At 51.4% G+C, this 57,671-nt stretch carries 50 protein-coding genes and 1 pseudogene (2 of these 51 running past the window's edge); 17 read left to right on the forward strand and 34 right to left on the reverse strand.

All coding sequences use genetic code 11. The features are described 5' to 3' along the window. The 4 genes in view from ugpE to ACS18Q_RS07540 are tightly spaced (at most 52 nt apart) and all read left to right on the forward strand, a layout consistent with a single transcriptional unit that may run on beyond the window. Positions 1-319, forward strand: partial view of a sn-glycerol-3-phosphate ABC transporter permease UgpE gene (gene ugpE, locus ACS18Q_RS07525; RefSeq protein WP_004725836.1) — the 3' end only. Its footprint begins 524 nt before the window's first position; 319 of the gene's 843 nt are visible here — the last part of the coding sequence; its start codon lies off the left edge, out of view; it ends in the stop codon at positions 317-319. A gap of 52 nt (positions 320-371) precedes the next feature. Further along, positions 372-1,466: a sn-glycerol-3-phosphate import ATP-binding protein UgpC gene (locus ACS18Q_RS07530; RefSeq protein WP_441257629.1), complete on the forward strand. Its 1,095-nt coding sequence runs from the start codon at positions 372-374 to the stop codon at positions 1,464-1,466. A gap of 8 nt (positions 1,467-1,474) precedes the next feature. Beyond that, the gene (locus tag ACS18Q_RS07535) at positions 1,475-2,233 is read left to right on the forward strand and encodes a DeoR/GlpR family DNA-binding transcription regulator (protein ID WP_004725832.1); all 759 of its coding nucleotides are present in this window, start codon (positions 1,475-1,477) and stop codon (positions 2,231-2,233) included. 30 nt (positions 2,234-2,263) lie between these two features. After that, the gene (locus ACS18Q_RS07540) at positions 2,264-2,971 is read left to right on the forward strand and encodes a glycerophosphoryl diester phosphodiesterase (RefSeq protein WP_158165310.1); all 708 of its coding nucleotides are present in this window, start codon (positions 2,264-2,266) and stop codon (positions 2,969-2,971) included. Positions 2,972-3,055: 84 nt separating this feature from the next. On the opposite strand, the gene ACS18Q_RS07545 is transcribed toward ACS18Q_RS07540, so the two are convergent. After that, positions 3,056-3,544, reverse strand: coding sequence for a YhcH/YjgK/YiaL family protein (locus tag ACS18Q_RS07545; protein ID WP_172562239.1), 489 nt, complete (start codon positions 3,542-3,544; stop codon positions 3,056-3,058). A gap of 191 nt (positions 3,545-3,735) precedes the next feature. On the opposite strand from ACS18Q_RS07545, the gene ACS18Q_RS07550 reads away from it, so the two are divergent. Then, positions 3,736-4,566 (forward strand): lysostaphin resistance A-like protein, encoded by an 831-nt coding sequence (locus ACS18Q_RS07550; protein ID WP_441256870.1) that lies wholly within the window; start codon positions 3,736-3,738, stop codon positions 4,564-4,566. A 73-nt stretch (positions 4,567-4,639) separates the two neighbouring features. Here ACS18Q_RS07550 and ACS18Q_RS07555 read toward each other — a convergent pair whose 3' ends face one another. The 6 genes from ACS18Q_RS07555 to hppD form a co-directional block, all read right to left on the reverse strand. Beyond that, positions 4,640-5,209, reverse strand: coding sequence for a DedA family protein (locus ACS18Q_RS07555; RefSeq protein ID WP_004725823.1), 570 nt, complete (start codon positions 5,207-5,209; stop codon positions 4,640-4,642). A gap of 49 nt (positions 5,210-5,258) precedes the next feature. Next, a complete protein-coding gene (locus tag ACS18Q_RS07560) occupies positions 5,259-6,173 on the reverse strand; it encodes a glucosamine inositolphosphorylceramide transferase family protein (RefSeq protein ID WP_158140758.1) in 915 nt (304 codons plus the stop codon). Between the two features lie 146 nt (positions 6,174-6,319). Then, positions 6,320-6,967 carry a maleylacetoacetate isomerase gene (gene maiA / locus ACS18Q_RS07565; protein ID WP_143678976.1) on the reverse strand — a complete coding sequence of 216 codons (648 nt, stop codon included), beginning with the start codon at positions 6,965-6,967 and terminating at the stop codon, positions 6,320-6,322. After that, entirely contained in the window at positions 6,960-7,997 is a 1,038-nt protein-coding gene (locus ACS18Q_RS07570; protein ID WP_441256871.1) for a fumarylacetoacetate hydrolase family protein, read from the reverse strand. The genes maiA and ACS18Q_RS07570 overlap by 8 nt, the downstream gene beginning before the upstream one ends. Before the next feature lie 9 nt (positions 7,998-8,006). Next, positions 8,007-9,143, reverse strand: a complete 1,137-nt coding sequence (locus tag ACS18Q_RS07575) for a homogentisate 1,2-dioxygenase (RefSeq protein WP_441256872.1) — start codon at positions 9,141-9,143, stop codon at positions 8,007-8,009. Beyond that, complete coding sequence (hppD, locus tag ACS18Q_RS07580) at positions 9,136-10,209, reverse strand: 4-hydroxyphenylpyruvate dioxygenase (RefSeq protein ID WP_055466855.1); 1,074 nt, start codon at positions 10,207-10,209, stop codon at positions 9,136-9,138. Before hppD ends, ACS18Q_RS07575 begins: the two co-directional genes overlap by 8 nt. Before the next feature lie 571 nt (positions 10,210-10,780). On the opposite strand from hppD, the gene ACS18Q_RS07585 reads away from it, so the two are divergent. Next, on the forward strand, positions 10,781-12,208 hold the full coding sequence (locus ACS18Q_RS07585) for an EAL domain-containing protein (protein WP_441256873.1): 1,428 nt from the start codon (positions 10,781-10,783) through the stop codon (positions 12,206-12,208). A 120-nt stretch (positions 12,209-12,328) separates the two neighbouring features. Further along, a complete protein-coding gene (locus ACS18Q_RS07590) occupies positions 12,329-13,441 on the forward strand; it encodes a M20/M25/M40 family metallo-hydrolase (protein WP_143678973.1) in 1,113 nt (370 codons plus the stop codon). A 158-nt stretch (positions 13,442-13,599) separates the two neighbouring features. Here the strand turns inward: ACS18Q_RS07590 and ACS18Q_RS07595 are convergent, their stop codons facing one another. From ACS18Q_RS07595 to ACS18Q_RS07660, 14 genes and pseudogenes are all read right to left on the reverse strand, one after another. Then, positions 13,600-16,596: an amino acid adenylation domain-containing protein gene (locus tag ACS18Q_RS07595; RefSeq protein WP_441256874.1), complete on the reverse strand. Its 2,997-nt coding sequence runs from the start codon at positions 16,594-16,596 to the stop codon at positions 13,600-13,602. A gap of 418 nt (positions 16,597-17,014) precedes the next feature. Next, complete coding sequence (locus ACS18Q_RS07600) at positions 17,015-18,475, reverse strand: NUDIX hydrolase (protein WP_014205035.1); 1,461 nt, start codon at positions 18,473-18,475, stop codon at positions 17,015-17,017. Positions 18,476-18,508: 33 nt separating this feature from the next. After that, positions 18,509-18,991: a GNAT family N-acetyltransferase gene (locus tag ACS18Q_RS07605; protein ID WP_014205034.1), complete on the reverse strand. Its 483-nt coding sequence runs from the start codon at positions 18,989-18,991 to the stop codon at positions 18,509-18,511. 164 nt (positions 18,992-19,155) lie between these two features. Continuing rightward, a complete protein-coding gene (locus ACS18Q_RS07610; protein WP_158165317.1) occupies positions 19,156-20,673 on the reverse strand; it encodes a DHA2 family efflux MFS transporter permease subunit in 1,518 nt (505 codons plus the stop codon). Positions 20,674-20,688: 15 nt separating this feature from the next. Further along, positions 20,689-21,750, reverse strand: a complete 1,062-nt coding sequence (locus tag ACS18Q_RS07615; protein ID WP_238773067.1) for an HlyD family secretion protein — start codon at positions 21,748-21,750, stop codon at positions 20,689-20,691. Positions 21,751-21,775: 25 nt separating this feature from the next. Beyond that, positions 21,776-22,195: a MarR family winged helix-turn-helix transcriptional regulator gene (locus tag ACS18Q_RS07620; protein ID WP_014205031.1), complete on the reverse strand. Its 420-nt coding sequence runs from the start codon at positions 22,193-22,195 to the stop codon at positions 21,776-21,778. Between the two features lie 316 nt (positions 22,196-22,511). Continuing rightward, a pseudogene (locus ACS18Q_RS07625) lies at positions 22,512-24,401 on the reverse strand (propionyl-CoA synthetase); the annotation flags it as partial. A 13-nt stretch (positions 24,402-24,414) separates the two neighbouring features. Next, positions 24,415-25,629 carry a 2-methylaconitate cis-trans isomerase PrpF gene (prpF, locus tag ACS18Q_RS07630; protein ID WP_441257630.1) on the reverse strand — a complete coding sequence of 405 codons (1,215 nt, stop codon included), beginning with the start codon at positions 25,627-25,629 and terminating at the stop codon, positions 24,415-24,417. Between the two features lie 56 nt (positions 25,630-25,685). Beyond that, on the reverse strand, positions 25,686-28,283 hold the full coding sequence (gene acnD / locus ACS18Q_RS07635; protein ID WP_441256875.1) for a Fe/S-dependent 2-methylisocitrate dehydratase AcnD: 2,598 nt from the start codon (positions 28,281-28,283) through the stop codon (positions 25,686-25,688). Positions 28,284-28,448: 165 nt separating this feature from the next. Further along, positions 28,449-29,594, reverse strand: coding sequence for a bifunctional 2-methylcitrate synthase/citrate synthase (gene prpC, locus ACS18Q_RS07640; RefSeq protein WP_055466865.1), 1,146 nt, complete (start codon positions 29,592-29,594; stop codon positions 28,449-28,451). Between the two features lie 234 nt (positions 29,595-29,828). Beyond that, entirely contained in the window at positions 29,829-30,725 is an 897-nt protein-coding gene (gene prpB / locus ACS18Q_RS07645) for a methylisocitrate lyase (RefSeq protein ID WP_004725787.1), read from the reverse strand. A gap of 10 nt (positions 30,726-30,735) precedes the next feature. Next, positions 30,736-31,434 carry a GntR family transcriptional regulator gene (locus ACS18Q_RS07650; protein WP_038151103.1) on the reverse strand — a complete coding sequence of 233 codons (699 nt, stop codon included), beginning with the start codon at positions 31,432-31,434 and terminating at the stop codon, positions 30,736-30,738. 164 nt (positions 31,435-31,598) lie between these two features. Next, complete coding sequence (locus tag ACS18Q_RS07655) at positions 31,599-32,435, reverse strand: helix-turn-helix transcriptional regulator (RefSeq protein WP_004725783.1); 837 nt, start codon at positions 32,433-32,435, stop codon at positions 31,599-31,601. A gap of 9 nt (positions 32,436-32,444) precedes the next feature. Continuing rightward, positions 32,445-33,047 (reverse strand): LysE family translocator, encoded by a 603-nt coding sequence (locus tag ACS18Q_RS07660; protein ID WP_441256876.1) that lies wholly within the window; start codon positions 33,045-33,047, stop codon positions 32,445-32,447. Positions 33,048-33,322: 275 nt separating this feature from the next. On the opposite strand from ACS18Q_RS07660, the gene ACS18Q_RS07665 reads away from it, so the two are divergent. The 4 genes from ACS18Q_RS07665 to ACS18Q_RS07680 all read left to right on the forward strand — a co-directional run bounded on the left by ACS18Q_RS07665 (position 33,323) and on the right by ACS18Q_RS07680 (position 37,121). Further along, on the forward strand, positions 33,323-34,294 hold the full coding sequence (locus ACS18Q_RS07665; RefSeq protein WP_004725780.1) for a tripartite tricarboxylate transporter substrate binding protein: 972 nt from the start codon (positions 33,323-33,325) through the stop codon (positions 34,292-34,294). Positions 34,295-34,500: 206 nt separating this feature from the next. Then, complete coding sequence (locus tag ACS18Q_RS07670) at positions 34,501-34,998, forward strand: tripartite tricarboxylate transporter TctB family protein (protein ID WP_004725779.1); 498 nt, start codon at positions 34,501-34,503, stop codon at positions 34,996-34,998. Between the two features lie 9 nt (positions 34,999-35,007). After that, the gene (locus tag ACS18Q_RS07675) at positions 35,008-36,558 is read left to right on the forward strand and encodes a tripartite tricarboxylate transporter permease (protein ID WP_154181197.1); all 1,551 of its coding nucleotides are present in this window, start codon (positions 35,008-35,010) and stop codon (positions 36,556-36,558) included. Positions 36,559-36,809: 251 nt separating this feature from the next. Continuing rightward, on the forward strand, positions 36,810-37,121 hold the full coding sequence (locus ACS18Q_RS07680) for a DOPA 4,5-dioxygenase family protein (protein ID WP_441257631.1): 312 nt from the start codon (positions 36,810-36,812) through the stop codon (positions 37,119-37,121). 107 nt (positions 37,122-37,228) lie between these two features. Here ACS18Q_RS07680 and mglC read toward each other — a convergent pair whose 3' ends face one another. The 4 genes from mglC to ACS18Q_RS07700 form a co-directional block, all read right to left on the reverse strand. Next, positions 37,229-38,236: a galactose/methyl galactoside ABC transporter permease MglC gene (gene mglC, locus ACS18Q_RS07685; RefSeq protein WP_004725773.1), complete on the reverse strand. Its 1,008-nt coding sequence runs from the start codon at positions 38,234-38,236 to the stop codon at positions 37,229-37,231. 10 nt (positions 38,237-38,246) lie between these two features. Beyond that, positions 38,247-39,755, reverse strand: a complete 1,509-nt coding sequence (mglA, locus tag ACS18Q_RS07690) for a galactose/methyl galactoside ABC transporter ATP-binding protein MglA (RefSeq protein WP_004725771.1) — start codon at positions 39,753-39,755, stop codon at positions 38,247-38,249. 190 nt (positions 39,756-39,945) lie between these two features. Next, positions 39,946-40,920, reverse strand: coding sequence for a galactose/glucose ABC transporter substrate-binding protein MglB (mglB, locus tag ACS18Q_RS07695; protein WP_004725769.1), 975 nt, complete (start codon positions 40,918-40,920; stop codon positions 39,946-39,948). Between the two features lie 372 nt (positions 40,921-41,292). Then, a complete protein-coding gene (locus ACS18Q_RS07700; protein WP_441256877.1) occupies positions 41,293-44,385 on the reverse strand; it encodes a beta-galactosidase in 3,093 nt (1,030 codons plus the stop codon). Between the two features lie 306 nt (positions 44,386-44,691). Here ACS18Q_RS07700 and ACS18Q_RS07705 point away from each other — a divergent pair, with 306 nt between their 5' ends. The 5 genes from ACS18Q_RS07705 to ACS18Q_RS07725 all read left to right on the forward strand — a co-directional run bounded on the left by ACS18Q_RS07705 (position 44,692) and on the right by ACS18Q_RS07725 (position 47,537). Further along, complete coding sequence (locus ACS18Q_RS07705) at positions 44,692-45,177, forward strand: NifB/NifX family molybdenum-iron cluster-binding protein (RefSeq protein WP_004725766.1); 486 nt, start codon at positions 44,692-44,694, stop codon at positions 45,175-45,177. Between the two features lie 9 nt (positions 45,178-45,186). Beyond that, positions 45,187-45,390 (forward strand): (Na+)-NQR maturation NqrM, encoded by a 204-nt coding sequence (gene nqrM / locus ACS18Q_RS07710; protein WP_004725763.1) that lies wholly within the window; start codon positions 45,187-45,189, stop codon positions 45,388-45,390. 145 nt (positions 45,391-45,535) lie between these two features. Beyond that, positions 45,536-46,189 carry an oxygen-insensitive NAD(P)H-dependent nitroreductase NfsB gene (locus ACS18Q_RS07715; protein WP_014205021.1) on the forward strand — a complete coding sequence of 218 codons (654 nt, stop codon included), beginning with the start codon at positions 45,536-45,538 and terminating at the stop codon, positions 46,187-46,189. Position 46,190: 1 nt separating this feature from the next. Beyond that, complete coding sequence (locus tag ACS18Q_RS07720) at positions 46,191-46,487, forward strand: putative quinol monooxygenase (protein ID WP_154181201.1); 297 nt, start codon at positions 46,191-46,193, stop codon at positions 46,485-46,487. 108 nt (positions 46,488-46,595) lie between these two features. Beyond that, positions 46,596-47,537: a LysR substrate-binding domain-containing protein gene (locus ACS18Q_RS07725; RefSeq protein WP_441256878.1), complete on the forward strand. Its 942-nt coding sequence runs from the start codon at positions 46,596-46,598 to the stop codon at positions 47,535-47,537. Positions 47,538-47,546: 9 nt separating this feature from the next. Here the strand turns inward: ACS18Q_RS07725 and ACS18Q_RS07730 are convergent, their stop codons facing one another. The 3 genes from ACS18Q_RS07730 to ACS18Q_RS07740 all read right to left on the reverse strand — a co-directional run bounded on the left by ACS18Q_RS07730 (position 47,547) and on the right by ACS18Q_RS07740 (position 50,820). Continuing rightward, positions 47,547-48,020: a response regulator gene (locus tag ACS18Q_RS07730; RefSeq protein WP_014205019.1), complete on the reverse strand. Its 474-nt coding sequence runs from the start codon at positions 48,018-48,020 to the stop codon at positions 47,547-47,549. Next, entirely contained in the window at positions 48,007-49,329 is a 1,323-nt protein-coding gene (locus ACS18Q_RS07735) for an ATP-binding protein (RefSeq protein ID WP_441256879.1), read from the reverse strand. The genes ACS18Q_RS07730 and ACS18Q_RS07735 overlap by 14 nt, the downstream gene beginning before the upstream one ends. Positions 49,330-49,401: 72 nt before the next feature. Beyond that, positions 49,402-50,820 (reverse strand): SLC13 family permease, encoded by a 1,419-nt coding sequence (locus tag ACS18Q_RS07740; RefSeq protein WP_172475424.1) that lies wholly within the window; start codon positions 50,818-50,820, stop codon positions 49,402-49,404. Between the two features lie 283 nt (positions 50,821-51,103). Here ACS18Q_RS07740 and ACS18Q_RS07745 point away from each other — a divergent pair, with 283 nt between their 5' ends. Then, a complete protein-coding gene (locus tag ACS18Q_RS07745) occupies positions 51,104-51,982 on the forward strand; it encodes an EamA family transporter (protein ID WP_004725753.1) in 879 nt (292 codons plus the stop codon). A gap of 77 nt (positions 51,983-52,059) precedes the next feature. Here the strand turns inward: ACS18Q_RS07745 and ACS18Q_RS07750 are convergent, their stop codons facing one another. The 6 genes from ACS18Q_RS07750 to ACS18Q_RS07775 all read right to left on the reverse strand — a co-directional run. After that, positions 52,060-52,536, reverse strand: a complete 477-nt coding sequence (locus ACS18Q_RS07750; RefSeq protein ID WP_143678957.1) for a DUF2947 domain-containing protein — start codon at positions 52,534-52,536, stop codon at positions 52,060-52,062. 10 nt (positions 52,537-52,546) lie between these two features. Beyond that, positions 52,547-53,137, reverse strand: a complete 591-nt coding sequence (locus tag ACS18Q_RS07755) for an HD domain-containing protein (RefSeq protein ID WP_441256880.1) — start codon at positions 53,135-53,137, stop codon at positions 52,547-52,549. Position 53,138: 1 nt separating this feature from the next. Beyond that, positions 53,139-53,714, reverse strand: a complete 576-nt coding sequence (gene rimJ / locus ACS18Q_RS07760) for a ribosomal protein S5-alanine N-acetyltransferase (RefSeq protein ID WP_014205016.1) — start codon at positions 53,712-53,714, stop codon at positions 53,139-53,141. Next, positions 53,714-55,258 (reverse strand): transcriptional regulator TyrR, encoded by a 1,545-nt coding sequence (tyrR, locus tag ACS18Q_RS07765; RefSeq protein WP_004725743.1) that lies wholly within the window; start codon positions 55,256-55,258, stop codon positions 53,714-53,716. The genes rimJ and tyrR overlap by 1 nt, the downstream gene beginning before the upstream one ends. A 102-nt stretch (positions 55,259-55,360) precedes the next feature. Beyond that, positions 55,361-56,383: a YcjF family protein gene (locus tag ACS18Q_RS07770; RefSeq protein WP_004725741.1), complete on the reverse strand. Its 1,023-nt coding sequence runs from the start codon at positions 56,381-56,383 to the stop codon at positions 55,361-55,363. Further along, a protein-coding gene (locus ACS18Q_RS07775; RefSeq protein WP_441256881.1) for a YcjX family protein crosses the window boundary here: on the reverse strand, positions 56,380-57,671 show its 3' portion. It continues 88 nt past the right edge of the window; 1,292 of the gene's 1,380 nt are visible here — the last part of the coding sequence; the start codon falls outside the window, past its right edge — the gene reads right to left on this strand; it ends in the stop codon at positions 56,380-56,382. Before ACS18Q_RS07775 ends, ACS18Q_RS07770 begins: the two co-directional genes overlap by 4 nt.

Here is a 57,671-nt window from a genome sequence, read left to right on the forward strand (position 1 = left end):
ACTCGATAACGCCGGGCCGATTCGATTCTTCATCGATATTCTGTTTCCACTCTCAAAAACCATGATGGCGGCGATTTTTATCATCATGTTTGTCGTCGGTTGGAACCAATATTTATGGCCCATCATGATGACCACCGATGAACACTACAACACCATCGTGATGGGCATTAAACAGATTCTGAACAACATTAATGAGACCAACCTGCCCCGCTATGACTACGCCTTCGCCATGGTCATTCTTGCGATGCTGCCGCCGGTTTTGGTGGTGGTGGTGTTCCAGCGTTGGTTTGTGAAAGGACTTGTCGAAAGTGAAAAATAATTCCGTGATGCATTTAGTACCCAGCGCAGCGCGCAAGGAGCAGGACAACGTGATGCTCGATATCAAACAACTGGTGAAAACTTACGAAAACGGCCACCGCGCAGTCAAAGGGGTCGACTTATCGATTCAGCAAGGTGAATTCATTGTGCTGGTTGGCCCGTCTGGCTGTGGCAAGTCATCCATTTTGCGCTCCATCGCCGGGCTGGAGTCGATCAGCAGCGGCGAAATTCATTTGGGTGGCCGCCGTGTCGACAGCGAGAAACCCGCCAAACGCGACATCGCCATGGTGTTTCAGAACTACGCGCTCTACCCGCACATGAGCGTGTACGATAACTTGGCGTACGGGCTGAAAAATCGAGGTGTGGATAAAAACACCATCGATGAGAAAATTCGCAAAGTCGCCAAGACGCTCAAGATTGATGAATACCTCGATCGCAAACCGTCGAAACTCTCTGGCGGTCAACGCCAGCGCGTGGCGATGGGCCGTGCGATTGTGCGCGATCCGCAGCTGTTTCTGTTTGATGAGCCGCTCTCTAACCTCGATGCGGCGCTGCGCGCGCACATGCGTCTAGAAATTAAAAAGCTGCAACGTGAATTGGGCGTCACCAGTGTGTATGTGACCCACGACCAAGTCGAAGCAATGACGCTGGCCGATCGCATTGTGGTGCTCAAACAAGGTGAGATTGAACAGGTCGGCACACCCGCTGAAGTGTATCACCAGCCAGCCAGTACGTTTGTTGCCAGCTTTATCGGCAGCCCAGCGATGAACTTTCTGCCCGCGTCGCTGAAAAACGGTCGCTTGCATGTCGCCGGACAACAGTGTTATCTGCCCGAATATGATGGCTTGAGCGCCGACTCGATCACGCTCGGCATTCGTCCTGAGCACGCGCAGCTCAATTGCAGCGAACACACGCTGTGCTTTGAACTCGATATCAACGTCGTCGAACCGCTGGGTCCAAACCAACTGGTGCATGGCCGCATCATTGGCTTGGAAAGCGAGCGCGATTTCATTGCCGTCACGCCGGAAATGGCGCTGCAGATCCACGATCCACTCACGCTGTCAGTGACACCCGACAACCTGCATCTGTTTGATGAACATGGCAAGCGACTCTGCCCTGTTTCTCTGGCTCAACGCGCGATTGCGTAAGGATACGTGTGAGTTTATCGACCCGACAAAAACAGATTCTGGCGTATTTGCAACAGGCGCACGGCGTGCTCTCTAGCGCGCTGTTGTCTGAACGCTTTGATGTTTCGGTGCAAACCATTCGCAAAGACATGAACGATTTGAGCGACAAAGGCATGGTGCGCCGTGTGCATGGCGGGATTTCGCTCCCCAGTGCCAACGACAATCTCTCCTTCACCAATCGGGAGCTGATCAATCTCTCCGCGAAGCAGAAAATCGCGCAACGCGTGGTGGACCAATTGCCAGAAGGCAGCAGTATTTTTCTGGGCATCGGCACCACGCCGAAACATGTGGCGCACGCACTGCTGGATCACCCGGGGCTGACCGTGGTCACCAACAACATCAACGCCGCATTAACCTTAAGCCGCAACCCCAACATGGCGATTCACCTCGCGGGCGGCGCGGTTCGCCCGTCGGATGAAGATACGGTCGGCGAAGCCACCACCCACTTCTATCGCCAATTCAACATCAAGATTGGTATTTTCGGTGTGGGCGGTTTGAACGACAAAGGTCAGTTGCTCGATTTCACGCCAGAAGAAGCCCATCTGACTCGCGCCATCATCGAACAGAGCGAACAATGTTGGTTAGTTGCAGACAAAACCAAATTGGGGCGCTATGCTCCGGTGGTTAGCGGTAAACTGTCTGAAATACAACGACTCTTTGTCGATCTCGCCACGCCTGAGATGACACAATTGTGTCAGCATCATCACGTCGATATGGTTGTGGCGTAGTTCGCCAATCTCAAAGCTTAAGGAAGCGTTATGTCTCCGATTATTGTGGGTCACCGAGGCGTGGCCGGAACTTTCCCGGAAAATACCCGAGTCAGCGTACAGGCTGCGATCGATATGGGCCTCAAGTGGGTCGAAATCGATGTTCAGCCCACCCAAGATCATGTCCTGATCGTGTGTCACGATCACACCATCAACCGTTGCAGTAATGGCAAAGGCCGCGTCGATGCCTACACGTTGGAAGAACTGCGCGAATTTGACTTCGGCGGCTGGTTTGACGCCAAGTTCAGCGGCGAACCTATCATGACGCTGCAAGAACTGCTCGAACTGGCGGCTGCCAACGATTTAGGGTTGAACATCGAAGTCAAAGTCGACAATCACGATGTGGCGCAAGTGGCGTCGCAACTCAAAGCGCAACTGGATCAAAGCCCGTTGGCGCAAGAGAAGATTCTGCTGTCGAGTTTCAGTCATGACATCATTCGTGAACTCCACCAGCACTGCCCGGGTTATAAACTCGGCGTGCTCAGCGAACGATTGTCTGCCAAAGACAAAGCGGTCCTCAAAGAAGTGAACGCATTCAGTGCCAACTTAAATTACCGCTGGTTGACGGAAAAACACGTGCAAACCTTGCGCCAAGACGGCTATCAAATCTGGTGCTACACGGTCAACGATGGCGACAAGTTTGCTTTGCTCAATCAAGTGGATGCCATTTTCTCCGACTGGCCAAGTCGCTTTATTTAACGGTCACACTGTCGAACACAAAAACGCCCGCGTTATGCGGGCGTTTTTTTTTCCAACGATCATCACTGCTCAGGCGCTGGTGACTTACGCAAACAGCGCTTTATCGACCTTAATCACCATTTTGCGTACAGGCATCGGCTGTTCGTCAGTCGCAATCAACGGACGATGAGGTTGACCTGGGTAAAATACGATGAAATCGCCCGCTTGAATGGAGACAAACAGCTCATCATTCAGTTGTTCACTGAATGCCAAGTCACGATCATCGAGCATGTCTTCATCCAACGCATCAAATGGCGTAAGGCTATAACCAAAGGTTTCGCGGCCTTGCAGCAAAATCTGCACGTCCAGATAACGGCGGTGACACTCCGATTTACGCTGCGCAAGATGTTGCGTGTGGTCGTTCATGATGAAGAAAAACGCGCGCTCGCCATCCAGCTCATGACGGCCGCTTGCCATCGGCGTGCCCTCTTTTTCTGCATCGGCCAATTTAGCCAGCGCTTCGCGAATCAACGGAAGGAGCTTAGGTGATAAACATTGCGCAAATTCAAGTTGTGAAGTCTTACCAATAAACACAAGAATGGTCCTTTATTTGTCGTTTCTGCCATCTATATTACTCTCATATTCCGTAAGGGAAAATGAAATTTAAAACATTGTTTCAAATAATTAGAACTCTGTACTGACTGGTAGAATCTGTTTCTTGTGCCGTGTTGCATAGAATCGCCGCCTTTCGTGCGATGAGCACCATAAACTCTGTGGAAAACAACATGAACATCACTAGCTCGCTGTGGATTTGGATCCCATTGATCCTCGCGATTCTTGCCGCGCTGTGCAAACAACGCCAGGCCGCGCTGACTTTATTGGCGGTGACTTTAGCGGGGGCGTGGCTGGGCGATAAGCTCTCCACTCTCGCGCTATTGATCAGCCTGCTTGGATTAGGCTTAGGCGCTCTCATTCCCAAACTCACCGGCTATAAACGCACACTGGCTTGGTGCGGATTGCTGCTGTGGTGCGTGGCATTGATGATTCACGCCCTCCCCGGTTTTGGCAACACGCAAGTTCTCGATAAGGTGATTTCCGGCCCGATGAGTATGCCGTTTTCGCTCTATCTCAACATCGACAAACCTTTGGTCTTCTTTGCGCTTTGGCTGGCATTTCCAGCGCTGCTGGGCACGCAAGCGGCCCCTCAATGGCGAAAGACGCTATGCGTTTTACCGCCACTGCTCGGATTGTTGTTGGTCGCTTGGTTTTTAGGCGCTCTGAAACCCGAGTTTTCGCTACCGGATTGGCTGTGGCTGTTTGCGCTCAACAACCTGCTGCTAACGTGTGTGGTTGAAGAAGCACTGTTTCGCGGTGTGATTCAGCAAACATTGACACGCGTGGGCGGCACCATCGTGGGCATTTTGAGTGCAAGTCTGCTGTTTGGTTTAGCTCATATAGCTGGCGGATTGCTCTTGGTCATGTTCGCCGCATTGGCGGGTTTGGGATATGGCTTGGCGTATCATTGGAGTGGCCGACTCTGGGTCGCGGTCCTGTTCCATTTCGCCTTTAACCTCACGCATCTGGTTTTCTTTACCTACCCCGCATTAGCGCGCTAAATCAATGAATGCGTTAAGTAAATTAATCCGTTAAATAAAACGCCCTGGGTGAAAAACCAAGGGCGTCATGATGTTATTGAGTATCTGATGGTGAACGTTTCTTGCGATGACGTAGAAACCAAGCGACTACGCCAACGAGCGCAATGACGGCGAAGGCCTGCATCTCATAATGCTTGATGTTGCCAATCACTATTTCTAGCGTATTGCCAAACAGATAGCCCAATACACCCACAGTAATCGCCCAGAAAGCCGCGCCAATGACATTAAAAATCAGAAAACGCAGCGGCGGCACTTTACTTGCCCCAATCAAAAACGGCGTGACCGTGCGCAAACCGTACAAAAACCGAAATCCTAAGATCAGTAGAATTTGGTGTTTATCCAGCAGTTCAAACACACGCTGAGACTTTTGTTGCCAATGGGGCCGTTTGGCCAACGCTTGTTTACCCTTGATTCGGCCGATGTAGTAATACAGTTGATCGCCAAACAAGGTACCTGCAAACGCACACACAATGACCCAAGGCAACTCTAAATAGCTCCGATGCGCAGCAAAGCCGCCTAAAACCAGAATGGTTTCCCCTTCAAAAAAGGTCCCGGCCGCAATGGCAAAATAGCCATAATCCGAAATCAATTGTTCTAAAGACATATGTGCGCTTGCCGCTCCCTTTTCTCAGTCTGCTATCGCTTAATAGCACTTAATCATAGGGGCGTTCAATATCAAATCGTTCCATGATTTTAAATATCGTCTTCTTCAACAGATTTTTGAGGTAGTAGGTGTGAATTTTGGCATCGATGATGGTGGTGTCACCGTCATGAGCAAGGGTATGAATTCCATCGCTGTAAGGCGCGACCGGATGCAGTTCATTGACGTAGGACTCTGAATAGTCTGTCGGCGTCAACGTGTTGATTCGGATCACCAACAAGCTTTTGCCATAACCGCCATCGCAGTTTTGTCCAAAGCGATACAGATCGCCTTCATGTTTTAAGATGGCGCCACCATTTCGACCGCCACATACATCGCGACAAATGGGAGATAATGGGTGCTCTTGATACGGCCCGGCGAACTCATCGGAAATAAACAGATGCTGCGTGAATGGATCGCTGGCGCCAGAGGTAAACAGATACCAATATCCTTGATGTTCCACCACGGAGGTATCCACATAATCGCCACCAGACAGCAGCGCCTGATGCCAAACGAATTGTTGGGTCGTACGGTCAAACCGATACAGCGCCACTTCACGGCGATCGCTGGTTTCCGGAATGGCGTAATAGTCACCCTGATGTTCCATCACCAACGGATACGATTTATGCCCACCGAGAGCATTGATGGCATCAAAAAATGGGTATTCTTTTCCGGATAAGTCGAAACATTTGAGTTTGCCCTTACCGCGCAGATAGTCAAAGACTTCGCAGGCAAGGTACTGTTGATGATCGAGTGTAAATAAGAACGGGTCGGCAACAAAATCGTAGTGCTGAACTGGAAACCACTCCATATTGTTCGGCTGAACGCCCATGGTAAGCACCTCATTGAGGCTTTGATGCACGATCCCTATGCGCCATTGTTCCAATTCAAACATTTTGCTGTGCAGCGTTTTAATGGCAGTAAGCACACTTAATTCCCCATATTTGGGTGTCAGCAAGGCCGTTGTGACCCTGCGACACATGACGCGAACATTATGGGAGCCATTGTGCTGCAATGCAACTAAACCCTTATCAGCGCGAAGGTTATTTCTAACCAATGATACAAAGTTTCCCGCTACTGAGAATCTGGCTGGCGCTCTGGCGCGGCTTTGATAAAGCCGGGAATATGACGCAAGGACTCACTGATTCGTGCAATTTGTGGATACGGCGTCATATCGACACCGAAACGCTCAGCATTATAAACCTGCGGCACCAAACACACATCCGCCAGCGACAGTTCGTCGCCGACACAAAAAGCCCCAGCGCGCGTATTGAGCTTCTCTTCAAACGCAGCAAACCCAACCTGCACCCAGTGACGATACCATTCGGCTTTTTGCGCATCGTTCACCGCAAGTTCGCTGCTGAGATACTGTAAAACGCGCAGGTTGTTGATGGGATGAATGTCCATCGCAATATCGTGCGCCAGCGACAACACTTGATATTTCTTATGCCCGCTTCTTGGGATCAAAGGCATTTGCGGATACACATCATCCAAGTATTCGATAATGGCCAAAGACTGTGACAATGTCACATTTCCATCAACCAAGGTCGGCACTAACTCACTGGGGTTTAATTGATGATAGGCAGCGCTGTGCTGTTCGCCGCCCTCTTTCACCAGATGCACCGGACAGTGTGTGTATGCCAACCCTTTGAGATGAAGCGCAATCCGCACTCGATACGCTGCCGATGATCGCCAGTAGCCATAGAGTTGACGTTCACTCATAAATCACCTGCTTGGGCGGTAAATATTGCACCACACGCTGTTCAATGCTGCCAAAGATTGTTTGTCCGTGATGATCAAGCATCTCCAATTTAATGGTGTCATCAAACTTCATGAACTGCGTTGCTGGCTGCCCATCGCGAATGGTTTCAATCATGCGCACTTCTGCAATACAGGAATAGCCGACGCCCCCTTCAGCAATCGCAGTACCAAAATCGGTGCCTTGCTTATTCGATACGGTGCCAGACCCGATGATCGCGCCCGCACCTAACGGACGGGTTTTCGCCGCGTGGGCAATGAGTTGTGGAAATTCAAACGTCATGTCCACGCCGGCATTCGGGCAACCAAACGGCACACCGTTATAGGTCGACAGCAGCGGCAGCGTCACTTTTCCCCCATCCCAGTGTTCGCCCAGCTCATCGGGCGTGACAGCCACGGGCGAAAACGCCGACGACGGTTTGGATTGGAAAAAGCCAAACCCTTTGGCCAGTTCGCCGGGAATCAGGCCGCGCAGAGACACATCATTAACCAGCATGATCAGGCGAATCGCATGCGCCGCGTGTTCTGCATCTGCGCCCATCGGCACATCATCGGTGATCACCGCCACCTCACCTTCAAAATCGATGCCCCACGCTTCGCTTTCCATCAGGATATCGTCTTTCGGGCCGAGGAAGGTATCGGAGCCACCTTGATACATCAGCGGATCAGTCCAAAAGCTTGGCGGCATTTCAGCGCCGCGCGCTTGACGCACCAGCTCCACGTGATTGACGTACGCAGAACCGTCGGCCCATTGATAGGCGCGTGGTAAGGGCGATTCGCACAGCGTCGGGTCAAACTCCATTTCGTTATACAGCTCCCCCTCATTGAGCGCCTGATACACTTCATCGAGCATCGGTTCGTTCATGCTCCAGCTGTCCAGCGCTTGCTGCAGATTCTCCGCAATCTCCGGCACGGCAATGCATTTGGTTAAATCACGGCTGACGACCACGAGCAGCCCGTCACGGGTATGATTTTTTAGCGTCGCTAACTTCATTGTCTATCCTTATTCTTTGACTGCTTTCCAACTGTAGACGTACTCGCGGTTTTCCACCTTTTGCGCCGCTTCACCAAACTGTAGTGCATGACGCGTATCAATCATCACAGCCACTTCATCGGTGAATTTTTTCTTATATTCCATCCCAGCTTGAAACGCTTTCGGATGCGGGCCGTGGGTAAAGCCAGCGGGGTGGAAAGTCACCATACCCGCTTCGATATTGTCACGGCTGAAGAAATCACCAGCGTGGTAGAACAGCACTTCATCGTAATCATCGTTGTTGTGGTAGAACGGCACTTTGAGCGCGCCTGGGTCGCTTTCAATCGGACGCGGCACAAACGTACACACCACAAAACCAGCACCGACAAACGTCGTGTGCGCAGACGGTGGCAAATGGTAGCGATGTGACATCAACGGGCGAATGTCGCGCCAGTTAAGTTTGACCACCGCCAAATCACCGTGCCAGCCAATCGCATCTAATGGGTTAAACGGATAGGTAATCACACTCACTTGCTCATGGCGTTTGACCTGAACCTGTGTTTGCTGCTCGGAATACTGCGCTTTAAACGCGTCATTGATGCTTGGCACTTCCAACACGGCAGGATCAAACACCGCATGATTGCCGACAATACCTTTCTCCGGCAGCGTGTACGCCGCATCAGTGTTTTCAATCATCAATAGAAACAGCGACTCTTGCGGTTCTAAACGCCAGTTGGTCGAGCGCGGGATCAACACGTAATCCCCTTCGCTGATGCGCATGTGGCCGTAATCGCAGTACAAATTCGCTTTGCCCTGATGAACAAACAGCAAGTCGTCGCCATCGGCGTTGCGCACTAGGCACTCCATCGGCTGCGCCAGCTTCCAGACGCGAACCTTCACATCCTGATTGTGCAGCAAGTGCGGCACACACCAAGGAGAAAGCTGCGAGGCTTCAGTAACGTGATTGAAGTTAAACGCGCGTGGGCGCAGTTCGCCCTCCCACTCGCTCCAACCCGTTGGGGCATGTTGATGATGGAAGTGTGCTGCCGGGCCGAAGAAACCGCTGCGGCCCGCTTCACGTTCATAAATTGCGTCACTCGGGAAATCGGCATGCGCCTGTTTGGAGCATACCCCTTCCCGGTGCGGGAAGGTCATCCACTTATGCATCGCTCAGTACTCCTCGACGAATCTGATCTTCTTCAATCGATTCAAACAGCGCTTTGAAGTTGCCTTCGCCGAAGCCTTCATTGCCTTTACGTTGAATGATTTCAAAGAACACTGGGCCAATCACGGTTTGAGTAAAGATTTGCAGCAGAATGCCATCTTTCATCGGCGCGCCGTCAATCAGAATGCGCAACGCTTTGAGCTCGTCGACATTCTCAGTATGGCCTTCAACGCGCGCATCGACTTTCTCATAATACGTATCTGGCGTTGGCATAAAGTCCATGCCACGTTCGCGTAGCGTGCGCACGGTTTGGTAGATGTCGTCGGTGCTCAGCGCAATGTGCTGAATGCCTTCGCCGTTGTATTCACGAATGAACTCTTCAATCTGCGATTTATCGTCAGAGGATTCATTGATCGGAATGCGGATTTTGCCACACGGTGCAGTCATTGCACGGCTTACCAGCCCGGTAAGTTTACCTTCGATATCGAAGTAACGAATCTCACGGAAGTTACCGATGCGCTCATAAAAGCCAGACCAGGTGTCCATGTGGCCTTGTTTCACGTTGTGCGTGAGGTGGTCAATCACCATCAAACCCGCTTGGGCTTCCTGCATGCGCGCGGCAGCATCGTCATAAAAGTGGAAGTCGACATCGTAAATGCTGCGATCGCCGTAACGGTCAACAAAGTACAACAAGCTTTCGCCAATGCCGTAAATCGCCGGAATACTCAGTTCCATCGGGCCGATTTCAGTTTTGTACTCCTCTGCGCCGTTGTTTAACGCATGTTTTAGCGCAGACGCGGCATCTTTGACACGAAAAGCCATGCCGCAAACGGATGGGCCGTGGATTTTGGCAAACGCTTCGGCTTGGCTACGCGGCTGCGCATTGACGATAAAGTTGATGTCGCCTTGGCGATATAACCACGCTTCTTTGGAACGATGTTTGGCAATTTCAGCAAACCCTAACGAAGAAAACAGCTGCTTTAGATCGTCAATACCTTGGGGATCTGCGGCCGTGTACTCGACAAATTCAAAGCCATCGGTACCCAATGGGTTGATGTTGGCGCTCATGCTCTACTCCTTCCGTTCAGTTGTCTTTTTGTTGTTAATTAGTTGTTATAAATTTGAATGAGCGCGCTTTAAAAAGATATAGAGGAGCCAATCATTGCCCATCATCTGTCGACCAGACGCAGTGTAACTTTTTTATTACATCACGTAGTTTATGAAAATATTTGCGATGAATTAGAGCAAATAAAGGCGGAAAAAATATATTAGTTATTGAATTTAAATAAATAGGTTTCCTTCACCTGTAACAACACCCTCAGATGATATTGAATTCAAAACAGTACACAAATTCGTACACAGTAACACGTACGTTACAAGTCACTTATTTTGAAAGCACTCAAATCAAAATTATAACAATGTAAATAATCGCTCCGCATTTAAAATTCCCTTTATTAGTTTAAGGGTATTAATCTATACTCCGCGCACCTAGTTGCATGTATCATTATTAAGACGCTTGAGAATTATGTTGACACGATTTTCAAAACAACAACTTCAATGGATAAAGCGAGCACTCGCCATAACTCTGTTACCCTTACCCATCGTCATGTCTGCGGCATATCGTGCAGGGACAGAAAGTATGGACAGTAACTTGATGAACATGGCCCATTCTTACGTGTCTCGAATTGATCGCATCATCAATGAATTAAGGAAAGAGAACAAAAAGGCGCTGTACAAGCCACGGGGATGTGAAAAGTTACAAAACGATTTGTTGTTTGAAAGTATTCTGCGCGAAATGTTTATCGTGAATGACGGCACGATTACTTGCTCATCGAAACGTGGTGAACTCAATCAGGATATCAACCATTACTACTCTGATGGGCATAACTATTCAAATGTGGTCTTGTTCGATCTTGATGATGATCCAACGAAACGCACACTATTAATTATCGATACGGATAAGAATGATGCCAATCACGCAGTAATCTCTATCGTTGAACGAGACTATATTACGGGTCGCTTAGGTTACGATACCGAACACCGAATCAAAAAATTAGTATTTAAAATGGGCGGTTTAACTTTTCCCGTCAACGTTAATTTTGAGACCATTAATCGCAGCGTATTTGCGGCGTCCAAGCAATACGATTTCTCTTTGATGATTGAAGCGAGTGATGACTATGTATCAGAACGTATGACATTTTTCCTGTTGGGAGCGCTTCCGGTCTCCTTTTCAGTATCAATCCTGATCGCGTTATGGATGTTCTTTTTTGACGGGCGTTCAACATTGATAGACGATTTGAGAAAAGGACTCGAACGGCGCGAATTATTTATGGTTTACCAACCTATCGTGACAAGTCATCCCCCAAGAATCAAAGGGTTTGAAGCCTTAATTCGATGGATAAATCCGAAACTGGGATTTGTTCGACCAGATAATTTCATTCCTCTCGCAGAAGAATTCGGATTAATTACCAAGCTAACCGATTATGTATTGGATAGTATTCTAAAAGACTGGTCGAAAGCCAAGTTGTCTGAAAACCAGCAAATGGGTGTCAATATTCCTCCCGCCTATCTGCTGGAGCCATCATGTGTCGAGAAACTCAAGCAGTACGCTAAAGCATATAAAAACATCAACTTGACGCTAGTCGTGGAAATTACAGAACGTCAATTGCTCGATGAACAAGGCCAACAAGTTCTACGGGAACTGCGAGAACACGGAATTCTTGTGGCGATTGACGATTTCGGCACTGGACGCACCGCGCTTTCAGTGTTACAGAATATTGAGTTCGATTTTCTTAAAATCGACAAATGCTTCGTCGATACGATCGGCGTTGAATCAATCAATGCACCTGTGCTCAATGCCATTATCGATCTCGCGCATCAGTTACAAGTTGAAATTGTCGCTGAAGGTGTTGAAACAGAGGCTCAATCAAGTTATTTGATGGACAAGCTCGTTCAACACCAGCAAGGCTATTATTATTCCAAACCAGTCCCCTTCTCGGATGCTTTGGAAGCGGTCGTAACAGCGTGCGATCAATATGAGAATTCAACATTACCATGTACAAGTTAAATATTGCGATGAAGGCCAGTGTGATCACTGGCCTTTTTTACGTGCTTTATTGATTTAACTCAGCACAGTTCGCAGCAATTCCATGCATCGTATGGCCACTGTTCCCTACGAGGTATTATTATGAGTCACATCCACTCGCAGCGTCTGATCGACAACTTCCTGCAACTCATTCAAATTGATAGTGAATCTGGCAACGAAAAAGCCATTGGCGAACACCTGTGTGAGCAATTGGGCGAACTGGGTTTTACGGTCCACAAATTGCCGGTTCCTGAAGCGGTCTCCAACGGCTTCAACATTTATGCTCGCCTCGATGGCACCTTAGCGGACAGCGTGGTATTAAGCTGTCACATGGACACGGTCAAACCGGGCATCGGCATTGAACCCATCATCGAAGATGGCATCATCCGCTCAAAAGGCAACACCATTTTAGGGGGCGATGACAAATCCGGTATCGCGGCGATTCTGGAAGCCGTGCGCGCACTGAAAGAACAAAACCGTGCCCACAAAACCATTGAAATTGCGTTCACCGTGCATGAAGAAGGTGGCTTGAAAGGCTCACAAAACTTCGACATGAACTTCATTCAATCCACCAAAGCGGTGGTACTCGATACCGGCGGTCCAATTGGCACCATCGTCAAAGCGGCACCGGGTCAACAGAAACTCACTGTAACCATCAAAGGCAAACCTGCGCACGCAGGCCTTGTGCCAGAAGATGGCATCAGTGCCATCAGCGTAGCGGCCGACGCGATTACCCAAATGAAACTGCTGCGTATTGATGAAGAAACCACTGCCAACATCGGCATGGTGAATGGCGGTCAGGCGACCAACATCGTGATGCCAGAGCTGACCATCGTCGCCGAAGCGCGTTCGTTGAATGATGACAAGCTAGCGGCGCAAGTCGAGCACATGATTTCAACGTTTGACACCGTGGCGAAAAAACATGGTGCAGAAGCGGTGATTCAATCGACTCGTGCTTACAACGCTTTTGTACTGGACGAAACGCATCCGCTGATTTGCGAACTCAAAGCAGCGTTTAACGCCATGGGCATTGAAGCGAAAACCAAACGTACCGGTGGCGGTAGCGATGCCAACAACTTCAACGAGAAAGGCTTGACCACGGTGAACATCTCGACTGGGATGGCCAAAGTGCACACCACCGAAGAGTACATCGCCGTCGATGACTTGGTAAAAGTGTGCCAATTCTTGGAAACTTACCTCAGCCTTGAAAGCTAATCGGTAAACGCTTCAACCTTAAGAACCAAGGGCGTCTCAAACTCAATTGAGACGCCCTTTTTCCGTTATCAATCAAATGAACTACCGATAAAATGAACCACCCATTAGATGAATGACAAATAAGGTGAATCACCGTTCGAATTAAAGCGCCGTCACGCTCAACTCAACATTTCATCGGCCACATTGGCGGATTGAGGAATCGTATAACCGATCGAGCGTTGCAAGTAGCGCTCTAACAGCTCGCGATTAAAGATCGGCTCCTCAACACCACTGCCCTGCAAAAACGCTTTCACGTTACTGCAATCCCATATATATGTGTCTTGGTAAAGCTGTACAGTTGATTGCCCGCCCGTCATGTTGTCTTTAAACAGACTCAGCAGCGGATACAATGGCGCATCGACATCCTCTTCCCACTGCGCGAGCCAGTCTGTGAATGGCATGCGTTTAAATTGTAGGTTGAACTCGTGCTCCAGTTTTTGGAAAAAAGCTTCCAACGTCAGGTTATTTTTCTGCTCATGAATGAGGTTGAACTTGTGCCCCAACGCCTCCGGGTTACGGGTGATGACCGCAATCGACTGCGTCATGTAATCGACGGTGGTTAACCCTTCTCGCAGATCGCGCAAGATCGGCATTGTTTTGCTTTCCAAGCAGGTTTTCACCAAACGTCCCCACCATTGATAATCCGCACTCGCCCCCGATTGACTGTGGCAAGTGGCGTAACCAAGGCGGAACGTCATCAATGGCAAGCCGCGTGATTCAGCCAGATCCGCAATTTTCTCCATCACCCATTTACTGCGCACATAGCCGATATCGGTGATCACCGCCGGCAAGTTCTGATCGATGCTGTCATCTTCGCGCATCACCGTTTTCCCTGTATGCAGGTGTCCCCAACTGTAAACGGAGATGGTCGACAGCAACATCAGCGGTTTGGTGCGGGTCGCGCCAGCAAACCGAATAATTTCGCGCAGCCCTTGCACGTTATCGCGCTTCATCCACGAATAGGGTTGAATGAAGTTTACTGCGCTGGCCGAGTGATAAATGATATCGGTGTCTTGACACAATTGCTGGTACACCTCTGGCGACAGCGCGAAATTCGGCTCAGCCAAATCCCCGGCTAACGGATGAACTCGCTCCGCTTGCTCCGCCGACAACCCTACGGCATGGCGCGCCAAGGTGTCGCCAATGCGTTTGCGCGCTTGTTCATCACTGTGGCTGCGAACCACGCAATAAATGTGCGCCGACGTTGTTTTTAACAGATCCGCTAACAGCTGTGAGCCGACAAAACCGGTGGCGCCGGTGAGGAAAATCGTGCGTGGCGCGGTGATCTGCTCAGCACGCCAATCGTTGTTGAACACGATATCATCTGAGAGAAACACATCGTCTTGCAAAATACGCAGCGGCTCGCTATCTGCAGTCGGTGGGGTTTCTTTGCTACGCTCTTCTAACGTTTGCGCCAGCGTGCGAATGGTCGGTGAGTCGTAAATATCACGCACGTAAGCACGTGTGCCCGTTTTCTGGGTGATGGCCGTGGCGAGTTTGGCCGCCATCAACGAATGGCCGCCGAGGTCAAAGAAATTGTCATCCGCCGACGCAATCGTCACGCCCAACAGTTTTTTCCAGATTTCGGCCAACACCGCTTCAAGCCCCTGGAAGACCGCATTGGATTCGTGCGCCACTTTGGCGCGGTAACTCGCCAGCAGCGCGGGTTTGTCAGTTTTGCCATTCGGTGTTAATGGCAAACGCGGTAAAATTTGAATCGCCGCAGGCATGAAATAGTCCGGGAGCATCTCTGTTAATTTGTCGCGCAACGTCGCCGTTTCCACGCCGTCTGCCACCACAAAGGCGAGGATTTTTTTCTCACCCAATGACGCTTCATCGGTGAGCAGAGCCACGGCTGAAGTTACCCCTTTTACTTGCAGCAGGACGCTTTCAATTTCGCCCAACTCAATTCGGTTCCCACGAATTTTCACCTGATCATCCAAACGCCCCAAGAACTGAATCCGCCCATCTGCCAATTGACGCGCGCGGTCACCACTGCGATACAAACGCGTATTCGGCACCGAAGGCGCGGTAACAAACGCTTGATCGGTCAATTCAGGATTGTGAAGGTACCCTTTAGCAAGCCCAGGTCCAGCAATAAAGAGTTCCCCCGGCTCCCCTTTGGGCACGCGCTGCAACTGCTCATCTAAAATAAACACCTCGGCACCTGCAATTGGGAAACCAATGCTCGGTTCTGGATTGTGGGTGACGCATTCCACCGGGTTGCACGTGGCAAAAATGGTGGCTTCCGTTGGCCCATAATAATCGACCACTTGGTAAGGCACTTGGCTCAAATTGAGCGGACTGAGTTTTTCACCGGCGGTGAACAAGTAACGCAGCGCCAGCGTATCGGGCTGCGGCTGACCGATAAACTCAGCCACCATCACCGTGGGCACAAAACCGTGTGTGATGTCGTTTTTGGCAAAGAACTTCAACAAACTGGCAGGTTGTAAGCGGGTTTCTTCGTTGTCTGGCAGCACCAACCGCGCCCCACACATCAGCGGCGACCAAACCTCCCATTGCGCAACGTCGAAACTGATCCCCGCAATCAAGGAACTACGACTGGCGGGCGTCATGTCGAATTCATCGTTATGCCATTTCACTAAGTTGTATAAGGACGCATGCGACACCATCACGCCTTTGGGCACGCCCGTGGTGCCCGACGTAAAGATCACATAAGCGGTACTGTCGGCGGCAATCGGCACTGGCGTGACCATATTTGCGCTGCTTTCTGTCTCGCGATCGATGGCAATCACCCGTTTGTCGGTGTCGCCAAGGATGGAAGAAAAGGCGTTGTGACTCAGGAGGATCACCGGTGCATGGCTTTGCTCGGTAATGTTAATAATGCGCTTTTGCGGGTAATGAATATCGACGGGAATGTAACTTGCCCCTGCTTTTAAAATGGCCAAGATGCCGATGATAAATTCCGGGGTTCGCTGCGCGATTAAAGGGACAATGTCGCCAGACTGCACGTTGTTTTGCTGTAGAACGCCACACAATGCGTCGCTTCTGTGGGCAAGTTCCTGATAAGTTAAATGTCGATCACCGTGGCTCACTGCGATGCTGTTTGGGGCCGCTTTTACCTGTTCAGCAAAAGACACTAAAACATTACACATCTTGTATCCTCCATGAGGTCATTTCAGATGGAATGACCATAACGTATAGATAATTTTGTAAAAACCAGACGAATCTTTTGCACACATCCTGTACAAAAAGTGTTCTCAGCTATCCTATGACTACGGCAATTTTATGACAAGCGTTTCATATTAATATTTAATAAATAAATTCTTACAAATAATTTTTATTAATTATATATCAATATGTTATCTGAATAAGAAATCGATCATTTCCAAATATTCAGATGACATGATGATTTCGCGTGAAATCAAGTCGGTGCAGAAACAGGCCGAATCAGGCCAATTTACTGATGAGAGAAATACTCGAACAATTCGTTGAAATAACAGAATATTATTCGAAGGGCGTAATGAGCAAAGGACAGGAAATAAAAAACCCGGTGAGATCACCGGGCTTTGTTCAATCGCATGAGGGAGTCACTTCCGTGACGGACTGCCGCGTTGCGAGTCGTGCCATGAGCACGAACAAGATGATCAGAATCGGCTCGCGCAGTGTGCTCAACGCCAACGACCATGTGCCACTGGATGACACGAACGTTGCGGCGTAACTCACCAGCTCATTGGCGAGCAGTAAGGCCATAATGACAAACAGCAGTTGTCGAAATGACATCGCATGGGTGTTGGCATCTCGCGTCAGCATCACCACCACGGTCATGACCGCTAACACGACCAGCCAAGAGGTGAACACAGGCATCGGCCACAAATACGTAACCACCGCAGCGATCGCCGTCAAGGTGAGCCACGGCCCTCTTGAGCACAGCAAGCGATCCACCTGAATTTGCGCTTTTTCATCCAGACGCACAATGTGCCATGCAACCAACGCACCCAGCACCGCACCGACCAACATATCGACGATAAACGCGCTGCCTGAATAGAACTTGGATAACGACAACCACAACACTGAGACCAGCAGCGCGCCTGTACTTTTGTTCCAACCCAGTTTTTCATTTTCCAGCAGCCAGAGAATGCCTAAACACACCCACACCGCCAACGGTAAACTAGGGAAACCATGACCCGAACTGCTCACCAGTTGAATCGATGGCATGTACGCATGTGGGCGCGGCAAGGCAAACCCTTGCTGAGCGATCAAGCACACCAGCGAAATCACCGTGACAGAAAAGAAAGCTTTGTAGCAAAACGCGCGGCCACTTTGCCAATAGAAAAACGGAAACAACAATAGCCCCAGCACCGGTGATGCCAACGCACCGCTGACCAAAATCAGTTGGCTCAACGCCGTTTCAACCACGTGCGGCAAACTTGCCACTGCGTATTGCAGCGCAACAATCCAACCGATTTCGGTTTGATGTAGCGCGGGGGCCGCTTTAATCAGTTCAGGCACCACATTGGTTGACTGATTGGTCGCGTCCTTAAATAGCGTTTGAATATGCGCCCACTGTTTGGGGAAACGATATTGGCTGTCTGCAATTCGGCTCGGATGCACCAACATCGCTTGTGACACTTCAATGCCGTAATGCGGTGCAAACCACACTGGCAATTCATACCCGCCCCAGCGATTGATGTATTGATACACGATGATGTCTGAATCGCTGACGCAATCATAAACGGCGGCACTTTCGGTATAGCCCAGCAGTTTGCCGACCGTCACCACCAAGCCTGTTTCTTCCCACGTTTCACGTTGCGCCGTCAATTCTGGTGATTCCCCGCCTTCAATGGTGCCGCCAGGCAGGGAGAGTTGTTTGGTAATGATCTCGTCGACCAACACAATTTTGTCATCAGCTCGAACAAGGCACAGCGCCCCTCTTAAATGCTCGGGCGCGACTTGAGGAGCGGCATACGTAAAAAACGACGCCGCGAGAGAAATCACTAAACTGAAGCCGAGTACTGACAATCGCTTGTACACACTAATAACCTATTATCACAAAGGGTCAGCCACCTAAGAACGACGCACTGACTTTCTCAACCAATGAATATGATGGGAAAAACCGACATCCTGATAAAATAATTGTGCTTCCTTGTTAAAATCCCAGACTTCGACAAACACCTCGGCCACGCCATACTCAACAAACGTTTGCTCTAAACGAGAAAACAGTTGGCGTGCGATGCCTTGTTGGCGGTATTGCGGCATCACGTAGAGCTCATCAATACTGCCCATCGGCACAGGCTTACTGACCGATGAGACTAATTCACTAAAATACCCCGTAATGAAACCGACGATCTGGGTATCGACTTTCGCCACCAGCACCAAGCAATCCGGATTTTCAATATAGCGCGCGATACTCTTTTCCTGCTCCACCTCTTCTGCCGTTTTGAAATATTCCGGGCAGGCGCGATGGTGTTCATCGTGCAGGTCGAACATCAATTGATTCAAAATTTCTAAATCTGCTATTTGAGCCGCTTGGAGCGAAACTGATGACATTTTTGTGAAGTTAATCAAGAAGTCTTGAGGAGATTTTATAAGATCGTCCGAGAAAAAAACATCGTGGTGTGGTGAGTTTTTATCGCAAAAAGCTAAGTATTGAGATTAATACTTGAGAAAATAAAACAAAAACGCCGCAGAGCGGCGTTTTATTCAATAGAAACTTAACGTTTCCCCGGCTTGCGTAACAAAACCAAAAGCGGAATCATCACCACGCAGACGTACATCATGAAACGGAAATCCTGCAAATAGCCGAAAATATAGGCTTGGCTGCTGACCATGCTGTTGACTTCAACCAATCCCGCCGTGCTCGAGATGTCATACACCCCTTTCTGCACCGCCTCTTGCAACGCCGGATTGAACAGATTGATGTGCTCGGAATAGACCGCATGGTTAATCTGCGCGCGGTGCGCAAGATAAGTCACCACCACCGAAATACCGATGCTGCTACCAATGTTACGAATCAGGCTAAATAGCGCCGTTCCTTCATTCCGATAGCGCGGTTCCAATGTGGAGAACGTGAGCGTCGACAGCGGCACAAAGACCAATCCCAGCCCCAGCCCCTGCACAATCCCGGTATGGATGATTTCCCAACGTGTGACGAATACTGAAAAGTGCGTCATTTCCCACAACGAGAAGATCATCAGCAATAACCCAATGGTGATCAGGTAACGCAAATCCACTTTGCCCGATAACCGCCCGACGATCATCATGCCGACCATGGTGCCAAAACCGCGTGGCGTGAGCAGTAAGCCAACATCCAACACCGGATAATCCATAAAGTTTTGCAGGAACGGCGGCAACAATGCCATCGTCGCGAGCAAAATCACGCCCATCATGAAGCCAAACAACAGCCCGACCACAAAGTTGCGGTCTTTGAACATGACCGGCTCTAAAAACGGTGCTTTGGCGGTAAACATGTGCACGGTGAACATGTAAAACGCCAACACGGAAATGCCCGCTTCAATGACGATCTCCATACTGGAGAACCAGTTCTGCGATTCGCCGCGATCGAGAAACATCTGCAAGCACCCAATTGCAAGGCCGAGCAGCGCAAAGCCAAACACATCAAAGCGCCGACTGGGGTCTAACTTGGTTTCTTTCACAAACGCCGCAATGCCAAGCCACGCCAGAATCCCAAACGGCACGTTGATGTAAAACACCCAGCGCCAGTTGTAGTACTCGGTGAGCCAGCCCCCCAATGACGGGCCGAGAATCGGCCCAACCATGACACCCACGCCCCACATCGCCATCGCCGAACCATGTTGTTCGGTGGGATACGTGTCGAGCAGCACCGACTGGGAAAGCGGCACCAAGCTCGCACCGAAGATCCCTTGCAACAAGCGAAAGAGGATGATTTGTTCCAGCGATTGCGCCGCACCACACAGCACCGACGCAAACGTAAATCCAACCACTGAATAGAGGAACAGACGCTTACGCCCAATGCGCGCCGCGATAAAGCCCGTCAGGGGCATCGCAATTGCGGCGGCGACGATGTACGACGTCAGAACCCATGAGATTTGATCCTGCGTTGCACTCATGGCGCCTTGCATGTGCGGCAGCGCCACGTTTGCAATGGTGGTATCGAGTGCCTGCATGATGGTCGCAAGCATGACCGACAGCGTAATAAACCCGCGTTTACCGCTGTCATCACTCGCGACAGGTGTCGCATGACTTTCCATCTGAGCGCCTCAGCCTTACAGCGACAGATGACGTTGATGTTTGGTATCAACCGTCACGACTGCGCTTAACCCTGCGCGCAGTTGCGGCGCTTCTGGGTTTGCCTCAATGCGGATACGAATCGGCAAACGTTGGGCAATTTTCACCCAGTTGCCCGTCGCATTTTGCGCCGGAATGATTGAGAATTCGGATCCGGTTGCTGGGCTTAGGCTTTCCACCACGCCATGCCATTTGAAATCCGGCGCGTAGTCGACATTGATGTCCACGTCCTGTCCAACCTGAACGTGCGTCAATTCGGTTTCGGTAAAGTTCGCTTCAATCCAAATATCCGAGGCTGAAATCAGCATCATCGCCAATGTGCCCGGTGACGTGTATTGCCCTTTCTCGACCACTTTGGTGACCACACCATCTGCGGGCGCGTACACATTGACGTGTTGCAGATCGTTTTCCGCTTTTTCCAGTGCTGCCAACGCCGCACGATATTTCGGATGCAGTTCCACTGGTGCCGTCACATCGCCGCCTAAGCTCTCTTCAATTTGCTTGAGTTCTTTTTTCAGTGCGTTGACTTCAAGTTCCACAACCAGGGTTTTCTGGCGTGCTGAATCAAACTGAGATTCAGAAATGTATTTTTTCTTCAACAAGTTAAACTGACGCGCTTCTTCTTTTTTAAGGTATTCATGCTGACTTTTAGACACCTCAATGTTCGCCAGTTTGCTCTGGTATTCCGCCTTCAAGGTGGTCAGTGAGGTGCTGACATCATTAAGATTGGCGCGCGCCTGTGCCACCGCGATGTCATATGAAGTTGGGTCGATTTGCAGCAGCAACTCGCCCGCTTTGACATGTTGGTTCTCCTCGACTGGCACATTGATAATGCGGCCAGAGACTTCGGCGGTAATTGACGTCTTGTCTGCTTTTACATACGCGTTGTCGGTTTCAACATAACGGCCCCCATGCAGGTAGACCGCCACGCTTCCGGCCACGGCCAGCACCGGCACCAGAAAAAGCAGTACAGCACGTTTGGTTTTGCGGCGTGGTTTGGATACAGGTTGTGAAGGCGTCTGTGATTGTTCGTTAGACATACAAGATATTCCTGATACGTATTGTTTATTTGGAGAGATTGCTGTGAATGTGTTCCAGCGTACTGATGAATTGCTCGCGCGCTTCTGGCGTTAAACCTTGCAAGGCTTCATCCCAAATACGATTGCTCACGGCTTTAATTTTCACTAATTGCGCCTCAGCATCAGGCAACAAATGAATTTGATGGGCACGGCGGTCTTTGGGATCAGGACGACGTTCAACCAACCCTTCGTCGACCAACGAGTCGATCACTCGTACCAAGCTCATCGGTTTGATTTCGAGGAGTTCCGCCAGCTCCACCTGCTTGATGCCCTGATAACGGGCGATCTGTGACAGCGCTTTGGCTTGTGCAATGGTGAGGCAATTCGCCCCCGATTCTTCCTGATACTGTTTCCGTACCAGACGCATAACATCCCACAGTAAATAGCCAATGGATGGAGCCGTCATAACTTCGCCTTTTGATTTATGTTATTCATCTTTCTCAATGCACGGTTACATTTAGAAACAAGCTAGGCATATAGTAAGCCTTACTTACTATATGTAAAGCCTACTAATTGAAATAAATAATGAGTATTTGCATAAGTTGATAAATTTCAGGCAATTACCCATATATATTTTGAATACATATGATGCATCGTATGCGGCAGGTAAAAAAATGCTCCGCGAGCGCGGAGCACAAAGGGTCAAAATGAACTGCGTTTCCCCTAGTTTCCTCAAGCCGCATGCCAGAACGTTCTCACGCGGCTTGAGCACAAGCTACACCTTAATGATGCAGCACCTTTTCCAATTCGTTGAGGCTAGTTGGATCGTCAATGGTGGATGGAACCGTGTAACTTTCTCCATCCGCAATCTGGCGGATAATGCGGCGCAAAATCTTACCTGAACGGGTTTTGGGTAATCGCTCCACCACCAATGCGTGTTTAAAACACGCCACCGCGCCAATTTGACTGCGCACGCTGCTGACCAATTCGGTTTCCAGCGCCAGCGCATCGATCTTCACGCCATCTTTCAGCACCACGAGTCCGAGTGGCAACTGCCCTTTCAGTTCATCGTGCACGCCCACCACCGCGCATTCCGCCACCGCAGGGTGCGCGCCGACGATCTCTTCCATTTCACCCGTCGAGAGGCGATGGCCAGCAACGTTAATCACATCGTCAATGCGACCCATGATGAACAGATAACCGTCTTCATCGAGATAACCGCCGTCACCCGAGACGTAGTACCCCGGAAATTGCGACAGATAACCGGTCTCAAAACGGTCGTGGTTGCGCCACACAGTCGGCAAACAGCTGGGCGGTAACGGGCGTTTTAACGCCACAAAACCTTGTTGATTGGGTGGCAGCACCTCGCCGAGTTCATTGAGGATCTCCACTTGATACCCCGGAATCGGCTTGGTCGCTGAACCCGCTTTAATCGGCATCAGTTCAATGCCGGTCGGATTGCCGGCAATCGCCCAGCCCGTTTCGGTTTGCCACCAGTGGTCAATCACCGGCTTATCGGTTTTTGATTCCACCCATTCTAAAGTCGGCGGATCCAAACGTTCACCCGCCATAAAGATGGTTTTCACGCTCGACAAGTCATACTTTTTGAGGTGTTCCCCTTCCGGATCTTCTTTTTTGATGGCGCGGAAAGCCGTTGGCGCAGAAAACAGCGCGGTGACTTTATATTCCTGACACACACGCCAGAAGGCACCCGGATCCGGCGTGCGCACTGGTTTGCCTTCGTACAAAATGGTCGTACAGCCGTGCAACAGCGGTGCGTAAACAATGTATGAGTGCCCCACCACCCAACCCACGTCGGATGCAGCCCAAAACACGCCATCTTGTGGCATGTCATAAATACTGCTCATCGAGTACTTGAGCGCCACCGCATGACCGCCGTTGTCGCGCACCACGCCTTTCGGTTTACCGGTCGTACCCGAGGTGTACAGAATGTATAGCGGGTCGGTCGCCAACACTGGCACACACGCGTGCGGTCGCGCACTTTGAATCAGCGTGTTCCATTCCAAATCGCGCTCGCTGGTTAAATCGGCTGGGCACTCCGGCCGTTGATACACCAACACGTGTTCAGGTTTCCAGCGGCTATCCATGATCGCCTTATCCACCAAGGGCTTATAAGGAATCACTTTGTTGACTTCTACGCCGCAAGAGGCCGTCATAATGACTTTGGGCTCAGCGTCTTCAATCCGCACCGCCAGCTCGTTTGGCGCAAAGCCACCAAATACCACCGAGTGAATGGCGCCCAAACGCGCACACGCCAGCATCGCCATCGCCGCTTCGGGGATCATCGGCATGTAGATGATCACGCGATCGCCTTTGGTGACGCCCTGCGCGGCCAACATACCCGCCACGCGCGCGACACAATCCCGCAGCGCGGTGTAGCTGTAGCGCTGCTTTTTGCCCGTCACCGGCGAATCGTAAATCAGCGCGGTTTGATCGCCACGCCCCTGTTCACAGTGGTAATCCAACGCCAACCACGAGGTGTTGAGCAACCCATCCGGGAACCAGCGTTCAATGCCGTGTTCGTCTTTTTGCAAAATGGTTTGAGGGAATTCAAACCAGTCGATGTTTTGGGCTTGCGCTTTCCAGAACGCTTGCGGCTCATCCTTAGCCCATTGATATTCCTTTAAATATGCAGACATGGTGCTTCTCCTTGATTGTTCTGGCTTAGCCGTGGTTGATGGTTTCTGCGGGCACGCGCACCCAACCTTCCATCAAAATACGTGCGCTGCGACCCATCACGGCTTTTTCGACCACCCAACCTTGCGTCGTTTCGCTTGCACTGGCGCCAACTTTTAATGTTCCCGAAGGGTGACCAAAAGTCACCGACGTTTTCTCTCCGCCCCCGGCGGCCAAATTGACCAACGTTCCTGGCACACACGCCGCGGCAGCGATGGCAACGGCAGCGGTTCCCATCATGGCGTGATGCAATTTGCCCATCGACAACGCGCGCACCAGTACATCGACATCACTGGCTGCAACGGGTTTGCCGCTGGATGCGGTGTAGGTTTGCGGTTTGGAGACAAAGGCAATTTTGGGCGTATGCTGACGGGTTTGCGCTTCGCTGAGGTCTTGAATCAGCCCCATTTTCAGCGCGCCGTAAGCACGAATGGTTTCAAACATCGCCAGCGCTTGGCTGTCGTTGTTGATGTCATCCTGTAGCTCCGTGCCCTGATAACCAATCGACGCAGCATCGACAAAAATCGTCGGAATGCCCGCGTTGATGAGCGTGGCGTTCAATGAGCCGACGCCCGGAACATCAAGATCATCGACCAAATTTCCGGTCGGGAACATAGCGCCTTCCCCATCAGCCGGATCCATAAAATCGACCTGAATTTCAGCCGCTGGGAACGTCACACCATCAAGTTCAAACTCGCCCGTTTCCTGCACCAAGCCATCTTTGATCGGCACATGCACCACGATGGTTTTGCTGATGTTGACTTGCCACACGCGCACCGCAACCACACCGTTGTGAGGAATGCGCTCGGGCGCAATGAATCCGGCGTAAATCGCAAACGGACCAATCGCTGCCGACAGATTGCCGCAGTTACCACTCCAGTCGACAAACGCTTTATCAATCGATACTTGTCCAAACAGATAATCGACGTCGTGATCCGCTTGGGTGCTTTGCGACACAATCACGGTTTTACTGGTGCTTGAAGTGGCGCCACCCATGCCATCAATCTGTTTGCCGTACGGATCCGGGCTGCCAATCACGCGCATGAGTAAGCGATCGCGCGCCGCGCCCGCCACCTGCGCCGCAGGCGGCAGATCGCACAGACGGAAAAATACCCCTTTGCTGGTGCCGCCACGCATGTACGTCGCAGGCACTCGGGTTTGAGAAGACTCTCGGTTTTGAAAAGATAGGGGCTGAGACAGCATCTCAGCCGTGGTCCATGGAGAAGTTGTGCTGACATTGCTCATTGCATCACTCCTTCTCAGTTGGCCAGAAAGTCTTGCGCAAAACGCTGCAGCACACCGCCTGCGTTATACACATGCACTTCATCGGCGGTATCTAAACGACACGTCACCGCGACATCCAGCTTCTCGCCGCTTTGACGCGTGATCACCAGCGCCAAATCGCAGCCCGGTTTGATATCGCCCACTACGTCGTACAGTTCGGTGCCATCGAGCCTCAGCGTGAGGCGGTTCACGCCCTCTTTGAATTGCAGGGGCAACACACCCATGCCGACCAGATTGGTACGGTGGATGCGCTCAAAGCCTTCGGCGACAATCGCTTCCACACCCGCTAAGCGCACGCCTTTGGCTGCCCAGTCACGTGAAGACCCTTGGCCGTAGTCGGCGCCCGCCACAATGATCAGCGGCTGTTTGCGCTGCATGTAGGTTTCAATCGCTTCCCACATGCGCGTCACTTTGCCGTCCGGTTCAATACGCGCAAGCGAGCCTTGCACCACGTCGCCATTCTCTTTGACCATTTCATTGAACAGTTTCGGGTTGGCAAACGTTGCGCGCTGCGCCGTCAGGTGATCGCCGCGATGCGTCGCGTAGGAGTTAAAGTCCTCTTCCGGCACGCCCATTGTCGTCAGGTATTCACCCGCGGCGCTGCTGGCCAGAATCGCATTCGATGGCGACAAATGATCAGTGGTGATGTTGTCACCCACCACCGCCAATGGGCGCATGCCTTTCAGCGTGCGTTCACCCGCCAGTGCGCCTTCCCAATACGGCGGACGGCGAATGTAGGTACTCATTGGGCGCCAGTCGTACAGCGGATTGCTGTTTTGCTCGGCGTCATCGAGTTTAAACATTTGAATGTAGACTTGATTGAACTGCTCCGGTTTAACGTGCTGATTCACAATCGCATCAATCTCTTCATCACTTGGCCAGATGTCGTTGAGGTAAATCGGTTTCCCGTTGGCATCATGCCCCAGCGCATCGCGCTCAATATCAAAGCGAATCGTACCCGCCAGCGCATAAGCCACCACCAGCGGTGGCGAAGCCAGAAACGCCTGTTTGGCGTAGGGGTGAATCCGACCATCAAAATTGCGGTTGCCTGAAAGCACTGCGGTCGCATACAGATCGCGATCGATGATCTCTTGTTGAATTTTCGGATCCAGTGCGCCACTCATGCCGTTACAAGTGGTACATGCATAGGCCACAATACCAAAGCCCAATTGTTCCAGTTCAGGTAACAGATTGGCTTCTTCAAGATACAATTTGGCGACTTTCGAGCCCGGCGCAAATGAGGTTTTCACCCACGGTTTACGCACCAAGCCCAGTTCATTGGCTTTTTTCGCCACCAAGCCAGCCGCGACCACGTTGCGTGGGTTACTGGTGTTGGTACACGAGGTAATCGCGGCGATGATCACAGCGCCATCAGGCATTTCGCCTGCTTTTTCTTCCCACTTTCCGGCGATACCGCGCTCAGCGAGCTGCGAGGTGGGCAAACGACGATGCGGGTTGGAAGGCCCAGCCAAGTTACGTTCTACTTGGGAGAGATCAAACTCCAGCACGCGTTCGTATTGCGCCGTTTCCAGTGCATCCGCCCACAAGCCCGTTTGTTTGGCGTACTGTTCAACCAGCGCCACTTGTTCGGCATCACGACCGGTCAATTTCAGATAATTGATGGTCTGTTCATCGATGTAGAACATGCCCGCGCTGGCACCATATTCCGGCGTCATATTGGAAATGGTCGCGCGGTCGCCGATGGTGAGCTGTTTCGCCCCTTCACCGAAAAATTCAAGATAAGACGACACCACACGTTCGCCGCGTAGAAACTCAGTGATTGCCAAAACGATGTCAGTGGCGGTAATGCCCGGTTTGCGTTTGCCGGTCAGTTTCACGCCGACGATGTCCGGCAGGCGCATCATGGATGGGCGGCCAAGCATCACAGTTTCGGCTTCCAAACCGCCGACGCCAATCGCGATCACGCCAAGAGAATCAACGTGCGGCGTGTGGCTGTCGGTGCCGACACACGTATCAGGAAACGCCACGCCGTTTTTCAGTTGCACCACGGGCGACATTTTTTCCAGGTTGATCTGGTGCATGATGCCGTTGCCGGCAGGAATCACGCTGACGTTTTTAAACGCGGTTTTACACCATTCGATGAAGTGAAAACGGTCTTCGTTGCGGCGATCTTCAATCGCGCGGTTTTTTTCAAACGCATCCGGTTCAAACCCTGCGTGTTCGACCGCAAGCGAGTGGTCAACAATCAGTTGCGTTTCCACCACCGGGTTCACTTTGGCCGGATCGCCGCCCTGCTCTGCGATCGCATCGCGCAGGCCAGCCAAATCAACCAACGCGGTTTGGCCAAGAATGTCGTGACACACTACGCGCGCCGGATACCAAGGGAAATCCAGGTCGCGTTTGCGTTCAATCAGTTGTTTCAGAGAGTCTGTCAGTGCTTCGGGTTCGCAGCGGCGAACCAAGTTTTCAGCCAGAACGCGCGAGGTATAAGGCAGCGTCGCGTAGGCACCGGGCGCAATTGCGTTGACTGCTTCTTCGGCATCAAAATAACTGATATTTGTGCCGGGTAGCAGTTTCCGGTATTGGCTGTTCATATCGTTTTGAGTGGTCATAGTATCCATCCGATTCATTACTATTCCCTTGCCACTTAAAGCAGCAAGCGTGTCGCAAGCGCTTTAAGTTGTTTGGGCGTCACAACCGTGGCAGGCAAATTCGCCCATCAGCGAATCGCAAATCCATGATGACCGCGCTCAATCGCACGGTCATTGTTGAGCGAGTTAGCCGCGTTTTTCAATCGGCAACCATTGCTGATGATCCGGGCCAACATAGTCCGCACTTGGACGAATGATGCGGTTGTTCGCACGCTGCTCGTACACATGGGCAGCCCAACCCGTCAAACGGCTCATCACAAAGATGGGCGTGAACAGTTTGGTTGGAATCCCCATGAAGTGATAAGCGGATGCATGGAAGAAATCGGCGTTACAGAACAAGCCTTTTTCACGTTTCATCACCGCTTCCACGCGTTCAGAAACCGCATACAAATGGGTGTCGCCGACTTTTTCGGACAATTCTTTTGACCAGCGTTTGATCAGGGCGTTACGCGGATCACTCTCACGGTAAATCGCATGACCAAAGCCCATGATTTTGTCTTTGTTTTCCAGCATGCGCAGAATGTTTTGTTCCGCTTCATCCGGCGTTTTCCAGTTCTCAATCATCGCCATCGCCGCTTCGTTCGCGCCGCCATGCAGCGGGCCGCGCAGCGTACCAATCGCACCGGTCACACACGAATGAAGGTCAGACAACGTGGACGCACACACGCGAGCCGTGAAGGTAGACGCGTTGAACTCGTGCTCTGCGTACAGAATCAACGAGCAGTGCATCACTTGCTTGAACAGATCGCTCGGCGCTTGGTCGGTCAGCATTTTCAGGAAATAACCACCGATACAAGATTCGCTGGTGTCTTCTGTATCGATGCGCACGCCATCATGGCTAAAGCGATACCAATAACAGATAATGGCTGGGAAGAGCGCCAGCATGCGTTCTGTCGCAGCGAGCTGCTGTGAAAAATCGTGTTCAGTTTCCAAGTTCCCCAGCATGGAACACCCGGTACGCATCACGTCCATCGGGTGTGCGTCGGCAGGAATACGCTCCAGCACTTCTTTCAATGCTTGCGGCAGGCCACGCAGGCCAATCAGACGGGTTTTGTATTGATCCAGTTCAGCTTGCGTGGGCAAGTGACCGACGAGCAGCAGATGCGCAACTTCTTCAAATTGCGCATGATTTGCCAGATCCGTGATGTCATAACCACGATAGGTCAGACCGGTTCCGGTTTTACCAACCGTACATAAAGCTGTGCTTCCAGCGCTTTGGCCACGCAGGCCTGCTCCGCCTAATTCAGCTTTCTTTGTCAAAGACTGAGGCATGTAGAACTCCTTTTCTTGCCGCGCTTCGGATCCTATTGAATCGGCCTCATTGGGCCAGCTTAAGCTCGATGGCGCAGCGGTTTCACGTTATTGGGTGTTCCCCGCCTGACACATGATCCGGTCGGGGCCTGTTTCTTTCCGATACTATTTTACTTTCCGATTTTATTTTTCTTGGGCTTCGCTTTTTCTATGGGCTTTCGCGTTGAACCTTGTCGAACCGAGGTTCAACGTCGCCTACTTTCCTTCCGAAAACAGCTGATCCAGCTTGTCTTCGTAATCATGGTAATTGAGGTATTCATACAGCTCTTTACGCGTCTGCATTTGACCAAGCAAAGCTTCCTGATTGCCCATCTCCAACAGGTGGCGATACACCATCTCAGCCGCTTTGTTCATGGCACGGAACGCACTCAATGGGTAAAGCACCATATCCACGTTCGATTTGGCTAAATCTTCACAGTTGTAGAGCGGCGTTTGACCAAACTCAGTGATGTTGGCCAGAATCGGCACATGCTTACCGGTTGCCGAATGCAGCGCGGTCGAGAACTGCTCGTACTGTTTCAGTTCGGTCATTGCTTCTGGGAAAATCATGTCAGCGCCGGCTTCCACACACGCAATCGCGCGCTCAATCGCACTGTCCATGCCTTCTACTGCCAGCGCATCGGTACGCGCCATGATGACGAATTCCGGATTGTCACGCGCATCCACCGCCGCTTTCACGCGGTCAACCATCTCTTGCTGGCTGACAATCGCTTTGTTGGGTCGGTGACCACAGCGTTTCTGCGCCACTTGGTCTTCCATGTGCACCGCTGCGGCGCCAGCTTTTTCCATCGCTTTGATGGTACGGGCAATGTTAAATGCGCCGCCAAAACCGGTGTCGATATCGACCAACAAAGGCAAATCACACGCGTTGGTGATGCGTTCTACGTCCACCAGCACATCGTTGAGTGTCGTGATCCCGAGATCCGGCAAGCCATAAGACGCGTTAGCGATACCACCACCCGACAGATAAATCGCCTGATGCCCCAGCTTCTTCGCCATCATGGCGCAGTAAGGGTTGATCGTGCCGACAATCTGCAACGGCTGATTGGTTTGAATAGCGAGCCTGAACTTCGCACCCGGACTTAAGCTCATGGGATTCTCCTTAATCTTGGGCTTCGTTTTGTATCTGTTTTTCAATTAGGCGACGACTACCTGAAATGTGTCGACGCATCAGCATTTCTGCCAGCTCTTCATCGCGATCGCGAATCGCTTGCAGAATGAATTTGTGCTCTTCCAACGCTTCAATCGGACGCGAGTGAGCGCGTGGCGATTGATAGCGGTACATGCGCAGCAAGTGGTAAAGCTCGTCGCACAGTAGCGACACCAGTTGCGTGTTGCGGCTGGCTTTAATAATGCGGTAATGGAAATCGAAATCTCCTTGCTGGTGGAAATACGACGCGCCGTCAACTTGATCGATGTGCGCCGAATGTGTCGACAATAACGTTTCCAGCCCAGCCAGTTCGATCTCAGTAATATTGCGCGCCGCTAAGCGTGCCGCCATGCCTTCCAGCGCTTCACGAACCGCGTACAATTCCAGCAATTTTTCCGTGGAGAACTGAATCACACGCGCCCCGACATGCGGAATACGCTCGATCAACCCCAACCCTTCCACACGCATTAACGCTTCACGCAGCGGGCCGCGGCTCACCTGGAAACGCTTGGCCAGCTCGGGTTCCGAGATTTTACTGCCCGGCGCCATGCCCCCTTCTACGATCGCTTCGATCAAAAATTCGGTCAGGCTTTCTGATTTGGTATGTTCTTTCTCGCCTGCCGCGCGCTTTTTTAATTCAGTCGTCATCATCTCATCTTCTACAAAGTGGGTAAGCCAAGAAAAGTCATCCAACGATGAAGGGCTTACCAAAGGGTTAAACTTAAGATAGACGATCAAATTGTCGACAATCAAGCAAATTGTCGACAATTTAGACTAAGGTCGTAAGCAGACCTGACAGGGAGATTTGAGAGGATTTAAAGTGTGAAGAAGGACTGATATTTCTTAGGTGTCAGTGCAATACGACTTTTAAAGCTACGTTGAAAGTGAGCTTGATCAGCAAATCCTAAAGCAAGCGAGGTGTCGACAATTGTTTCACCCTGCTTCAGTAACTGTTTGGCGCGTTTGATGCGTTCATCCATAAGGTACGCATGGGGCGACAGGCCAAAGTATTGCTTGAACGTGCGGATCAGATGATACGGACTCACGCCCACCTCATTGGCGAGCGCATCGAGACCAATCGACTGATCGATTTCATCAAACAGGCGCTCACGGGCGCGCAGCAGATAATCCGGGGCACGTTTGCGCTGGGTAGCAAGCTGGCTGCCGTCGGTCACCACCGCCGACGGCGTATACAATCGCTCGATGAATTCATACATCAAGGTATGCGCAGACAAAGCATCTTGCTCTTGCAGGAGTGCGGCAAATAACTGTTCAAACTGAAGGCTGAAATCGGCGCGACGTTCAAAGTCTGAAATAAAGGCGTAGTAATCCATCTGGCGGCGCCCTAATACCTCTTGCTGCATCTGCCCCATCCATAATGTGTCGACAAATAGCATTCGATACGACCATTCGCCCTCATGTGGGTTGCACGAGTGCATGTCTGCAGGATTGATGGTGACCACATCGCCACCGCCGATTTGATGCTGGCGCACGTGATTGTCGTAGCGCGCTCTACCGCTATCAATGATGCCAAACGAAAATTCGTCGTGAGAATGCTTTTGATAACAGACATGTGACCACTTGGCGATACGCGCTTCGACCTGCGGCAGCGCCGTCGGGCGCATGATGTTGCTGCTTAACGATGTTGACATTCCCTATCCTCACATCCAGATGATGACCATCGACCCACAGAACATCGCCGCCAAAATGAGTTGAAACCAGCGTTGACACCGTGGTGAATTGAGCCACTGCGCGACCGATTGGCCGAGCACTGCCCACACCCCCACACCAATAAAACAGATCACCAGCGACAGCGAGCAAAACCATCCCAATGCCGAATGCGTGTTCACCTGATTCAAAACATACAAGCTAACCCCGGAACTGGCAAAAATCCACGCTTTTGGGTTGAGTAATTGTATCAAACTGCCTTGCACAAACAGCGCTTTCATCGCCATTTGCGGATTGGAGTTGAGCCCCAAATCCTTAGCCAGCAGGATACGTACGGCCAAATAGAGCAAATACAAACTGCCCACCCAACGCATAACCGGCACCAGCAGCGGGATGCCTTGGCTCATTTCGCCAAGTGCCACGCCACAGATAAACACCACCAACACGTAAGCCACGGAGGCACCCAACACATGGATGGACGCTTTGCGCCAGCCAAACTGCGCGCCCGCGTAAGTCGCCATCACATTCACCGGTCCTGGAGAGACCGCCCCAACAAAAGCAAACAGCGCCATTGCGCTTAATAAAGAAACCATCATCCCGTCCTTTCGTGCGTTTTCACGGGGTGATAGTAACCAGCGGAAACGGGACAATATTGAACAAAATTGCGCAGGGCGATGCGGACGAATGTGCCGTGAACTTTATGAACATAACTCCCTTTATGCCCAATAATGTTTTTATCTCCGCTTTAGAGACAAACCATTAACACATTCTTAACCTACAATAACACGGTAGCAAACTTCTGCCCTGCTACCGCGATGATAACGATAAGCGTCATACCTCTGGATGATGCACCTACATAAGGAACGTGAATATGTTGAAGCATTTCAAACCGACCCTCGCAGCGTCGCTGCTTGCCGCCACCTTCTCTTTCTCTGCTCTGGCAGCGGATCTGGAAAAAATCCACTTTCTGATCCCCGGCGGCGCAGGCGGTGGCTGGGACATGACTGCCCGTGGCACCGGTGACGTGCTGATGAAAACACACCTGATCGACAATGTTTCCTATCAAAACCTTTCGGGCGGCGGCGGCGGTAAAGCCATTGCACACCTGATCGAGACGGCTGATCGTCAAGAAGACACGCTGATGGTGAACTCAACGCCCATCGTGGTGCGTTCGCTCTCCGGCGTTTTCCCACAATCGTTCCGTGATTTAACCCCAGTGGCAGCGACCGTGTCCGATTACGGCGCGTTCGTGGTTGCGGGTGATTCCAAATACAACAGCTGGGAAGAAGTGGTTGCCGACTTTAAAGACAACCCACGCAAAGTGAAAATCGCGGGCGGTTCTGCACGCGGCAGTATGGACCACCTTGTCGCCGCAGCGGCATTCAAAGGCCAAGGGCTCGATCCAAAAGAAGTGCGTTACATCGCCTACGATGCGGGCGGTAAAGCGATGGCAGCATTGCTGTCTGGCGAAACACAAGTCCTCTCCACCGGCCTTGGTGAAGTGCTCGAAATGTCGAAAAGCGGTCAGGTAAAGATCCTCGCAATCACCGCCCCGAAACGCTTGGACGTTGCGCCAAACATTCCAACCTTGTCTGAATACAACAACCCAACTGTGTTTGCGAACTGGCGTGGTTTCTTCGCCGCACCGGGTGTCAGCCAAGAAAAGATTGATGAATGGAACGTCGCGCTGAAGAAAATGTACGACACAGATGAGTGGAAAGTGGTTCGTGACCGCAACGGCTGGATTGACAGCTACAAAGCGGATAAAGAGTTCTTCGCTTTCCTCGAAGATCAGGAAAAGCAGATGGGCGACCTGATGCGTGAACTGGGCTTCCTCAAATAACGCTGCGTTTTCTCCACAAACAACGGAACGGGCAACCGAGTGTTGCCTCGTTCCAGCACCTTTGCCGCAGACGAGCGAAAAATTACTCCTTTGTTTTGGTAGATGTTTTGACTAGCAGCAATCCGTTTACCCTTAGTTAATTCCTTCGTTAACTCCGCTTGTCTGCGGCCTTTTCTTCACCACTACCTGATGTCATGGAGTTGGATATGTCGGATCTGCCAACCAAATTATTCAGCAAGGAATATCTACTGTGCCGCGATCGCGTCGGCGCGATGATCTTTCTTGTCCTTAGCCTGTGCTACGGCTATCAAAGCACACTCATTCCTATGTTTCCCGGCGACGAGTACGAACCGTTTACCGCGCGCACCCTCCCGACCCTGCTCACTTACGCCGGTGTCGGCTTGTCACTGCTGTTGTTAGTGGTTGGTCAACCGGACAAAAAGAGCGGCGCAGTGATGTCGTTCAACTGGAAACTGCTGATTGGCTTTTTGGTGCTGATGGCGCTCTACGGCGCAGGATTAACCTATCTTGGCTTTGTGCTGGCGACCGGTTTCTTCCTCATGGCAGGCTTCTACATTCTGGGTGAACGCCGTAAATCGATTCTATTCGGTGCATCGTTCCCGTTTGTGATCGCCTTTTATTTACTGCTGACTCAAGGTTTGGATGTGTATCTGGAACCGGGTCTGATTTTCACGCTTTGGTAGGAAAGGATTATGTTAGACGGAATTTTGCAAGGACTGTCGACTGCAGTCATGCCTTTTAACCTGCTGATGGTGATCGTCGGCTGTTTCGTAGGAACCTTCATCGGGATGCTACCGGGCCTTGGCCCTATCTCCGCCATCGCGTTGATGATTCCGATTACTTACGGTCTCGAACCGTCATCCGGTCTGATTCTGATGGCGGGCGTGTACTATGGCGCCATTTTTGGCGGCTCCACGTCATCAATTCTGATCAACGCGCCGGGCTGTTCATCGACTGTGGTAACCGCGTTTGACGGCTACCCGATGGCGCAAAAAGGCCAAGCGGGTAAAGCCTTGGCACTGGCGGCCTATGCCTCATTCACGGGCGGGACACTGTCGGCCATCATGCTGTTGGTCGCTGCACCTGCACTGGCTCAGGTTTCTCTGAGTTTCCAGTCGGCCGACTACTTTGCGTTGATGCTGCTGGGCTTGTCTGCCGTGGCCGCGTTCGCGGGCAAAGGGCAAGTGATCAAAGCGTGGATGATGACCATTTTGGGCTTGATGCTCTCAACAGTGGGTATCGATAAAGGCGTGGGGGTAGAACGCTTCACCTTCGGCCTCACTGACCTAATGGACGGTTTTAGCTTCCTGCTGCTCGCCATGGCGACCTTTGCTTTAGGCGAAACCTTGATGGGCATTTTGAAACCTGAATCCGACACGCGCGATGAAGAAAACAGCAAGTTGAGCAACATCGGCAGCATGAAGATCACCAAAGAAGAAGTGCGTGAAGCGGCGCCTGTGTCGATTCGTTCTTCTATCCTTGGCTTCTTTACCGGCGTACTACCGGGCGCAGGCGCAACCATTGCCGCCTTCCTCAGCTACGGCATGGAGCGTAATCTGGCGCCGAAAGACAAACGCGAAGAGTTTGGGCACGGCTCCATTCGCGGTCTGGTCGCGCCAGAATCCGCCAACAATGCAGCGTCTAGTGGATCATTTGTTCCGCTACTCACGCTGGGGATTCCGGGTTCAGGCACCACCGCGATCATGCTCGGCGCACTGCTTGCTTACGGCATCCAACCCGGCCCACGTCTGTTTGTCGATCACCCGGATGTGTTCTGGTCCGTCATCATCTCGATGTACGTGGGGAACATTGTGTTGCTGATCCTCAACCTGCCGCTGATTCCGTACATTTCGAAGCTGCTGGCCGTGCCTCGCACCGTGCTGCTGCCGATGATTCTGTTTTTCTCCATCACCGGTGTATATCTGGTGTCGTTCAACACCATGGATGTCTTCATCATGCTGCTTGTCGCGATGGGTGCGATTGCGCTGCGCTTGGCAAACTTCCCGCTCGCGCCGTTATTGTTGGGCTTTATCCTTGGCGGCCTGATGGAAGAAAACCTGCGCCGCGCGCTGATGATTACCGATGGCGAACTGAGCTTCTTGTGGGAGCGTCCGATCACGCTGGCGTTTACAGCCCTGTCGGTGGTGATTCTGGCTAGTCCAATCGTGATGATGGTGGTCAACAAACTGCGTGGCCATTCAACCTCATCAAAATCCTGCAATTCAAATAAAGCACACGAATAATTCCGTGAACGTGATTCAGCCCGGCCAATTGGTCGGGCTTTTTCGTCTCGCCGTGTGACACACAAAGCGTTGCCGCAGACGCAAGTTGTTCACGTTTCCCCTGACTTTCCCGCCGAGTGTGTTACCCTCCCCGCATCAAAAAAGCGCCCTGCCAAATGCATGGAAATCAATCCCATGAGCGGCGGCGTGTCTCCATTCAAATGAAGTGTGACGCCGTGAAAACAGAAAAAAGACCCGTGAACGACCATGCGATGTACCACGCGCATGTGTACTTTGATGCCAACACATTGGCGTTTGCGACCCGCTTGTATGAGCGCATCGGACAAACGTTCCCGCTCCAACTGGGCCGACTACATCAACGTCTCGTTGGCCCGCATACCATGTGGAGCTATCAGATTTTGTTCAGCCATGACGATTTCGATCAGTTCATTCCATGGCTGGATCAGCAACGCGGCGAATTGAGTGTGTTGGTGCATGCCGATACCGGCGATGATTTGGCCGATCACACCACGCACGCATCGTGGCTGGGTGATGCGGTTGATTTGGATGTGAGTCAGTTTTAGACGTCATGCAATGAGTTTGACGATCATGTTGCTGACAAAAGAAACAGAAAAAGAAAAACCGCTCCCGAGGGAGCGGTTTTGAACCAGCAGCAACTGTGTCGTTAGTTTTACTTTTTATTGGCGTACTTCATCGAGTCCAGTGCCACCGCGAAGACGATGATGGAACCCTTGATGATGTATTGCCAGTAAGGGCTGACCCCAATGTACGTCATACCGTAGTTAATAACGGTAAAGATCAAAACCCCCGTTACCACGCCAGCGATGCTCCCCACACCGCCCGCGAAGGACACGCCACCAACCACACACGCTGCGATGGCGTCGAGCTCGTACAAAAAGCCCAAGTTGTTGGTTGCGCTACCGATACGTCCCGCTTCCAGCATCCCCCCGAATGCATAGAAGACACCTGACAATGCATACACTTTCAGCAACGTCAGTGGCACGTTCACACCGGATACTTTCGCAGCTTCAGGGTTGCCCCCGACCGCAAAAATGTTTTTGCCGAACACGGTTTTGTTCCACAGAATCCACATGAACACCGTCGCAATAATGGCGTAGAAGGTGATGTAGGAGAACCTGAACCCGCCGATTCGAATAAAGCCTTGGGTGAATGCCGTGAAGCGGTCATCAAAGCCAGCAATGGGTGATGCGCCAACCGCGTCGTAGTAAAGCGAGTTGATACCGTACACGATGATCATCGTGCCCAATGTGGCGATAAATGGCGTCACTTTGAGGTAAGCGACAATCACACCATTGACCAAGCCAATGATGGCACCGATCAGACACACGCAGATGATGACGGCAATGATGGGCACTTCACCAATACTGGGGAACACCTTGTTCACGTTGTCGATGGATTGAAGCAAGGTCGCGGAAATCACCGCAGCCAAACCCACCTGACGACCGGCGGAAAGGTCGGTGCCCTGCGTGACAATCAACCCCGCAACACCCAGTGCGATAATAATGCGCACGGAAGACTGAGTCAGAATATTACTCAGGTTACGAAGACTTAAGAAAGAAGGCTCCTGAATCACGATCACGGCGAGCAATACAAATAATACTGCGTAGATCGCGCCTTCTTTTAAATGCTTTAGTGCAAAAGATTTAACTGCATCCATAATACATTCCCTAGAGGTAACGAGAGGCTAGCTCTAATATTTCGTTTTGTGTGGTTTCTTTGGTATTCACAATACCTGCGGCACGACCGTTACTCATCACTAAAATACGGTCTGTAATTCCTAATAACTCTGGCATTTCAGAGGAAATAATAATGATGCCTTTATTTTTCTTCGCCAGTTCCAGAATCAGTTGATAAATTTCGAACTTCGCGCCCACATCAATGCCGCGAGTCGGTTCATCCAACATTAATATTTCAGGTTGGGTTAACAGCCAGCGACCAATAATGACTTTCTGTTGGTTGCCGCCCGACAAAGAACCGATCGAAGTTTGATGCGATGGCGTTTTCACTCGCATGGAGTCAATCACCCACTGCGTATCGCTCTTCATTTTTTTGTCGCTCAGCAGACCATAAGGGGTTTTGTACTCATCGACGTTGGCCACCAGTGAGTTGAACGTAATGTCCAAGTTACTGTAGATGCCTGTCGAGCGACGCTCTTCTGTCACCAAAGCAAAACCGTTGCGAATCGCTTCATGGGCATCGCGGTTTTTCATCTCGCGACCATGGAGTTGAATATGCCCTTCACTGCGTTCGCGCACACCAAAAATGGTTTCAACAATGTCGGTTCTGCGCGATCCCACCAGCCCCGCAACGCCCAATATTTCGCCAGCGCGTAGGTCAAACGAAATGTCGCTGATCGACGGCTGATTCAACGCGGTCAGGTTTTTCACTTCCAAAATGACATCTTTCGGTGTGTTGGTTTTTTCCGGGAAACGGTGCGTCAGTTCACGGCCCACCATCATCGCGATGATCTGATCCATATCGAGGCCTTTCAGCGGACGCGTTTCCACCCACTGGCCATCACGCAGGATCGTGATTTCATCACAAATGGAGAATATCTCTTCCATCTTGTGCGAAATGTACACCACGCCACAGCCTTTCTCTTTCAGCTTGTTGATGATGGTGAACAGGTGATTGACTTCTTTTTCCGTCAGTGAGGACGTGGGTTCGTCCATGATCACCACTTTCGCGTCGTAAGAGAATGCTTTGGCGATTTCCAGCATTTGCATTTGCGAAACCGATAACGTGGCAACTTTCACTTTCGGGTCGATATGAATATCGAGTTCTTCGAAAATAGCTTTGGTATCCCGATACATTTTATCGTGATCGACAAATAAACCTTTTTTCGGATAACGGCCAAGCCAAATATTGTCCATCACTGAACACTGTTTTACTTGGTTTAATTCTTGGTGCACCATGGAAACGCCAGATTCCAGGGCCTCTTTTGATGATGAGAAATTAATATGCTTTCCTAAGAAAAGAATATCGCCTTCATCTTTTTCATAGATTCCAAACAAACATTTCAACAGCGTCGATTTACCCGCACCGTTTTCTCCCATCAGTGCATGGACGGAATGCGGACGTACTTTTAAATTGACGCGGTCCAATGCTTTTACGCCTGGAAATGATTTGCTCACGCCTGTCATTTCTAACAGGAATTCATGTGTTTGATCGACCATGGCATCACTTTTCTGTTTTTAAACGAGAACCAATAAATATCGCTTAGATACATATTCCCGACGATGAACAAACGAAACCTGACCTCATGCCATCGCGCATGATCTGTGTGTCGTTTGATTGCATCGTGGGTAAAGGTGATTGGTTAAAGTGGTATTGGGGAGCGCACATGCCCTCCCCCAAATCCGTACATTATTCGAGGGTCGATTTATCCACGCCCACGTAAGGTACACGAACCACTTTGTTCACCATTTGCCATTGGGTGCCTGCGGTTGGCTCTTTGCCTTCCGCCAGGTTACGCGCCAGTTCAAAGGTCGCTTTGGCTTGTGAATCCGCGTCATTTAGCACCGTACCCGCCATGTCGCCTGATTTCACCAGCGCCAGCGCTTCGCTCAACGCATCGACACCAAAGACTGGGATTTTCGCGCCCGCGCCACGCAGGGCTTCAACTGCACCCATCGCCATGCCGTCGTTGTTTGCGATGACCACTTCGATCTTCGCACCGTTCGGGCCAGACAACCATGCATCCATCTTGTCTTTTGCCATCGCGGTATCCCACATGCCGGTATCCATGTGCAATTGTTCGGTTTTGATGCCGTTTTCGTTGATGGTTTTCACAGAATAGGTGGTACGCGCTTCCGCGTCTGGGTGGCCTGGTTCGCCTTTCAGCATCACGTATTGCAGTACGCCGTCACCATTCTTGTCCCAAGATGGGTTTGCTTTCCACTGCTGAGAAATCAAGTCACCTTGAATGATGCCAGACTCTTTCGAGTCCGTACCGACGTAGAATACTTTGTCGTAACTTGCCATCGCATCCGCGCTTGGTTCTTTGTTGTAGAACACCACGGGTACATCGTCCATTTTCGCCTTTTGGATGATGGTTTTCGCGGCCGCTGGGTCAACCAAGTTGACAGCTAGCGCTTGCACACCACGAGCCAGCATGACGTCAATTTGGTCGTTCTGCATCGATTGGCTGTTTTGAGAGTCGTTCATCAGGATGCGAGTGTTGCTATCTGCTGCTGCTTCTTTCTCAATCGCTTGACGCACGACCGACATGAAGTTGTCGTCGTATTTGTAGATGGTAAAACCTACGGTGGTGTCAGCCATTGCTTGAGAACCGAAGCCCATGCCGGCAGTCAGCATCGCGAGTACAGTTAACTTTCTCATTGAACAAGTCCTATTTGTTGTTTTGTTATATAGATGTAGGGGACAAACGTTATCGAAATGCAACTTGCATGGAAACGTTTACTTGGCCAAGTATAGTGAGCAAAAGGACAATTAATGTGAAGCAGTTAATGTTTTGGTTGCAATCGCATCTAAATGTAAAATTTTGTTTAAATATTTTGAAGCCAATTACAAATAAGAGCCGCCAACGTAACACAGTGTAACAGCGAGATCCGGTTCTCTTTTTCGCAGGGGGTGATGATCGAATTTTGCAGACGAAATGAGACGGCCATGAGGCAGGGTTAAGTAAACGTTTACAATGTAGCGCGAGTGCATTCGGGGAGCAAGCCGCTCCCCTTGAATTTGCGACACTGCTTAACGAAATGCCAAGGTGAATTGATAATGATAATGACGTTTGAGCAGTTGATATTGCAGATGAACGCTTGGCGTCCAAGAGTCGTCGCCGCCGACCCCCATGTGCTCGGCATCCAACCGTACCCACAGTTTGCCACTGGGCTGTAGCTCGTGAGTATGGCGCGCGTTGGCAACAGCTTGCGCGTCATAACGGCTGACCGACAAATGGTGCAGCCCAGTCACCGTAAAGCCGCCCACTACACTCTCTTTCACGTCGCAGCGCAATCCACTGTCGCTTGGGAAAATATAAGGCGTGTGCATCTCGGCCACTGAAGCTTGATAGGCGCCGATGTGCGCCGATGTTTTGCGATCCGGATAATTCTCGTGCGGGCCTCTACCAAACCAACGGATGTCGTCAATCTTATCGGCTAGCGCCAGTTCAATCCCCACACGTGGTAATGACGGCAATCCAGACGCAGTTTGCACATCCACGCTGAGTCGCACTTCCCCATCGGCATAAATGTGGTACTGCCATTGTGTGTGAATCACGGCCATGCCTTCAAAGCTGTGGACATACCGCACGTCAATCCAACAGCTATCGCTTAACTGGTGGTGACGAAACTGCACGCATTCGCGTTTCAAGTGCGGTAAACCCATGGCATCCCAGCGCGCAATCCAAGAATTTGGATCCACTTTATTGGCTTCACTGGTGCCAATGTCGTTATCCAGCGGCGCACGATAAAAGTTGTCTCGCAGGCCACGCGTCAGTTGCTGCTCACCATTCACCCACCACGCATCGAGTTCACCGGTTTGCGTGTCAAACTCAATGGTTTGCGTTAGGGCATGAATTTTCAGGCGGTTCAGCGCATTTTCAAGTTTCGGTACGCCCGATAAATTGCCCTGCTCAAGTGGCAAACCAAACACACCCGGCAACTCAAACTGCTGACTCGACACCGCGTGGCCGCGCGGTGCCCACAAGGTATCGTGCGCCAGTTCGACACGCACGTTGAGGTGATAATCCAGCCCGATGTTGGCAGGCGGCAGTGTGTCAGCCAGTACAAACGTCGCATGGCTTTGCGGTGCCAACGCTAGGTCGCACTCACCGTGAGCAATGGGATGGCCTTGTTCCGTAATGTGCCATATCAAACGCTCTTGGGGCGTCGTAAACAGGTTCTCACTCGCCACACGAATGGTGAGCGGCTCGGTGCTGACCAGTTCAATCTGATGAAATTGCTGCGCTTGCTTGGCCTCATATAAGGTTGGATGCACGCTGCGGTCAGGGAAAATCAATCCATTGATGCAAAACTGGCGATCGTTAATTTCGTCGCCAAAATCACCGCCGTACGCCCAGTATGACTGACCATCCTCATCTGTGCGGGTTAAGCCTTGGTCGACCCAATCCCAGATAAAGCCACCTTGCAGGCGCGGATACTCGCGAAAAGCATCCCAATACTGATGAAAATTACCCAAACTGTTGCCCATGGCGTGAGCGTATTCGCACAGAATCAGGGGGCGCTGCTCGCCCGGCAGACCAATCCACTTTTTCAGCGCCAGTTTGGGGGTGACCGCCGGATCAGAAGCCAGTCGCTGATCGGTGTCCACTCGCGCATACATCGGCGCAATGATGTCCGTCGCAGCGGTGTCGGAACCACCGCCCTCATATTGCACCGGACGCGACGGATCGCGCTGTTTGGTCCATTGATACAGTGCGTGATGATTGGCACCGATTCCGGATTCATTGCCGAGCGACCAAATGATGATAGACGGGTGGTTTTTGTCGCGTTCGACCATGCGGGTCATGCGGCGCGAAAAGGCATTCAACCACGTGAGATCATCGGCCAAACGGCACATCGGGAACTGACCATGGGTTTCAATGTTGGCTTCATCGACGACGTACAACCCGTATTCATCACACAATTCATACCACATCGGGTGGTTGGGATAATGCGCGGTGCGCACTGCATTGAAGTTGTGCTGCTTCATCAGAATGATGTCTTGGATCATGCTGTCACGGGTCATCACATGGCCCAATTCCGGATGATGTTCGTGACGATTCACACCCCGAATCAGCAGCGGCTGCCCATTGACGCGCAGGACACCGTTGGTGATATCGACCTGACGGAACCCAACGTCGTATCCTTCGCAATCCACGCATTCGCCCGCGCTGTCATGCAGCGTCACCACCAACCGGTAGAGGTACGGATCTTCAGCGTTCCATTGACGCGGATTCGCCACCAGCACTCGGTGCTGGGTACGTTCCTGCCAAGCGCCCTTTTCATCGACGATCTGTTGTCCGGTGGCCGCGTGGCGTTTGCCAAACACACTCTGGCCTTGGGCATCAAATAGCTCAATGGCCACTTGATACGCCGACGTGCATTCACTCAGCGACGTGGTGACGTTGAGTGAGGCGTCACGAAAACAGGCGTCCAACTCGGTCTTGATCTCGACATCTGCAATTGACACCTTTGGTTTGGTGGTGAGCGTCACATCGCGAAAAATGCCACTCAACCACCACATGTCCTGATCTTCTAAATACGAGCCATCTGACCAACGCATTACCATCACCGTCAGTTGGTTATCCCCTTCCGTCACATAGGAGGAGAGATCAAATTCTGCGGGCAAACGGCTGTCTTGTGAGTAGCCTACCCATTCGCCATTGCACCACAGATGAAACGCTGAGTTCACCCCATCAAACGTGATGATGTAACGCGATGCTTCGCTGTGCTCATTCAGGCTAAACTGGGTGCGATAAATACCGGTTGGGTTATCTTGCGGCACATACGGCGGGTTATCTGCAAACGGATATTTGATGTTGGTGTATATCGGTTTATCGAATCCCTGACATTGCCAGTTGCCCGGAACGGCGATATTCACCCAATCAACATCGTTGAAATTTGTCTCAATCACCGCAGAGGGAACGCTTTCAGGATTGGTGTACAACGCAAACTTCCAAAGGCCGTTTAACACCCGTTGATTGGCAGATGGCTGCTTTGTTCGCGCCGCCTCTTCGCTGTGATACGCATGCAATGGCGCATGGGCGTTCAGTACATGATGATGTGTAATGTGTTGATTTTCCCACTCTCTCGCTGAGATAACCTGAGCAAAAGTTCTCATTCTTCAAAGTCCTGTTGTATTTGATTACCGGTCCGATTTGGTTTGAGCATGAAGTGCCGGTTTATTTGGTAACGTTTACAAAACACTCTAGCGCTGGCACAAAAACAAATACAGTTCACGTCACTGTATCTTTGCTCTTCATCACCAACTTTGCCAATTCTTGCGCGGATACAGCGGTCATGTTGAATCCGGTCACGCTGCAATTACAAAATTGGCGCGCCAACATGAATTTGCAAAAATAATAATTGGCATATGCTAATTATTGGCGCAAGATAAAGACCACTTCATTCATTAAGGAGCTGAGAGATGCTGTACGCGCTGCCTGTTCAAAACCAACGTCTGAGTAACCATTTTTCTAAAGCCCCGCAGTTTCTGCTGTTTGAGAGTGAAACGGGGACTAAACAATTGATTGAAACGACGCTCGATCGCGATGAGCGCCACACGTCTTGTGGCAAAAAGAACGCATTGCTCACGCTCTTGCAACAGCATCACGTGCAAGCGGTGGTGGTGCGAAACATTGGCGAATCGATGCTTCGCCATCTGTTTGCGTCAGAAATGGCTGTGTTTTCCAGCCCTGCCCTCAATGACCTCGACCAATTCACGGAACGCAGCCTCACGCCCGTGACCAGCATGAGTTACGCGCGCCCTTCAATCAATAAAGCAAAATCGACCTGCGGAGGACATTCAGGATGCGGTCATCAGGGATCGTGCTGTCATAAACCGGCACCAGTCACTAAACTCAAACCGAGTACCTTAGAAAAACTACAGCGTGTGCTAAAGATTCACCGCTAAGGACAATCGATGACTTACCTACTCGCTTTTGGTCTGTTTCTCATCTTGGTGGTGTTGATGAGTATCGGCGTATTGATGCGCCGTAAGCCCATTCAAGGCAGTTGCGGCGGCTTGTCGAGCGTGGGCGTCGACAAAGTGTGCGATTGCGACACCACTTGCGATGCGCACCAATCGAAGCTGTATCAGATCCAAGAACCCAGCGACAAACCCTAACACAACCCCGCGATGGCGACGATTGGCGTCCATCGCGGATTCGATTTTCAAAAATTTTTTGAAAGTCCTTCAAGCTAAACACTCTTTTTCCCTATTCATCAAGACGTTATCTTTTGGGCCAATCACTGTCCAATGAGAACAATCCATGAATATTACTGCTCACGCAAAATCTCGTTATTCAACGAAATCGTTCGATGCCACAAAGCGCATCAGCGATGAACACGTACAAGCGATTAAAGAGCTGATTCGTTTTAGCCCATCCAGCACCAACTCACAGCCTTGGCACTTTATTCTTGCCAGCACAGAAGAAGGCAAACAACGTATCGCCAAATCTGCGCACGATCGTTACATCTTCAACGAAACCAAAATTTTGAATGCGTCTCACGTGTTGGTGTTCTGTGCCAAAACCAACATCGACGAAGAGTACTTGCTCAATCTTCTCGAAGTGGAAGACCAGGATGGCCGCTTTGCCAACGCAGATGCCAAACAAGGCATGCACAATGGCCGCTCGTTCTTTGTCAACATGCACCGTTTTGACCTGAAAGATGCACAGCACTGGATGGAGAAACAAGTTTACCTGAACGTGGGAACCGTTCTGCTGGGCGTGTCCACTTTGGGGATTGACGCCGTGCCTATCGAAGGGGTCGACTTTAAAGTGCTGGATGAAGAATTTGGCCTGCGTGAAAAAGGCTTGACCAGCGTGGTGGTGGTGCCATTGGGTTACCGCGCAGAAGACGACTTTAATGCCAAGCTGCCAAAATCGCGCTGGCCAGAAACTGAAATCATCACGGAGTGCTAACATGGCAACAATACATTTGATGGCTGAAATCAAAGCCAACCACGGACAAGAAGAAAATCTGGAGCAGGCATTACGCGCGCTGCTTGAACCGTCACGCAATGAAGATGGCTGCTGCCAATACGAACTGTTTCAAGATGAATCCATTCCCGGTTTGTTTGTGATGCAGGAAATTTGGTGTTCTGAAGCGGCATTGGCTCAACACGAACAAACCGAGCATTTTCAGCACTTCGTGAAATTAACCCAAGACAAAGGCTGGATTGAATATTTGCAGCCACGCCAGCTTAAGTTCCTCGCTTAATCTCGCTATTCTCTAAGCGCCGTTTTCATCCCCTCAACGGAAATGGCGCTTTTCATCGCCAATCAATTATGGTGTGATACGCCCAGCTATCGCCACTTGCGACACGATATGAAAGCGTTAAACGATCTCAATATTTTCGTCGAAACCGCTCGTCAGGGCAGTTTCTCTCAAGCCGCGCACAGTTTAGATGTGACGCCGGCAGCCATCAGTGCCACCATCAAACGTTTAGAAGCCCAGTTGGGATTCGCGCTGTTTGTCCGCTCCACGCGCAGCTTACGCTTAACCCATGAAGGCGACATTCTGCTGCAAAAAACCCAAACTGCGCTCAGCACCATTCAAGAAGGGCTCGATCAAATCGCGCAAGCGCAAGGAGACATTTCCGGCACGCTCAACCTCTCCGCGCCGTCCGATTTTGGTCGCAATCAGCTACTGACATGGCTGGATGAATTTGCCGAGCTGTACCCCAACATTTCGATCAATTTGGATCTCTCCGACGGCATCACCAACTTGTATCACCGCCCGATCGATTTGGCGATTCGCTACGGCACACCGCCAGATTCCAACTTTGTCGCATTGCCCATTTGCACGTGCAACACGCGTATTGTTTGTGCCAGCCCCGACTATGTGTCGAACAAATCTGCCATCGCCAAACCCAGCGATTTACTGGCGCATCACTGCCTCTGTTTTATGCTGTCTGACACGTATCACAACCGATGGACGTTTTGGAAAGAGGGGGAAACCGACACGGTGGTGGTGAAAAGTAAACGCAGTGCGAACGATGGCGATGTGGTGCGCCGCTGGGCGATCAATGGTCGCGGTGTGGCGTACAAATCCTTGTTGGATGTGAGTCAGGACATCATTGATGGTCGGCTGGTGCCCCTGATGCCCGATTGGCAATCGGAACCGTGTCCGGTCTACTTGGTTTGCGCTGACAAGCGCTTGCTCAATCACGCGACGCGCGCGCTGCACCAATTCCTTCAGGCGAAATGTGAACAGCGCATGCGTCAGGTGAAAAACATCATCTCCCAACGTTACAGTCAGGTGATGTAACGGCGGGCCTCATCGTAAACGGGCCAGCACGATTTTCTGGTCCAGCTCGTGATGCCATTCCGTGTAATCCATGCCTTGCTCAAACACATATTCGGTCACGAGGCTGCGCACGCACTCAACCAGCGTTTTGGCGTGCCAAGGCTTTTCGAAATAGCGATCAATACCAGCCGTATTGATGGCATTGATGGTGTCGGTGTGCGTCGCTTGCCCTGTGAGCAATACTTTTTTCGTGCCTCTGAAACGCGAGTCTTGCGCCACTTCCGTGAGCAAATCAACGCCCGTTTTTCCCGGCATCACGTGGTCAGAAATGATCAGCGCAATGTGTTCTCCCTGCGCATCGAGATCGTCCATCAAATCGAGCACTTCATAAGCCGACTCACAATCTTCAATGTTCAGCCAGTTTGCCAGCGGTTCGAGATCTTGTAACACCGCGCTCAGCACTTCTCGCTGGTCATCGACGCAAATGATATTAAGCTTCTCCATAGTCATCCTCGACAGGTAGTTTGATCCTAAAAATGGTGGTGTCGTGATTGCTTTTCACCACAATCGTGCCGCCGTTACTAGAGACAATCCGTTTCACGATGGCGAGCCCCAGCCCCAAGCCAAACGACAAGCCGTCTTTCTTGGTGGTAAAGCTGGGTTGAAATATCTTTCTTCGAGTTGCCTCGTCAATTTCTGGGCCGTTGTTGGCGACCGTAATGAAGAGCCGCTGTTTGCTGTATCGAGTATGAATATCGATGGCCGGATCAGCGGTGGTCTGCATGGCATCGCAGGCATTTTTGATGATGTTGACCCACACCTGAACCCACTCCGTGACCGAGCCTTTGATTACCGGCAGAATACCCGGCCGCATGCGCACCGACACGCGGCGTAAATCGCTTTGCAACAGCGCCAATGCTCGGTTGAGCGTATCGTTCAGATCGAGGTCTTCATCTAAATTGATTTCTGTGCGGCCAAGTTGCTTCACTGACTTCACAATGCCTACCGTATGTTTAGAAGCCAAACGTAAGTCATGCAAGTCCCGCCCCATTTGCCAGTAGCGAATCGCCAAGTGCGGGTTCTTCAACCAATGGGATGACAACGCCTGTTCTGGCACCGCACGTGCCAATTCACGCGCCACATTGCGCGGCAAATGGTATTGCTGCTCAAAACGCAAACCCCGTTCGCGCGCTTCGCTGGATGAGACTTTCTGTCCATGAATTAAGCCAAAATCAAAAAATTGGCTCGCTTCGGGGTGTACTTCTTCCAACAGCTCTAAAAACAAGGTTTCCAAGCGTTCGGTTTTGCTACTCACCACGCCAATCGCGTTATTCAATTCATGCGCAATCCCGGCAGCCAATTGGCCCAAAGTCGTCATCTGCTCGGCGGTATGCAAGCGCTCCAAGGCTTTTTCTTTGGCAACCGATTCCTGCATCGCGCGGCGTTGACGCCGATTCAGCTCGGCAACCATCACCGGCATGAATTGCGTGCTGAGCGGTCCGTAATCGGCTTCATCGACCACTGGCGTGCGGCGATCGATCCAGCCAAGTTCCACCTCACTTTGCGCCACTACCGTTGACGATGCCAACCAGTTGCCCGAAAAGAAACTGTGCACCCCGATGAACGCGCCTTGCGACGCGGAAAATACGCGAATCGACTTGCCCTCTTTCTCTTGATAATGGCCCGTCAACTCCCCCGACCGCACATAGTAAAGACGGTCGTTGTAGCCGTTTTGTTCCAGCACCACCGCACCACTGTCAAGGCGCAGCGTGCGTTCCGGGCTGGAGAAATAGCGCAAAACCAATGCGTGCATCTGTGTGTTCATTCACTTAACCACTGACTGTGTCTCACGGACGTTTCACCCTGGTGCGTTGACCACCGATCGTTAACCAATGTGGCCCAGCACATGCAGCAGCCACACCATCACAAAGCTCAGCAACACGCCAACTACCCCTAAGATCACGCCGATGCGTGCCATTTGGCTACTCTGCACATGGCCCGTGGCGTGTGCCAGCGCGTTAGGCGGCGTACTGATTGGCAGTGACATCCCCAATGATGCGGCAAAGGTCACGACCAGAATCAGGGTCACTTCGCCGCCAAGCGGCACCAGTGAAGCCATCGATGCGCCGAGTGCTGCCATGATCGGCATCAGCAAGTTGGCAGTCGCCGTGTGTGACATAAAGTTGGCCATCAGCAAACACAAGAACGCGGCCCCAAAAAGCACCACATAGGGCGAGAATTGATCAAACGGAATGCTGTTCACCATCAATTCGGCAAGGCCCGTTTTGTCGAGCGCCAATCCGAGCGCGATCCCGCCGGACACCAGCCACAGCACGTCCCAAGAAATTTTCTTCAAATCTTCTTTGTTGATGATGCCGGTCACCGAGAACACTGCGACCGGGATCAACGCCACCGTATACGAGTTCATGCCGTGTAGCGAACCCATCAGCCACATGATGATGGTGACGGCAAACGTCGCGTACACCACGAGCGCTTTCGGTGTTTTCAGGAATTTGCCTTTGATGCTGAGTTCAATCTGGGTCTGCTCCGCTTTATACATAAAGCCAATCAGGAACCACGCCAGCGTCATCAAGATGATCACAAACGGCACACCAAACGCCATCCATTGACCAAAGGTAATCAGGTTTTCGCCCACCAGATATTTCAGCGCAATGGCGTTCGGCGGCGTGCCGATTGGCGTGCCAATCCCACCAATGTTGGCTGCCACGGGAATACACAACGCAAACGCAATGCGACCAGGGTCTTTAGGGCCAAAGACTGCAATAACTGGCGTCAGGATTGACAACATCATGGCGGTGGTTGCCGTATTCGACATAAACATCGAGAACACGCCAGTGATCAGCATCAACCCGAGCATCACGTATTTAGGATTTTGACCAAACGGCTTGAGTAGCACCCGCGCCAAGTTGACGTCCAAGCGGTATTTGGTCGCCGCCATGGCCAAGAAGAATCCCCCCAAAAACAGCATGATGATCGGGCTGGCGAACGTCGCCATGATGTCGCTGTAATGCAATAAGCCACCAAATTCCGGCGCCGATTGATTCAAGCGAAACAGCACCAAACCTTTGTCCGACAACATCAATAACTCAAGCACAATGATCACCACTGACGTGGCATAAATCGGAATCGGCTCAAACACCCACAGCAAGGCTGCCAGCAAGAAGATTGCAATCACCCGTTGCTGAATGATGGTAAGCCCGTCAAACGGAAACGCGCTGAGGGGCAACGCTAACACCAACAATGGCACCATGATGGGGATAATGTATTTGAGGTAGTGGCGAATCATAAGCTCTCTTCCTGAGGGTTTAGCACGGCGAAAAAAACACCCTGCCTTGAATCAGATTTTCCAAACGAATGGATTCATTATCAGGCAGCAAAAAACAAAAGTTTGGCGTTAGATCAATGATTAACAGCACTTTGAAAAGCAGTGCTCAAAAGTGCGTTCCAGCTAGCAAATATTGCCCTTTTCGCGGCCGTCAAATAAATAAAACGGCGGCTTCTATTCACCACACATAATTTGGGGCATAATCGCTGCGCCTCCTGTTTCATATTTATTTTTGGTGTCTATGTCTTTGAACAAATCCCCGGTGTTGCTTGCTGTTGGTTGCCTGTTGTGCGCCATGGTGACCATTCAATCCGGTGCGTCGATTGCAAAACAGTTCTTCCCGGTCGTCGGTGTTGGCGGCACGGTTGCACTGCGCATCGCGCTGTCTGCGCTCATTCTGGTGATGATTTTCCGGCCTTGGCGTTTGCGCCTGAGTGTGCCGCAATGGCGTGCCATGTTGGTGTACGGTTTAAGTTTGGGCGGCATGCAGATGTCGTTTTACTTTGCACTGGAACGGATTCCATTGGGCATTGGCGTCGCGCTCGAATTCACCGGCCCCTTGATGCTGGCGTTGCTGTCATCCCGCCAAAAACGTGACTTCATCTGGATTGCCCTTGCTGTGGCGGGACTGGCATTGCTGCTGCCGGACATGTCTGGCGTCGATGCGCTCGATCCGATTGGTGTGGCACTGGCACTGGCGGCCGGGGGTTGCTGGGCGGGATACATTTGGTTTGGTCAGCGCGCGGGCTCGGTGGGTTCCGGCGGCGCAACCGTGGCGATTGGCTTGTCCATTGCCGCCGTGATTTACTTTCCGATTGGCGCCAGTTTAGCGACTGGCCCGCTGTTTACGTGGTCGATTTTACCCATGGCATTGACCATCGCGGTGCTGTCGAGCGCCCTGCCTTACAGCTTAGAGATGATGGCGCTAAGCCGTTTATCAACGCAGCATTTTAGCGTGATGATGAGTTTGGAACCGGCCATTGCCGCTATGGCCGGCTTAGTGATTCTGGGTGAAACGCTTGCTTGGTCGCAATGGGCAGCAATTTTGCTGATCATCAGCGCGTCGATGGGCAGCACGCTCTCTGCGACAAAAAGAAAAGTCGTTATCACGCAGGAATAATCGTGACAACGTGGGGTTACAAACACCTGTAACCGCTTCTAAACCCGATAAAAAACCGGCGCTGAGCCGGTTTTTTGTTAATCGTTGTGTTGGCCAATTTTGACCGTGCCATCGGTATGAAACCACAAGGCTTGTTGGCGACGACGCCCCAGCAGAATGGGACCATCATCGTAAAACAGGAAGTTTTTCCAATGACGTTTGAAAACCGACCATTTGGTCTCAATCACGTTGTATTTTTCGTAGCAAAAATACACGGTCACGTCATCTTGCCAATCCATGTGATCCAAAATGGCTTGGGGCAGCGCGGGGTCATCACTCTCCCACTCGCTCATCCAATCCACTTCCGCGCACCAGTTACTGGCTTTGCTTGGCCAATCCTGCGAACTAAAACGTTCTGCGTCCGGACTTTGTGGGCTTAAGTTTTCTTTCCAAAACTGCGCGGCGCGCATCTGGGACATGGGTTTAATCTGTTCGAGGTCCTGCGCCGGAACGGGCATAGACTGATGAGTAAAAATCCATTTTCTTTGGTACTGATCCAAAGGCAAATACGACATGAAATGTCCTTCAGGCTTTAAGCCAACCTTGTTCGGTGGCATGTTCAATCATTTGCTGTGCGTATTCCCACAGCGCATGTGAACCCTCGTCAATGCGACGGTTCACGGTCAGTGCTTGTTGGCGAGACACGCCATTTTCGATCCAACTCTGGCCCTGATTATGATAATTCAACATCATCGGGATCAGGCGATCCAGCGCTTTGGCAAACTTGGCGTCCGCCGATTGTGCCGCTTCAAATTCACGCCACAAGCCAAACAGTTCTTCGCCTTGGTCGGCAGGCAACATACCAAACAGACGCTGCGCGGCAGCGAGTTCTTTTTCAGCTTGTTGTGCAGACGCGGCGGTATCGTAAACAAAGGTGTCGCCCGCATCAATCTCCACCATGTCGTGCATCAACAACATCTTGATCACGCGGTCAATATCAACGGGCGCGTTGGCGTGTTCTTGCATCAACAGCGCCATCATCGCCACATGCCAGCTGTGTTCGGCACTGTTTTCCAATCGGCCGTCGGCGCTTTTCACGCGTGTACGACGCAACACCGTTTTGAGACGATCCAATTCCAGCACTAAGTTCAACTGCTGCTGCATTCGTGACGACATGTTATTCCTTCCAGTTGGGGTTTACCAAAGCGGTGAGGTTGTGATCCTGCCATTGACCATCGATCAACAGATAATCTTTGGCATGACCTTCAATGACAAAACCGAGCCGCTGCAAGACCGCTTCACTGCGAGTGTTGTGCGGCATGTAAGACGCCATCACCCGGTGCATCTTTTGCTCATTGAACATGTAATCGCACGCCATCTTCAGCGCGCGTGTCATGATGTGTTTTCCCTGAGCGTGTTCAGCCAACGAATACCCCACATTGCACGCATAAAACGGAAAGCGTGAAATGTTACTAAACGATATCGTGCCCAGCATGTCATCGCTCTCGGCATCGATAATCAACAGATAAAACCCCAGCGCCATTTTGTGCAATTCTCGCAGCTTAATCAGGCGTTGCTGCCAGCCTAGCTCTGAGAAAAACGCCTCTTCACGCTTGGGCTCCCAAGGTTGGAGGTAGTCACGGTTGGTGATGAAATAGTGAGTGATGCGCGCAGCGTCATCAAAATCCGCCGTGCGCAAAATAATCTCACCATCCACTTTGTAGACATGACCTGAGGTGTTGTATCCATCCATTAGCGTTTCTTAATCCCGTAATCACGCAGTTTATTCGCCACCGACGTGTGCGACACATTGAGGCGTTTCGCCAATTTACGACTCGACGGGAACGATTGATACAGGCGATCCAGCACCTGCGCTTCGTAGTCTTTCATGATGTCGTCGAGCGAGCCGTCCAAATTGATGTTGGCCGTGCCCGTTGCCACCGTTTCAAGCTGTGGCAGATGGAAGTAATCGACCGTCAGCAAACCATCCGGCATTTCCGTCAGCGCGCGTAGCACCATGTTGTCTAACTGACGCATGTTGCCCGGCCATTGGTATTGCGCCAGTTGATCCAGCAAATCGTCGGCCAGCTTCGGCTTCATCATGCCCAATTTGTTGCTGTGTTTGGCAATGAACAGTTCTAGCAGTGGTTGAATGTCGCTCGGGCGCTCACGCAATGGTGGAATGCGCAGTGTCAGGACATTGAGGCGATAAAACAGATCTTCGCGGAATTTGCCGGATTCAGCCAGCTCCGCCAAATTGTGACGTGTTGACGCAATCACGCGCACATCGACGTGCACTTCGTGCTCTTCTCCCACACGGCGGAAGGTGCCGTCTTGCAAGAAACGCAACAATTTGATTTGCAAGTGGGGGCTCATTTCTCCGATTTCATCGAGGAACACGGTGCCGCCATTGGCTTGCTCAAAAATGCCTTTGTGACCCTGCTGATGGTTAAACGAACCGGGCGCATGGCCAAACAGTTCAGTTTCCGCCACATCATCCGGCATGGACGCGCAGCTCAACACCAAAAATGGTAAGCCTGCACGGTTGGAGCGATTGTGACACGCACGCGCCAACATTTCTTTGCCCGTACCAGTTTCCCCTTCCAGCAACAGCGGTTGATCAAGCATGGCGAGTTTTTTGGCGTGATTCATCAACGCTTTGTGGCGGTTTGATACGCCAACAAAATGTTCGAAGCCGAGGTTGTTGTGCAGCGGCAAGTGATCGTTCGCCACCACATGCGTTGACGCCGGGCGAATGATCATCATCGAGCTCGCCAACGTTGACTCTTTCGACTCCCCGGTAATGTAGACCGGCATCAACTCCATCACGTAATCCAAGCCGTCCAACACCACGTCTTCACGCACGCGCGCTTTACTGCCATCCACCCAACGGGCGAAGTTGAATGCGGGCAGCAATGTCGATGCATGAACGCCGATCATCTCTTGCGACTCTTTGTTAAACAATGAAAGCGCAGCGTGGTTTGCCATGTCCACCGACCCTTTGAGATCGATAGCAAGCACCGCATCCGGCAAATTGTTGAGTAGCGAAATCAGTTCGGTGTTGTGGCGTTCAATGGGCATGAACTGGATTTTACGAACATCTTTGACACCCGGAATACGACGAATTTCCGCCATCAGCTCGCTGAAGGTTTCAAAATCAATGTCAGGGCAGTTGAGGTAAATAATGCCGATCACATCGATTTCAATTCCACGTAAATCGATGTTTTTCGAAGCGAGAATATCGAGCAGTTCTCGGGTTAACCCGAGCCTGTCTTCACAAGAGACTTCAAGACGCACTGAATGGTATCCTAATCAGAAAGTGTCACGAAAAGTTGACAGTAGTTTCTATCAAGGCCTTTAGGGCGTCAAGCAATCTCTTGTTTCAGGTCGCACTTTCGCTTATTTGACGGTAAGCGCCGTGACTTTTGCCACGATTTGTTTGCGAATGGCGCTCAATTTAACCGCGCGCTCTTTGTGCCACGGCAGTGGTCGCAGTAACGACATCGCTTTCAAGCCCAGCCGCGCAGTCAAAATACCCACGCCCAATCCCTGCCCTGCGCGCGCAGAAATTTTACCAGCTAAATCCATCGACAGCAGATCCATGCTGGCATCAATTGCCAGCTCACTCGCACCCGCCGCCGCCATGTTCACCAGCACCGCTTTAAACAATTTCAAACGCGACCAATACCCCAGCTCGACGCCATACAAATCGGCGAGCTGATCAATCATTTTGAAATTGCGCCACGCCACCAGCAACATGTCGGCGATCGCCAACGGGCTGATGGCCACCAACGCTGCGGCTTCGGTGGCATGTTGCGACACCAGTTGGGTCGCCTGTTTGTCTTGTTCGCTTAATACCATCGCGTCGTACATCTCCAGCACTTCAGCATCGCTGTGGCTGCTGTCGAGGCTGCTCTGCCAACGTTGATAAGCCGGGCTTTTGGTTTGAATGCCGCTCGCTTTGGCAATCTGTTCACAGAACGCCTGACCATGTCCCACCGCATCGGTGGTGATCAACGCCTCGGCCTGTTCTTGCACCGAGAAATGGTGGCGTAGTTTGCGCAGTTTCCACAACTCTTTCCCCATTGCGCTCACGCCAAGCCCCGCCAACACGGAGATGAAGCCCGCCCAGCCCAAGCTGAGCCAATCGGCACTTTGAATCGACGTCACCACATTATCGATGGCCTGCCACGCCACTAAACCGGAAAATGTACTGAGCAGCGTCACGGCAAACCACTTGCGCCCCCGTTTGGGGCGAATCACTTGTTCTAGCTGCGATTCCACGGCGGTTTCGCTCTCTTCCGTCACCGTGGGTACAAACCGCTCGGTGGCAGCAAACTGTTGCTGCGCATTCAATTCGACGTGAGGTTCATCTGCTTGCAGCGGCTGACTGAACACTTGCTTCGTTTTTAATTCGCTCATTTCAGTTTGTCTCCAATCAAAATGTCTAACGCTTTATCCAGACGAATGTGTTTGCAAGGCTCGTCGCTGCTGTTGTCCATTGGGCGAAACGCCGTGAAATCAAACTGGCTCTGTTGCCAATAGTTCGGATTTGGCAGCTTTTTCGGGACATCGCCCGGATAAATGGTGAGCGCGTCCCCTCCCAACGTGACCCCTTGAATCGCCGAGACTTTTCCGTGAGGCGTCTCGATGTACCCCGATTGCGTTGCGCGCACCGACGCCATGCTGATGCAGGTCATCTCGATGTTTTCATATGCGGCATGTTGCCACGCCGGATGAATCATCTGTTGCAGCAACGACACCATATTCGGGTGCTGATCCGGTGTCACGTGGTCAGCTTTGGTCGCGGCAAACAAGACTTTATCGATTTTGGGTGCAAACATGCGGCTCAACATGCCGCTGCGGCCGTAGCGAAAACTCTGCATGATCTGCTCAATGGCGCTGCGCATGTCCATAAATGATTCATGGCCTTCATTGAGCGGCGACAAGCAATCCACCAACACAATCTGGCGATCAAAGGTGGCGAAATGATGTTTGTAAAACGCCTTCACCACTTTGTTTTGGTACTCTTCATAACGCTGTTTGAGCAGCGCAAGCATCGAGTGCTTCACTGTTTTGCGGTCACTGCTGATGTCGCGACACGGAAAGAACTGTAACACTGGCGCGCCTTCCAGCTCACCGGGCAACACGAAACGCCCAGGTTGCACCCAATGCAACCCTTGATCTTTGCACTGATGCAGGTAATCGGTGTACAGCTCAGCAATCTGCGCCAGCGTCTTTTCGTTCGCTTCCAGATCTAAATCGAGCGTCTCCAGCGCCGCCAGCCAAGGTTTCGCCAATTCAGCACGCGTGCCATGCAGCGCATTAAACTGCTGCGCAGACCACGTCGCGAAATCGAGTTCCAGTAGCGGCAAGTCCAACAGCCATTCGCCCGGATAGTCGATGATGTCGAGATAAAGCGTCGACGTGGCGCTGATGAGTTTGCGCGTGCGGCGCTTACTTTGATACTTGATCGCCAAACGGATTTCGCTGACGTCGCGGGTCGGCACCGGCCATTGCGGCGGCAGGCTGTGTAACTGTTCCATCGCTTCGTCGTACCCAAAGCGCGGCACCATTAAGTTGGTCTGCGGCACTCGCTTGGCGCCAATGATGCGCTTGTCACGCGCGGCAGCCAAAAGCGGCAAACTGTCGTGCGTTGAGGTGTGCAAAAGCTGATTAACCAGAGAACTGATAAACGCCGTTTTCCCGG

Origin of the sequence: Vibrio sp. Vf1514 (assembly GCF_052076135.1) — a bacterium.
Taxonomy (GTDB): domain Bacteria; phylum Pseudomonadota; class Gammaproteobacteria; order Enterobacterales; family Vibrionaceae; genus Vibrio; species Vibrio furnissii.

Coding starts and splice junctions, on each gene's coding strand:
- ACS18Q_RS07530 (WP_441257629.1), top strand. CDS start 372: ATGCTCGATATCAAACAACTGGTGAAAACTTACGAAAACGGCCACCGC.
- ACS18Q_RS07540 (WP_158165310.1), top strand. CDS start 2,264: ATGTCTCCGATTATTGTGGGTCACCGAGGCGTGGCCGGAACTTTCCCG.
- ACS18Q_RS07550 (WP_441256870.1), top strand. CDS start 3,736: ATGAACATCACTAGCTCGCTGTGGATTTGGATCCCATTGATCCTCGCG.
- ACS18Q_RS07555 (WP_004725823.1), bottom strand. CDS start 5,209: ATGTCTTTAGAACAATTGATTTCGGATTATGGCTATTTTGCCATTGCG.
- maiA (WP_143678976.1), bottom strand. CDS start 6,967: ATGAGTGAACGTCAACTCTATGGCTACTGGCGATCATCGGCAGCGTAT.
- ACS18Q_RS07570 (WP_441256871.1), bottom strand. CDS start 7,997: ATGAAGTTAGCGACGCTAAAAAATCATACCCGTGACGGGCTGCTCGTG.
- ACS18Q_RS07575 (WP_441256872.1), bottom strand. CDS start 9,143: ATGCATAAGTGGATGACCTTCCCGCACCGGGAAGGGGTATGCTCCAAA.
- hppD (WP_055466855.1), bottom strand. CDS start 10,209: ATGAGCGCCAACATCAACCCATTGGGTACCGATGGCTTTGAATTTGTC.
- ACS18Q_RS07585 (WP_441256873.1), top strand. CDS start 10,781: ATGGACAGTAACTTGATGAACATGGCCCATTCTTACGTGTCTCGAATT.
- ACS18Q_RS07590 (WP_143678973.1), top strand. CDS start 12,329: ATGAGTCACATCCACTCGCAGCGTCTGATCGACAACTTCCTGCAACTC.
- ACS18Q_RS07595 (WP_441256874.1), bottom strand. CDS start 16,596: ATGTGTAATGTTTTAGTGTCTTTTGCTGAACAGGTAAAAGCGGCCCCA.
- ACS18Q_RS07605 (WP_014205034.1), bottom strand. CDS start 18,991: ATGTCATCAGTTTCGCTCCAAGCGGCTCAAATAGCAGATTTAGAAATT.
- ACS18Q_RS07610 (WP_158165317.1), bottom strand. CDS start 20,673: ATGGAAAGTCATGCGACACCTGTCGCGAGTGATGACAGCGGTAAACGC.
- ACS18Q_RS07615 (WP_238773067.1), bottom strand. CDS start 21,750: ATGTCTAACGAACAATCACAGACGCCTTCACAACCTGTATCCAAACCA.
- ACS18Q_RS07620 (WP_014205031.1), bottom strand. CDS start 22,195: ATGACGGCTCCATCCATTGGCTATTTACTGTGGGATGTTATGCGTCTG.
- prpF (WP_441257630.1), bottom strand. CDS start 25,629: ATGCTGTCTCAGCCCCTATCTTTTCAAAACCGAGAGTCTTCTCAAACC.
- acnD (WP_441256875.1), bottom strand. CDS start 28,283: ATGACCACTCAAAACGATATGAACAGCCAATACCGGAAACTGCTACCC.
- prpC (WP_055466865.1), bottom strand. CDS start 29,594: ATGCCTCAGTCTTTGACAAAGAAAGCTGAATTAGGCGGAGCAGGCCTG.
- prpB (WP_004725787.1), bottom strand. CDS start 30,725: ATGAGCTTAAGTCCGGGTGCGAAGTTCAGGCTCGCTATTCAAACCAAT.
- ACS18Q_RS07650 (WP_038151103.1), bottom strand. CDS start 31,434: ATGATGACGACTGAATTAAAAAAGCGCGCGGCAGGCGAGAAAGAACAT.
- ACS18Q_RS07655 (WP_004725783.1), bottom strand. CDS start 32,435: ATGTCAACATCGTTAAGCAGCAACATCATGCGCCCGACGGCGCTGCCG.
- ACS18Q_RS07660 (WP_441256876.1), bottom strand. CDS start 33,047: ATGATGGTTTCTTTATTAAGCGCAATGGCGCTGTTTGCTTTTGTTGGG.
- ACS18Q_RS07665 (WP_004725780.1), top strand. CDS start 33,323: ATGTTGAAGCATTTCAAACCGACCCTCGCAGCGTCGCTGCTTGCCGCC.
- ACS18Q_RS07670 (WP_004725779.1), top strand. CDS start 34,501: ATGTCGGATCTGCCAACCAAATTATTCAGCAAGGAATATCTACTGTGC.
- ACS18Q_RS07675 (WP_154181197.1), top strand. CDS start 35,008: ATGTTAGACGGAATTTTGCAAGGACTGTCGACTGCAGTCATGCCTTTT.
- ACS18Q_RS07680 (WP_441257631.1), top strand. CDS start 36,810: ATGTACCACGCGCATGTGTACTTTGATGCCAACACATTGGCGTTTGCG.
- mglC (WP_004725773.1), bottom strand. CDS start 38,236: ATGGATGCAGTTAAATCTTTTGCACTAAAGCATTTAAAAGAAGGCGCG.
- mglA (WP_004725771.1), bottom strand. CDS start 39,755: ATGGTCGATCAAACACATGAATTCCTGTTAGAAATGACAGGCGTGAGC.
- mglB (WP_004725769.1), bottom strand. CDS start 40,920: ATGAGAAAGTTAACTGTACTCGCGATGCTGACTGCCGGCATGGGCTTC.
- ACS18Q_RS07700 (WP_441256877.1), bottom strand. CDS start 44,385: ATGAGAACTTTTGCTCAGGTTATCTCAGCGAGAGAGTGGGAAAATCAA.
- ACS18Q_RS07705 (WP_004725766.1), top strand. CDS start 44,692: ATGCTGTACGCGCTGCCTGTTCAAAACCAACGTCTGAGTAACCATTTT.
- nqrM (WP_004725763.1), top strand. CDS start 45,187: ATGACTTACCTACTCGCTTTTGGTCTGTTTCTCATCTTGGTGGTGTTG.
- ACS18Q_RS07715 (WP_014205021.1), top strand. CDS start 45,536: ATGAATATTACTGCTCACGCAAAATCTCGTTATTCAACGAAATCGTTC.
- ACS18Q_RS07720 (WP_154181201.1), top strand. CDS start 46,191: ATGGCAACAATACATTTGATGGCTGAAATCAAAGCCAACCACGGACAA.
- ACS18Q_RS07725 (WP_441256878.1), top strand. CDS start 46,596: ATGAAAGCGTTAAACGATCTCAATATTTTCGTCGAAACCGCTCGTCAG.
- ACS18Q_RS07730 (WP_014205019.1), bottom strand. CDS start 48,020: ATGGAGAAGCTTAATATCATTTGCGTCGATGACCAGCGAGAAGTGCTG.
- ACS18Q_RS07735 (WP_441256879.1), bottom strand. CDS start 49,329: ATGCACGCATTGGTTTTGCGCTATTTCTCCAGCCCGGAACGCACGCTG.
- ACS18Q_RS07745 (WP_004725753.1), top strand. CDS start 51,104: ATGTCTTTGAACAAATCCCCGGTGTTGCTTGCTGTTGGTTGCCTGTTG.
- ACS18Q_RS07750 (WP_143678957.1), bottom strand. CDS start 52,536: ATGTCGTATTTGCCTTTGGATCAGTACCAAAGAAAATGGATTTTTACT.
- ACS18Q_RS07755 (WP_441256880.1), bottom strand. CDS start 53,137: ATGTCGTCACGAATGCAGCAGCAGTTGAACTTAGTGCTGGAATTGGAT.
- rimJ (WP_014205016.1), bottom strand. CDS start 53,714: ATGGATGGATACAACACCTCAGGTCATGTCTACAAAGTGGATGGTGAG.
- ACS18Q_RS07770 (WP_004725741.1), bottom strand. CDS start 56,383: ATGAGCGAATTAAAAACGAAGCAAGTGTTCAGTCAGCCGCTGCAAGCA.